The organism is Collimonas rhizosphaerae (assembly GCF_038896935.1).
Classification (GTDB): Bacteria; Pseudomonadota; Gammaproteobacteria; order Burkholderiales; family Burkholderiaceae_D; genus Collimonas; species Collimonas rhizosphaerae.
This window is the reverse complement of record NZ_JBANDC010000020.1, coordinates 1-57,671: the sequence shown is the minus strand read 5'-3', so window position 1 is coordinate 57,671 and position 57,671 is coordinate 1. Positions and strand designations below refer to the sequence as shown.

The following is a 57,671-nucleotide window of genomic DNA, read 5'->3' as shown; positions in this document are numbered from 1 at the left end:
ATCCGACCACGCCGGAAAAGGCAGTGATCTTGAGCAGGCCGGAAACGACGAACAGCGACGCCAGAAGGGCACGGCCGCTGCGGTACAGCACAGGTGAAGTTTGCATGGTTTTTTTATTCAATGGTTCAGTGCCGTGGCGACACGCGCAGCGCATCGCCACGTTTCCCTGATTTGCAAGGTTCGTCAACGCGCTTGCCGGCTTAGTAGCCGGCATTGTCACGCAACTCATCCGGCTCACGATTTGCAACCGGCGTATCGCGCTTCAGCTCCGCATTGACTTCAGCGCGGGTCTTGGCCGACGCCACAGGCTGCAGCACCGGGTAGGCGGAGGCGGCATAGTTCAGGCTGCCCTGGTCGCTTGCCCGCTGCAATTCGGCCACGACCTCTGCCCGCGTCTTGGTCGAAACAAAAGGCGCTTCTGGCGGATAGCTTGCTTCAGCAAGGACGGAGCCGGTGGCGGCGACGAGGGTGGTGGCAATCACGATTTTCAGGATGTTCATTTTGTGCTTTCAGTAAAAATATAAGCCGGGATGGCGACGGTGTCGGCATTCTGTGAAACTTGTTTTCCAGCATGTCTTGCCGTGTGATTGATACTATGCGCAACGACAATCCAGATAAATTAGCTAAAATGCGATCTTCCGTTCTGTATATGGGACGATAAAGCCGGAACTTTCGATGAAAAAACTGAATATCGACCTCAACGACCTGTATTTTTTTGTCCAGGTTGTCGACCGCGGCGGCTTCACCGCAGCGGCAGACGCCCTGGACATCCCGAAATCCAGGCTGAGCCGGCGTACCGCGGAACTGGAGAAAGTACTGGGAGTCCGCTTGCTGCATCGGACCTCGCGCCGCATCGCGCTTACCGAGGTCGGCTCCCAGTTCTACCAGCATTGCGTGGCGATGATCATCGAGGCCCACGCCGCCGAAGACGTCGTGCAGCGCACCCTGGTCGAGCCGGTGGGAGCGATACGCTTCAGCGCTCCGGAAGGAATGATCGATATGATCCTGAGCGACCTGTTGCCGCGCTTCATGGCCATGCATCCCAAAGTCCAGGTCATGACGCAGATTACCAATCGCAACGTCGACCTGGTCGAAGAGAGGATGGATGTCGCCTTGCGCATCAATTCGCAGGCGCTGGAGAACTCCAGCCTGGTCCAGGCCAACTTGTGCTCGACCCCGTGGGGGCTGTATGCGAGCCCGTCTTTCATGGAACGCGCCGGGGAGCCGCAAAACCCCGCCGACCTGGCCGCGCTGGACGCGCTTGTTTTCGGCATGGACGACGAAGCGCCGGCATGGCGGTTGCTGAACCAGGCAGGCGAAGAGCAGGTGGTTGCATTAAAGCCGCGCATGAGAAGCGACAACATCCGGCTTCTTAAAAAGGCAGCGCTGGCGCACATGGGCGTGATCGCTTTACCGCGCCACGTATGCTCGGAAGACCTGGCGCAGAAATCCCTGCAACGCGTGCTGCCCGATTGGCGTCCGCCCTCGGGGCAGGTGCGGCTGTTATTCCCGACCCGGCGCGGCCTGGTCCCGGCTGTGCGGGCTTATATAGAATTCCTGAAAGCCGAACTGCCTGCCAGGATTGCACTGCTGTCTGGAGAAAATTGACGATTTGCGCACAATGCGGCGGCGCCGCTCGGACAAATTGTTCCGGTGTTATATTTTGCCATTCTGTTGTTCAGATTTAATTTCAAAAGGATACAGTCATGGCAAACATTGCTTTTCTCGGTACCGGGTTGCTTGGCGGCGCATTCGCTGAGGCCGCCGCAAAACGCGGCGATTCGGTAACCGCATGGAATCGTTCCATCGACAAGGTGCACGCCCTTGCCCAGTTCGGCGTGAAGGCTGCCGCAACGCCCGCCGAAGCGGTCCGAGGCGCCGCACGGGTACATATCGTGGTGAAAGACGACGCGGTGGTCGAAGAGCTTATCGCGGCGGCGCGCGCTGGCCTATCGCCCGACGCAATCCTGATCGACCACACCACGACCTTGCCGGCGCTTACCGCCAAACGGGCTGAACGGCTGCATGCGGCCGGCGTGAAATACCTGCACTGTCCCGTCTTCATGGGACCGCCGGCCGCTCGCAATGCCCAGGGAACGATGATGGTCGCGGGCCCGAAGGCGCTGTTCGAATCCGTGCAGGCCGATCTCGCCAAGATGACAGGACGTCTCGAATACCTGGGCGAACGCAGCGACCTTGCCGCAGCAAACAAATTGTTTGGAAACGCCGTGATCATCGGCCTCTCCGCAGTAGTGGCCGACATCCTCACCCTGGCGCAAGCGAGCGGCGTGGATGGCGAGGACGCCATCAAGCTGCTGGGGCTGCTTGATTTGAACGGAATGGTGACCGGCCGCGGCCTGAACATGGCAAAGGGCAATTTCACCCCGAGCTTTGAACTGGCGATGGCGCGCAAGGATGTGCGGCTGATGCTGGAAACGACCGGCAACCGGCCGATGGCAGCCCTGCCAGCGGTCGCAGCCAGGATGGACCAGCTCATCGCCGCGGGACACGGCGCCGCCGATGCCAGCGTGCTTGGCATCGACGCGGTGCAGCGGCCTTAAACGGCCACGTCCGTTGCCGGCAGTTCAGTCAAACTGGACTGCCAGTTTCTCCGGCAACGGCACGTTCAGCCATTTTTGCACGATCGCGTTCAACTCATGGTTCTTCTTGGCCAGGGTCAGCGCGGCATTCACTTTCGCCATCAGCGCCGGCTCCTCTTTGAGCAGGCCGACGTAGCAGGCCGATTCCTGGATGATGTATTTCATTTGCGGCTTGTTGCTGGCGGCTTTTTCCGCCAGCGCAACAGCGACGAAATCGCCGGTGCCGACCAGCTGCACCTGGCCCGACAGGTAGGCCGAAATCATGCCGTTGTTGTCCTCGTAGCGTTTGATCACTGCGCTGGGCGGCGCGGTTTCTGTCAGCTGGCTGTCCTGGAACGTCCCGCGTGCGACGCCGATGGTTTTTCCGGCGAGGTCGGCAGCGCCCGCAACTTTCAAGCTGGCGGGGCCGAAGACACTGTTGTTGTAGGGTGAATATGGTTGCGAAAAGGCGATGACCTTTTCGCGTTCGGCATTCTTGCCCAATGTCGAAATCGCCAGGTCGGCCTTGCGCGTCTGCAGATAGGCGATGCGGTTGGCGCTGGTGACCGGCACCAGCTCAAGTTTCAGCCCCATGTTCCTGGCGACCAGCGTTGCGACGTCGATATCCAGTCCCTGCAGTTTCATGTCCGAGGTGACGGATCCGAACGGCGCAAAATCCTGCGGCACGGCGATGCGCAGGACGCCGCGCTTCTGGATATCGGCCAGGGCATCGGCCCGCGCATCTTGCACTGCCATGATGCACAGTCCGAGGGACAACAGCAGGAGTTTTGCGAATCTCATCAGGGCACCCTTACGAAGACGTTTATCTAAGCGCCATCCCGATGCTTGATGCATCGGAATTAGCGGACATGCACATTTTTTAGGCAATAAACATGCCATGCGCGAGGTAAAATCCGATCCAGACTATCCCGCCGCATGGAATAGAACAACAGGCCAGCATTGCCACGCTAACATTTTATTCCTTCTGAAGCCATGACCATCACTATCAACGAAGACCTCCGCGCCTATATCGATCCGTTGACCGAGGACGAATTCGCCGCGCTGGAACGCAGCCTGCTGGCGGAAGGCTGCCGCGACGCGCTGGTGCTGTGGGGCGACCTGCTGGTGGACGGACACAACCGCTACAGCATCTGCCAGAAGCATCGGATTCCGTTCAACACCATGCAGAACCACACGTTCCAATCCATCGAAGACGTGCACCTGTGGATGATCGACAACCACCTGGGGCGGCGCAGCGTATCGGATTTCCAGCGCGGCGTGCTCGCATTGCGCAAGAAAGAGATCGTGGCGGCGCGCCAGGAACAGGCCCGGCAATCGGCTGCGCAGCCCACCGCGACCGATACCCCTGCCCAGTCCGACGGCGACCCGCCATGGACCCGGGAAGCCGTTGCGCGCACCGCGCGGGTAAGCAGCGCGACCTTGGGGCAGATCGAAAGAATCCAGAAGACGGCAGCGCCTGAGCTGGTGGGCGCCGTGAAGTCGGGCCTGATTTCCATCAACGCCGCGGCGGCCGTAGCCTCCTTGCCCAGCGAGGAGCAGGTAGCGGCGGTTGCCGGAGGAAAAAAGGAATTGCGCCAGGCAGCAAGGCAGGTGCGCGAAGCCCGGCTGCCGCCGAAGCCCGAACAGGATCCGCCGCCGTATGACGCCACGCCCGAACAAATCGAAATTCACCGCCTGCTGCAGCAGGTGGTTGAACTCACCCAGGAGCGCGACCAGCTGAAAAAGAAAGTGCAGCACTTGACCATTGCGCTGGCGGAAGCGCGCAGCGGACAATAGATCGCTGCACGCCACATCGACAGACCACGTTTTCTGGACAAAATTGGCATGCACAATCCTCAAACACTCCGTTTCCCCAAGCCACTCGCAGCCGGTGATTTGATTGCCGTCACGGCGCCGTCGTCAGGGGTGCCGCCAGCCTTGCACCCTCGCCTGGACTTGGCCATCGCAGCGCTGGAACACCGTGGATTCCGCGTCCTGGAAGGCGAATGCCTGCGCCAGCAGGCCAACGGGGCCAGTGCGATTCCAAGGCGCCGCGCGGACGAACTGACAGCCTTCCTGACCGCCCCCGAAATCGCTGCCGTAATGCCGCCATGGGGAGGCAACCTGGCGATAGAGCTGCTCGACCTGGTCGACTTTGATGCGCTGGCTTCAAGCCCTGCCAAATGGTTCTCGGGCTTCTCAGACCTGAGCACCTTGCACCTCCCACTGACGACCATCGCAGGATGGGCTACGGTGCACGGCCCCAATCTCATGCAATTCGGAGCGTCCGCAGTCGATGAGACAACCGCCGGCCTGTGGGCTTTGCTCACGGCTTCCCACGGCGTGGATTTTGAACAGCGTTCGTCGATAGCGTTCGAGCGCGTTAGCGCGGACTGGAAAAGCAATCCAGGCGCAAACCTGGTCGCTAGCGAGAAAACAAAGTGGAAACGGTTCGATGGCGCCGAGGCGCCACTCCACCTGGAAGGACGGCTCATCGGCGGCTGCCTCGATACACTGTCGCGGCTCGCAGGAACCCGCTACGGAAACGTGCCTGCCTACATAGCGTCGTCCGGCAAGGAAGGGACATTACTCTATCTCGAGAATGCGGAGCTGGCCCCTTTCGAGGTGGCTCGCGCTCTGCACTGTCTGCGCATGCATGGCTGGCTTGACGGACTGCACGGCATCCTTTTGGGACGCAATGCAGCTACCGGCTCCTCAGATGATTTCACTTACATGGATGCGCTCCGCTCCGCGCTGGAAGGAGTGTGTTGCCCCACGCTTTACGATCTCGATATCGGGCACCTACCGCCCCAAGTTTCGCTTGTCAATGGGGCGTTCGCCAAGATCGACTATGCAGCAGGGTCAGGCTCGATCGTCCAGCAATTCCGGTGATACCCGGCCATGCCAGGCAATTCGCGACTTAGAGGGCTGTCGTTGCAGGCTGCGGCGTCGGCCCATTCCCGGGGCTGCGCTGCAGGCGCCAGAGCAGCGTCAGCGCCACCAGCGAGGTGCCGACGACGACATAACCCACATCGTCGAAATGCTGCAGTTTTCCATCCGCCCCGAGCGTGACGATATGGCCGGCGACGACCGAGGCGACACCGCCTGACAGCTGCTGGATCGAAGCGCTGATGGCGTTGAAGGAGCCGCGCTGGGTGCTGACCGGCACCGAAGACACCAGCGCCTGGAACGGAATCATGCGCGAGAATATCCCGACGAACATGAACGCATTGACGACGATCAGCAGGGGCAGCGAGGTCGGCCCGAGGTGGGTATAGATCAGCACCATGGTGATCGACAGCACCGTGCCGAGTATGAACACGCGGAATTTGCCGAATGTGTCGGCAGCCTTGCCGATCATGGGGCCAAAGAAGATGGTGCACAGCCCCGTGACCAGGTAGACCGTCGGCAGGCTGTGCAGGTCGATGCCGAGGTTGCTCACCGCATAGGCGCTGCTGAAGGGCATCAGCATGAAGCCGCCGGTGGTCAGCAACGCCGTCGTCGCGAAAGCCATCAGGTAGCGCGGCTCGGTGACCGTGTGGAACAGGTGCATCCACGGGCTGTGTTCCTGGGGTATGGCAAGGTGGGCGGTGACAGGCTGCATGCGCCAGGTCACGAACAGGCCGCCGAACACGCCCAGGACCGCCATCGCCAGGAACGGCACATGCCAGTCCCAGCGGTTGGACAGGTACAGCCCGACCGGGATGCCCAGCACCTGGCTGGCGGCGAATGCGGTCTGGATCAGGCCCATCACGCGGCCGCGCATCTGCAGCGGGAACAGGTCGGTCGATATGGCCAGCACTACAGAACCAATGACGCCGCCGAACAGGCCCGTGACGATGCGCGCCAGCAGCAGGCTCTCGAAGCTTTGCGCCAGACCGCACCATAATGTGCCGATGATGAAGCCGGCATAAAAGAACAGCAGGATCTTCTTGCGGTCGAAACGGTCGGCGAAACCGGCTGTCAGCAATCCTGACAGGCCGGCGCTGAACGCGTACGCGGAGACCACCAGCCCGAACTGTTTCGGACCGATGGCGAGCGCGGGCATGATCACGGCACCCAGCGGCGACATGAGCATGAAATCGAGGATGACGGCAAACTGCAGGAACGCCAGCATGCCGACCACAAACTTCTGGTAACGGGAGAACTGCGATGGCGAGGTTGTGGCAGGTGGATTCGTAGGTTCGGTCATATGCGGCTAAGGGTAATGGCATGTTCAGGACACGCGCTGACGCACAGACCACATGCCCGGCACGCATCGGCGTTTGGCGTATAGGCGACCTGCATGCCGTGCACGCGCAATTTGAATTTCTGTAATGTACCAAGGTTTTGATAATCGCTGTCGTCGATGCGCCGGACCTGGAACACGTTTTCCGGGCATACCTCGACGCAGTCGCCCTTGCCTTCGCAGCGCTTCAGGTTGACTACCGGGACGATCGCTCCCGGTTCCTGTTTGCAGCCGGCGGTCGAGGTATCAGCCACGCTTATTCCTCGTTTTTCTTGCAAGGGGCTGAACGGCCTTTGCGGAACTGCTCGCGCTCTTCCGCCGTCATTGCTTGCCATTTTTGCCATTGCCGGCGGCCGTGCCATCCGCCGTGCCCGCGGAATCCGCCGAACAGGATCCGGCTCAGGACCAGCAGGCCGAGCGCATGCCAGTAGTCGATCTGGAGGATGCCGGCGAACAGGCCAGGCATCACCAGGTTCCACAGCACCATGACAGCGCCGCCAAGCACGACGGCGATCACCAGCACCATCAGCAATTTCCAAAAAAATCTCGCTTTCATCTTCCTGCTCCTTTGCGTGTCAATTCACGTGCCAATCCATAGGCACAATTCATATGTCGACTTATTGAGAGTTTCATAAAACATGACAAAGCCCTTGCCCGGTTTTCTAGGCGATCAACAAACGCAGCTAACTGGGGTCAGAGTGAACTTTCTGCGCGCTTTTTGCAGAAACTTCACTCTGACCCCACTTAGCGGGCCACGGAGTAGCTGCCTCATCGTTGAAAAAAACAAAACCGCGCTGTGCGCTCTGCCTTTCTCCGAATCCGTCATCTGGGGTCAGAGTCAAGTTTCGCGATGAAACACTGCGAAAGTTGACTCTGACCCCAGAAGATTCCTGCCGTGGCGCTGTCATGAATTGTGAAACTCTCAATAGATGCCGAATTCGTCGTATGCCACCTGCAGCCGAGCGCGCAGGTACAAGACCGCGTAGCGCTTGCGCGCCAGCAGGGTATTCACGGCAACGCCGCTTTGCGACGCCATTTCCTTGAAACTGAGTCCTTCCAGTTCGTGTCCGACGAACACATCGCGCTGGCTGGCCGGCAGTTCGTCGAGGGCTTGCTGCAGCTCTCTCAGCAAGACCGACCTGGCGTGCACCGCTTCCGGTCCGTCGGGCGCCGGCAGCGCCAGGTCGAGCCGGTACTCGCTGTCTTCGCCGTCAGGATCGCCGTTCATTTCACCGATCTCGTTTACCGACTGCTCTTTCTTCTTGCGGAAACGGTCAATGATGCGGTTGCGCGCGACACGGAACAGCCAGGCGCTCGCTTGTTCGATCGGAGCGGGAAGACGGTAGGCCTGGACGAATTCCTGGAACACATCCTGCAGGATATCGTCCGCTTCGTCCGGATCGCGCACCCGGCGCAGGATGAAATTCCCGAGCCTGGCGCGCTCACGCAAGACAGTCGCAGTGATGTCTCGGTCTTGGTCGTTCATCGGCTGCGGGCTGTTCGGCGGGCTCATACCAATGAAGACGTTTCACAATAAGGAATATTGTGGCTGGGTGAAAAAAATTTCTCAGGCGATCGCGGCATAGGAGCCGGTGCCGTCCGGCCAGGGCGTCAGCAGCTCAAAGCCGTCGGCCGTCACTGCAACCATATGCTCCCATTGCGCCGACAGCGAGTGATCCCGGGTGACCACGGTCCAGCCGTCGGCCAGTTCTTTGGTTTCGCGCTTGCCGGCATTGAGCATCGGCTCGATGGTAAACACCATGCCGGGCTCCAGGCGCAGCCCTTCGCCGCGATTACCGTAGTGCAGCACCTGCAGGTCTTCATGGTAGACCTGGCCGATGCCGTGCCCGCAGTATTCGCGCACGACGCTGAAACGCTCGCGCTGGGCCACGGCCTGGATGGCATGTCCGACGTCTCCCAGCGTAGCGCCGGGCCGTACCTGCAGGATGCCGGCCCGCATCGCTTCGTAGGTCGTATCCACCAGCCTGCGCGCCAGCGGGCTGGGCTCGCCGACAAAATACATGCGGCTGGTGTCGCCGAACCAGCCGTCGGCGATGACGGCGACATCGATATTGATGATGTCGCCCTTCTTCAAGATCTTCTGCTGCGACGGGATGCCATGGCAAACCACGTGGTTGACCGAGACGCATATCGTCTTCGGGAAGCCGTGGTAGCCGATGTTGGCCGGTATCGCTTGCTGCACGTGGACGATATGGTCATGGCACAGGCGGTCCAGTTCCTCGGTGCTGACGCCGGGTTTCACATGCTCCGCGATCATCCGCAGCACATCGGCGGCCAGGCCGCCGGCGATGCGCGCCTTAGCGATGCCGGCCGCCGACTTGATCCAGTCCGGCCGGCTCATCGCGCGGCCTTCCGCGCCGCCTTCGCCGCGGCAGGCGCAGCCGCCGTTTCCTGCGTAAAAAACGCCAGGCTTTCGTCGCCCGCCTGCCTGGCGCGCATCAGCAGCTGGCAGATTTCGCCGTGGCACAGCTCCGGATGCAGCTCGGACAGCATGCCGATGCGCATCCAGTGTTCAGCCTGGGCATTGATGGATCGGCTCAGCGCATCGCTTGCGGTGCGGAGGTTGTCATGCATTAGATCGGAGATTTTGACGATGCCCATGGCGTTGTTCCAGTTATACGGTTCATATACGTTTCGTATATTATCATAAACGGCGCTTACCCGAGCCGTGCGAGTTTTTTTAAAAAAATCCGAAAAAAAATGACCCTTTTTCCAGAGTCAAATGGCAATATCAGCAAGGCCAGCCACAAGCTGGCAAAACCCTTGTTGCAGACGAATCGAACTGAGGACATTAATGGCAATAAAATCCACCTTGACCTGTCTCTGGGTCTCACTGCTTGCGGCCGGCGTCACGACGGCGCCGCATGCCGCAACCGCAGCGTCGCCGGCCGCGGCTCCGGCATCCGCCTCCGGCTACAACCAGCCGCCCAAGGAAATCCTGGACGTCATGCGCGCGCCGTCGCCGCCGTTGCCGGTGCTGAGCCCGACGCGCGACCGGATGCTGCTGGTGTCCTGGCAGGAATACCCTTCGATTTCGCGCGTGGCTGCGCCCTTCCTGCGCCTGGCCGGGGTGCGCGTCGAACCGGGCAATCACAGCAAGCACGACACCCCTGGCGGCTACGGCATCACTCCCTGCGCCAGGAGCTTTGACCTGGTGCATATCGCCGATGGCGCCCAGGCTCCTGTCGCGCTGCCGGCAGGCGCCTGCCCGGGACGGCCGCTGTGGAGCGCCGACGGCAAGCGCTTTGCGTTTGAAAATATCGCCAAGGACTCGGTTGAGCTCTGGATCGGCGACGCCAGCAGCGGCGTTGTACGCCGCGTCCCGGGCGCGCGCCTGAACCCGATGCTGGAAGACCAGCTGCAATGGATGCCCGACCAGAAGACGCTGCTGGTCAAGCTGGTTCCCCAGCGCATGGGTCCGCCGCCGCCTGAACCGGCCGTGCCGAATGGCCCGAGCATCCAGGAATCGGATGGCGGCAAAGGACAGAGCAGCACCTACGAAAACCGCGACACGCTCAACAACAGGCACGACGAAGACCTGTTCGACTACTACGCAGCTTCGCAGCTGGCGCTGGTCGACGCCGCCAGCGCGACGGTCACGCCGGTCGGGACGCCGGGCCGCTACGAATCGCTGGGACCGGCGCCGGATGGCCGGCACCTGCTGGTGACCTCGATCCGCAAACCCTATTCCTACGTAACTACCTTCGACCGCTTTCCGCAAGAAGTGGAAGTCTGGGATCTCGCCAAACGCCAGAACATGACAGTGCACCATATCGCCTCGCTGCCGCTGGCGGACCGGGTCCCGATCGGCGGCGTCGCACTCGGCCCGCGCGACTTCACCTGGCGCGCTACCGAGCCGGCGACGCTGGTCTGGGCTGAAGCGCTGGACGGCGGCGACTGGAAAACCAAGGTGCCGGCGCGCGACAAGCTGATGCTGCAGAAGGCGCCGTTCAGCTCGGCGGCGGTGGAAATCACGCGCACCGAACAGCGTTACATGGGCATCGCCTGGACCGAGCAGCCCAGCCTCGCATTGATGCACGAATACGATCGCACCCGCCATTGGCGGCGCAGTTTCCTGGTCAATGTCGACGATCCGCAGCAGCAGCCGCGCTTGCTGTGGGACCTGTCGACCGACGAGAAATATGCCAATCCAGGCACGCCGGTGAAACGCCAGCTGCCGAACGGCGCCTGGGTGCTGCGCCAGGATGGCGATGCGATCTTCCTCAGCGGCGCCGGCGCCTCGCCTGGCGGCGACCGCCCGTTCCTGGACAAGCTCGACCTGAAGACGCTGAAACCGGAACGCCTGTTCCGCAGCGACAAAACGTCCTACGAGCAGTTCCTCGGTTTTGCCGGACCGGATGCGCGCACCTTCCTGACCTGGCGCCAATCGGTGACCGAAGCGCCGAACGCCTTTGTCCGCACCCTCGGCGCACCGCTTGACGCCGCTGCCGGCGAAGCCGCCTTCGCTTCGACCAGCGCCGCTGTCACCCGGATCGCGGATCCGACGCCGGTGGTGCGCCAGATCAAGAAGCGCCTGGTGAAATACAAACGCGCCGACGGCCTCGATCTGTCGTTTACCCTGTACACCCCGCCCGGCTACCAGGAAGGCACGCGCGTGCCGACTATCCTGTATGCCTACCCGCTCGATTACGCCGACGCCTCGCAGGCCGGCCAGACCACCGGCTCGCAAGAGACCTTCACGCGGCTGCGCAAGTACCAGCTGTTGCTGCTGGCCGGGTACGCCATCATCGATAACGCCGCCTTCCCTATCGTCGGCGATCCGAAAAAAGCCTATGACACCTACATGGAGCAGCTGGTCGCCGACGCCACGGCCGCGGTGGGCGAAGCGGTCCGGCTGGGCGTGGCCGACCCCGACCGCATCGGCGTCACCGGCCACAGCCACGGTGCGCTGATGACCGCCAACCTGCTGGCGCACTCCGACCTGTTCCGGGCCGGCGTCGCCACCAGCGGCTCCTACAACAAGACGCTCACGCCGTTCGGATTCCAGAACGAGCAGCGTTCAGTGTGGGAAGCGCAGGATGTCTACCTGAAGGTATCGCCGTTCTTCTTCGCCGACAAGATGAAGACGCCGATCCTGATCGTGCATGGCGCGGACGACGCCAATCCGGGCACCACGCCGCTGCAGGCCAGCAAGCTCTACGAAGCGATCCGCGGCAACGGCGGCGTCACGCGGCTGGTGATGCTGCCGCATGAACCGCACTGGTACGCGGCGATGGAATCGAACGAACAGCTGGTCTATGAAATGCTGCGCTGGTTCGACCGTTATGTGAAGAACGCGCCGCCGCGGACGCCGGCTGCAGAAACTCCGGCGACGGCAAAGTAGCGATAGTGGCAAGGACGTATTTCATGAACGCCAACCTTCAGCGGTTGGCGTTTTTTTTTGCAAGAACCGAAGCCGGAGGCCGCGACAGCGCCTCCGGCCGGGCACGCCTTACAGGTTGTCGCTCAGGAAAGTCAGCGAATTGCCGTGCGCTTCCGCCGCGGCGCGCTGGTGGTAGCTGGAACGGTGCGAACAATTGAAGCCATGTTCCGCGCCCGGATAAATGTGGACCTCGACATCCTCATTGTTTTCAAAACGCTCGGCGATGCTCTGCACGGCGTCCAGCGGAATATGGCTGTCGGCGCCGCCGAAATGCATCAGCAGCGGCACCTTGATGTCGCCGGCGCGCTGCAGCTGGTTCTGGATGCCGCCGCCGTAGTATGCGATCGCCGCATCGACCAGGCCGTCGGCCGCCGTGTTGTACGCCAGCATGCCGCCGAAGCAATAGCCGATGACGGCCAGCTTGCCGTCCAGTTCAGGCCGGGCTTTCAGTGCCGCAACGGTCAGCGCGATATCCGATTGCGCCTTGGCGAAATCGGTGGCCTGCATCAGCTCGACCGCGCGTTTCCAGCCGGCGTCGTCGTAAACCAGCTCGATATGGCTGCCGCTGCGCCAGAACAGGTCCGGCACCAGCACCACGTAACCGTCGGCGGCGTATTGCTCGGCGACCGAGCGGATGTGTTCGTTGACGCCGAAAATTTCCTGCAGCAATACGATGCCGGGGCCCTTGCCGGTATGCGGGACGGCCAGGTATGCGCCGAACGTGCCGTCGGCGGCCTGGATGTCGATCCATTGGGTGGTAACGCTCATGAGTGTTCCTGTCAGTATCAAAAATAAATGTCGGGGATGTTGCAGGGAGGCCAAGCTTGCGGCCGCTGAATCCAGCGGCATCCAGCGCGAACGCCTGGATCAGGACAAGCCGGTGCCTGACAGGATGCTACCAGATGCCGGCGCTGCAGGTTTGCGCGCCCGCAAAAGCAAAAGGAATGGCGGCGGACATGGCCATGCCCGCCGTGATGGAAGAAACGCCGCTAAGCGAACCACCCCGGTATCCACAACGAAAATCCGGGCACGAAAGTCACCAGCATCAAGGTGAACAGCAGCGCAAGATAAAACGGCCAGATGGTGCGCATGATTTCTCCCATGCGGATGCCGCCGATGGTGCAGCCGATGATTTGCGCCGCGCCGATCGGCGGCGCATTCAATCCCAGCGAGCAATTGATCAGCAACATCATTCCGAACTGCACCGGCCCCATGCCGAAGTGTTCGCAGATCGGCAGGAAAATCGGCGTGCAGATCAGGATATGCGCGGCCATGTCGAGGAAGGTGCCGAACAGCAGCAAGGCCAGGTTGATCAGCAGGAAAATGATGATCGGGTTGCTGCTGACCGCCATCAGCGCGTCGCCCACTGTATCGGCCACGCTGTACAGGCTGATCAGGTAACCGAATGCGGATGAAATGCTGATCAGCATCAGGATCACGCCGGTGGTCTTGACCGATTTCACCGCCGCCTTCAGGAAATCGGCCCAGCTCAGGCTGCGGTACACCAGGGTGGTGAGGATCAGCGCATAAAACACGGCGATGGCGGCCGACTCGGTGGCCGTAAAGACGCCCGAAGTGATGCCGGCAATGATGATGACCACCACCATCAGCCCCGGCACCGCGCGCAAGATGCTGCGCAACGCTACCTGCCAGCCGAGGAAGGTGCCGGCGGGATAGCCGCGATGGACTGCCACCAGGTAGGCCACCGCAAGATTGGCCAGGGTCAGGATCAGGGCCGGCAGCAGCCCGGCCAGGATCAGGGTGGTGATCGACACGCCGCCGCCGGCGACCAGTGCATAGATGATGATGTTGTGCGAGGTCGGCATCAGCACGCCCACCAGCGACGAATGGGTGGTGACGTTGACCGCGTAGTCGGTGTCGTAATTCTCGCGCTTCATCATCGGGATCATGACCGCCCCCATGGCGGAGATGTCCGCCACCGGCGAGCCCGATACGCCGCCGAACAGGGTGCATGCCAGCACATTGGTCATGCCCAGCCCGCCGCGGATGTGGCCGACCACGCCGCGCGCGCACTGGATGATGCGGTCGGCGATGCCGCCGTACAGCATCAGCTCGCCGGCGAAGATGAAGAAGGGAATCGTGAGGAAGGAAAACACGCTCATGCCGGCCGTCATCCGCTGGAAGATCACGGCGATCGGCAGACCTTCATAAAAGATGGTGGCGATGGCCGACAAGCCGATCGAAAACGAAATCGGCACGCCGATCAGCAGCAGCACCAGGAAACTGAGCGACAGTAGAGTCAATGCCATGATGGGACAACCCTTGTACGCTGCAGCAACGCGATGATGTGTTCAATCGAGAACAGGACGATCAGGCTGCCGGACAGCATCAGCGGCCAATAGGTCAAACCCTGTGAAACGCCGAGGTTGGGGATCATGTAGTCGATGATCTGGCGGCCCAGGATCCAGCCGTTCCAGATCATCAGGACCGCAAACAGGATGACCAGCAGGTGGATGAAGATCTTCAGCGGCACCCTTACTTTCGGCGGCAGCGCGCCGGTCAGCAGTTCGACGCCCATGTGGCGGTCGTCGCGCACGCAGACGGCGACGCCGATGTTGGTGACGTACAGCACCATGAGCAAGGCCAGCGCCTCGGTCCAGGACGGGCTGTTGTTGAGCACATAGCGGCCGAAAATCTGGCCGAATACGGCAACCGCGATCAGCACCAGGCCGGCCACCGCCAGCCGCATGCACATCAGCGACAGCCAGGCGTTGCAGCGGGTGAGAAACGTGAACGGCGGCAGCAAGGCGACGGGCAGCTTGTCGTCAATCGCGTCGCCGGTTTTATTGACATGTGTCATGACCGGTTCCTTGATGGAGAGAGAAGGCGCGACCTTACTTGGTGTCCTGGATGCGCTTGAGCATGTCTTTCATGCCAGGCGTGGTGACGAATTTCGCATAGACCGGCGCCATGCTGGATTGAAATTCCGCCTTGTTCGCTGCCGTGATGTGGACCCCGGCCTTTTCGACAATGGCGCGCGAGGAAATTTCTTTCTCGTCCCACAGCTTGCGCATGTAAGGCACCGACGCCTTGGCCGTCTGGCGGATCATTTTCTGGTCGTCGGCCGACAGCTTGTCGAAGATCACTTTCGACATCAGCAGGATTTCCGGCGTCATGTCGTGCTCGTCCAGCAGCACGTACGGCGCGATCTCGAAATGATGCGCGGTCTGGTAGGTAGGCCAGTTGTTTTCCGCGCCGTCGACGATGCCGCTCTTGATCCCGGTGTAAACCTCGGAAGTCGCCATCGGCGTCGCGTTGGCGTGCAGCGCCTGCAGCATCGCCACCGACAGCTCGGACTGCGGAACGCGGATTTTCATGCCCTTCAGGTCCGCCAGGTTCTTGATCTGCTTTTTTGTATAGAAGAAACGCGCGCCTGAATCGTAGAACGCCAGGCCGACCAGGCCATGCGATTCGCAGGAGCGCAGGATTTCGTCGCCGATCGGCCCGTCCAGCACATGCCGCATGTGTTCCTTGTCGCGGAACACGAACGGCAGAGAAGGCAGCATCGTTTCCGGGCAAATGGCGTTGAGCACGCTGGCGTGGGTGCGGGTGAATTCAATCGCTCCCAGCTTTACCTGTTCCACCGTATCAGGCTCGCTGCCCAGCTGGCTGTTGGGATAGACCTTGATGCCGTATTTGCCCTGGCTGCGCTGCTTCATCAGGTCGGACATGTAGTTGACGGCGGCGACCGTCGGGTAGTCGGCCGGCTGCACATCCGCATCGCGGAACTCCCTGGCGAAAGCGGATGGCGCGCACAGCGTCAGCGACGCTGCGCCGGCCATGCAAAGCATGGATAGGCATTTCTTCATTTTTCTGTCTCCTGGTTTTTATTTATTTACAAAAAAGCGTTGCCTGGTTTCGCCGCCGCCCGGGTCTGGAATTCGGTCTCCGGCAGTCCGGTCACCCCGGGCCGCAACGCGATGACTGCTCCGGCCCATTCATCGTCCGCGGCCTGGCCGGCGCTGATCGACGTCACCAGCAAGGTATCCAGCCCGGCGCCGCCGAATGCGCACATCGCAGGTTTTGCCATCGGCAAATCGATGCGCCGGTCCAGCTTGCCTTCGGGCGTAAAGCGCAGGATGCAGCCGCCGTCGTTGCCGCAGGTCCAGTAACAGCCGTCGACATCGACCGCGGCGCCGTCCGGCCTGCCGGGATGCTGGTTCATGTCGGCGAAAATCCGTTGCGCGCTGGGTACGCCGTCGTCAATGTCGTAGTCGTAGGCCCAAATCAGCTGGCGCGACACATGCGAATCCGAGAGATACATGGTGCGGCCGTCGGGCGACCAGGCCAGGCCGTTCTGGACTATCAGCTTGGAGACCATCGGCAGCGACAGGCCCTGCGGCGTATAGCGGTACAGGTGGCCGTCGGCGCGCGCCGCGGCCATGTCGAGGAACATGGTGCCGCTCCAGAAACGGCCCTGGCGGTCGCAGCGGCCGTCGTTGAAGCGCATGCCTTCGCGCAGGCCGGCCGGGCTCGCCAGTTTTTCTGCCGCGGCGGCTTGCGCCTCGTCCAGGCGCAGGCTGAAAATCCCGGTTTCCATTCCGGCCACCAGGCCGCCGTCGTCTTTCAGCGCGATGCAGCCGACCATTTCCGGCAGCGTCCAGCTGCGCGCCGAACCTGATGCGGCATGCCAGCGCCAGACCGTCCTGGCAGGAATATCGACCCAGTACCAGGCGCCCTCTTTTTGGCTCCACAGCGGGCTTTCGCCGACGGCGCAGCGCAGGCCGCCGAGACGGTCGATATTGATCGTCGTTTTATCGGTATTCACCTTGTCTCCTGTTTTTGGCAGAACCGGCGCAGGTCTTGGCCTGCTTGCGAAAATTCTTTGTTATCAGTCATCCTACAACTTGATTCGCAGTATAAGCAGCAAAAAATATTTTAGCAATCAGATTTATTTCCGCCTATTGTATGCATACGGAAGCAGTCCGGGAACGAAGATTTGTCGTTCGCGCCTTGTTGTATGACGACTGACAATAAATCAACTGATTGCGGTAAGGCGTAGGGCGCCAATAGCGCAGCGTATTGCGCCGTATGTTTGATTGGGATAATGCAGCATTCTCTTATACATCTCATGCGGCGTAATACACGCGCCCTACACTGTGCGCCTTACCGCATTGAAGAGAGGTTATTCCGGGTACAGGCAGCTCCTGCACCCGGTCCGCAAGACGCCAGGTCAGGCACCAACCTTGTAGCGCGCCGCCGGCTTGACATGCGACAGGTTGGGCTTGAGCGCCTGGCGCGCAGCTTCGAAACGGTCCCAGTCGGCCAGGTCCGGCAGCGACGGCACGGTCGCCAGCTCGCCTTGGTCCAGCCCGGCGAGGGCAGCATCGACCAGGTCTGCCGCATCCATCACGATTTCTTGCGGCAGGTGCTGCACCGGCAGGCCGGCGCGATCCCAGAATGGCGTGCGGATGGCGCCCGGCAGCACGGCCTGCACGCGCACGCCTTTGGCCCCAAGTTCATGATGCAGCGACTGGGTCAGCGCCAGCACATAGGCTTTGGTGCCGCCGTAAGTGCCGTTCAGCGTTTCCGGCGATACCGCCACCATGGAAGAAATATTGACGATGGTGCCATTCCCGCGCGCCACCATCGCCGGCGCCACGGCGCGCGTCAGGCGGGTCAGCGCATGCACGTTAAGCACGATTAGGTCGTCCAGTTCCTCCGGCGTGGAATCGATCAGGCTCTTGGTCGCGCCAAGGCCCGCATTGTTGACCAACATGGTAATGCTCGCATCATCGGCCAAGCGCCGCTCGATGGCCCGCAGGTCGGCCGTGACGCTGAGGTCGGCCTTGATGACGTCGACCTTGCGGCCGGTACTGCCAGACAGCTGGCTTGCCAGTTGATCCAGCTTTTCCTGGTTGCGGGCGACCAGGATCAGGTCGTAGCCGCGGCGCGCCAGGCGGTCGGCGTAGATGGCGCCGATGCCGGTCGAGGCGCCGGTGATGAGGGCTGTGCCTTGGGCAGCACGGGTAGTTTGGGTAGACATTTTGTATCCTTGGAAAGTGATGCCGGACTGCCGGTCCAGCTGGTTTTAAAGATTGACAAGCTCAGTGTAGGAGTTCAATCTATGTCCCAAGTGACGTATTTACCTCGAATTGGGTCAACATGAAAAAAACCATCGCTTTTGTCGTTTTCGACGGCTTCCAGCTGGTCGACATGGCCGCCGTCGCCGTCTTCGAGCTGGCCAACGATTGTCCCGGCGGGCCGTTTTACGATCTGATGCTGCTGTCCGAACATGGCGGCCCGGTGCGCAGTTCGTCCGGGGTCAAGGTCGACAGCATTGCGTTCGACGCGCACACCTACGACACGGTGATGGTCACCGGCTCCATGTCGCCGGTGGTGTCGTCGCCCCGCTTCATCGATTTCCTGCGCCAGTCCTGCGCCGCTTCGCGCCGCACCGCCAGCATCTGCACCGGCGCCTTCCTGCTGGCCGAGGCCGAGCTGCTGAACGGCCGCCGCGTCACCACGCACTGGGCGCAGGCGCGCGAACTGCAGCACCTGTATCCCAAGACGCGGGTGGAAGAGGACCGCATTTTCATCAATGACGGCAACATCTGGACTTCGGCCGGCATGACCGCCTGCATCGATTTGAGCCTGGCGCTGGTGGAGCAGGACCTGGGGACGGCCAACGCCCGCCTGATCGCCAGGATGATGGTGGTCTACCACCGCCGCAGCGGCGGCCAGTCGCAGTTTTCAGCGCTGCTGGAAATGGAAGCGAAGTCGGACCGGATCCAGAGCGCGCTCAGCTACGCCAAGCGCAACCTGGCAAAGGAATTGTCGGTAGATGAACTGGCCGACGCCGCCCACCTGAGCCGGCGCCAGTTCAGCCGGGCGTTCCGCAACGAGACCGGGAAATCGCCCGCCAAAGCGGTGGAAGCGTTAAGGGTCGAAGCGGCGCGCGCCATGCTGGAGGACAGCAGCCACTCGATCGACGTGGTGGCGAGGGAAACCGGATTTTCGGATACCGAACGCATGCGGCGCGCTTTCCTGCGCACGGTCGGGCAACCGCCGCAAGCCGTCAAACGCGCTTCGCGTTTAGGGAAAATGTAAAGTTGGCGTGCGGGCGGATCAGGGGATGTCCAATATGATGAAATGTCCAATAAAAATGGACAAATTAATATATTGGACAAAATCAGCTCTTCCCTGAGAAATCAAACGGCAATGGCAGGCTTATCGCCTCAGGGTCTTATCTTGCCGGATCGCCTCATAGGCATCCATGCGTCCGATTGTTCGTTCGATCAAGCAATACTCCCTGGCGTTTTCCCGTTCCAGCGGCACAGTCTTGCTGTCAGCCTGGATCGAGCAATCCAGCAGGATGTTTTTCTTCCAAGCCACAAAATCATCGGTAAGCTGCTGCCTCTCGGCGCCGCTCAACAGCTGCGATGTCGATTGATGCAGTTCTGCGGCTGCCTTGCTTTGCAGGGTCAGCTCTTCGCCCAGGCACGCTGATTTCGATTCCTCGCTGGCATTGGCAGCGGCGTAGCAAGCTTTGAAAATGTTTGAAAAATCGTGGCTGCCGGTGGCCGCGCCTGCAGCAAACGGAACAAAAAGCATGGCGGCAGCAAGGTAGGGAAAATAGCGTTTCATGGCATCGCCCTTGGTGGGGATTCAACGGATGGAAGTAATGCTGCTCTGCCATAAGCATGCCATGAGCCGGGGTTCCGTGCACTACCGTCGGCTACAGTCCGCCGGCGCCCGGATCCGGCAATGCCGTCCGCATTTCCGGCGCCGCGCCGCGGCTGTCTGCCAACACCCTGGTTTGCCGGGTCTCGCCGCAGCGCAGTTCGACCGTGTTGCCGGTAATCTTTTCCAACTGCAGGTCGCCATCGAAAACCTGGGTTTCGGCCACCGTGACGGTGCCGCGCAACGCATTGTTCAGCACGGCGAACCCGCCTTGCCGGTAGCCGCCCGCGGCCACGCTCATGAGCCGCCAGGAGTCCAGGCGCTCGGCAGAACAATCGGCAGCGGCTTTGGCAACCGTTGCGGCTGGCGTCGCCGCAACGGCGCGATCGGTTGGGCTGGCAGCGCTGCCGCCGGGGGAACGCAGCACTACAGCCGGCCTGGGCAGCAAGTCCGGCGCGCTCAAGTACGCCAGCAGCGCAATAAATGCGATGCCGGCCAATCCTATGCCCAGCGCAAATTTTTTCTCATTCATTACCGCACCTTGCTGTGGGCCGGGGCGATCGTGCTGTCGACCGCCCCGGCCCGGTCACGAACTTACCAGCGCAATACCGGCGGCCTGGTCAAACCCTGATGGCCTTCGGTGTAGCCGACCATCGACTGCATGAAATTGCTGTCGCCGCCCAGGCCGATCTTCAGGTCATACCAGCCGCCGGTGGTATTCAATTGCAGCGTGGCGGTCTGTTTCGCCGCTACCGTGACAGTCTGGCTGACCAGGCTGCCGGAGGTGATGCGGTCCAGCACCGTGAACACCGCGGTATTGGTGGTCGCGCTATTGTCGAACAGGATGCTGACCGCCTGCCCGACGCCGTTGTTGGTCAGCTTCACCTGCGGTTCCGGCTGCCCCTGCCACGCGGTGGCGCTGAGATAGCCTTTGAAGCGCCGGTAGAACTGGTTGGGGCCGATCATCTCCAGGTCGTAATAACCGCCGCCGTAGCTGATCACGTGCCAATAGTCGCTGGAGGCAGCGTTGGCGGCCATGGTGTACATCCACGGATTGTCGCTGCGATAGTTGTCGACGTTGATTTGCAGCGGCGCCGGCTTGCTGCCGCCGTTGCTCCAGTTGGTCCACACTTGCTGGCCGGCGAAATCCTGCGTCAGCCAGCCGTTGAGCTGGTAGGGCTGCACGCGCAGCGGTTTTTGCCCGGTCTCGTAGGCTGGCATGACGGTGTTGGGCGCCGGCGGAACCGGTTTTGGCAGGCTCTTCTGGGCGTTGGCTTGCGCCGCCAGCGCCACTGTGTCCTGCAACACCGGGAATGCCGCATTGCTGACGGAGAAGTCGAAGCAAGAGGTCAGGTCGCCGCAGATGTCGCGCCGCCACTGGCTGATGTTGGGGCAAGTGACGCCGGTCCATTTTTCCAGGAATTGGATGGTCGAGGTGTGGTCGAACACTTCGCTGGCGACCCAGCCGCCGCGGCTCCACGGAGAACAGACGATGGTCGGCACCCGCGAGCCGAGGCCGATCGGCACGCCGCTGACGAATTCGTTGGCGGTGCCTGGCGGCGGCGTCGGCGTGGTGACGTGGTCATAGAAACCGCCGTTCTCGTCGTAGGTATAGATGAATACGGTCTTGGCCCACACCGCCGGATTCGACGCCAGCGCCTGCAGGTACTGGTTGACGTAATCGACGCCGACATTCGGCGAGCCGCTGGGGTGCTCGGACTTGGCCGCCGGCGCCACGATCCAGGACACCGCAGGCAAGGTGTCTTGCATCACATCGTTCTGGAAATCGGCCAGCACCCGGGTCTGCACGCCGTTGATGTACAGGGGCGAATTGGCCGGCAGGTTCTGGAACTGCTTGAACCAGGCCAGGGCGTTGTCGTCGTAATTGTCGACTTCCTGGTAAGTGCGCCAGGAGATGCCGGCGGCCTGCAGCGCTTCAGGATAGGTTTGCCAGGTCAGCGAGCCGTAGGTAAAGCCGTTGGTGGTGGCCGGCCCGCCGTGCAAGCCTTGCGGGTCGATGGTGCCGCTCATCAGGTACAGGCGGTTCGGATTGGTGGAGGTCCGCGCCGAGCAGAAATAGTTGTCGCACAGGGTGAAGGCATCCGCCAGCGCATAGTGGTAAGGGATGTCGTTGCGCGTCATGTAGGTGATCGCATTCATCCCCTTGTTCGGGATCCATTTGTCGCTGCGGCCTTTGTTCCAGGCGGCGGTGCCGCTGGCCAGGTCGTGCGGCACATCCGACAGCCACTGCGCCGAGCTGGTGCTGGAATTCAGGCGCCATGGCGTGTACAGGCTGCCAACGCTGTCGGCCTGGGTGAAGACGTTGCGGCTGGTGGCCTGGACCGTCGCAGCGTGATCGTCGTTGAAACCGCGCGCGCCTTTGATGGTGCCGAAATAATGATCGAACGAACGGTTTTCCTGGCACAGGATCACGACATGGGCAACCGAGCCCAGCGTGCCGCTCGCCGCGGGCGCCGCCAGCGCTTGCTGCACGGCCGGAGGCAACATGGTTGCACCCATCGCTGCCACGGAATCTTTGAGGAATTTCCTACGACTTGAGTGCGCCATGTTGTTTCCATAAAGTAAGAATGGCCCGACTCTATACATGAAATATTACGCAACGGTGACGCCCGGATTACGTCTCGGTGACAGATGGCGCAGCAGCCGGAGCGCTGTCTGTCGGCGAAAAGATCCTGCTATGCTTTGCCCGTATCCGACAACCCTGGAAGCAGCACATGGCAAGCAACATAGAAATAAAAGCGCGCATCGACATCACAGCGGATCTGGTCGCCAGGGTGGCGGCGATGGCAGATGAAGGCCCGGTTGAAATCACCCAGGACGACACCTTCTTCAACTGCGCCAACGGCAGGCTCAAGCTGCGCGCCTTCGGCGACGGCAGCGGCCAGCTGATTTTCTACCGCCGCTCCAACCAGCAAGGACCAAAGGAATCGTATTACCTGATCTCGGCTACCGCCGAACCGGAACTGCTGCGCGCGGTATTGTCCGAGGCGCACGGGCAAGCCGGCCGGGTCGAGAAGCAGCGCACGCTGTACCTTGCCGGCCGTACCCGCATCCACCTTGACCGCGTCAAAGGCCTAGGGGAATTCCTGGAACTTGAAGTGGTGCTCGGCGCCAGCGAGGCGACGCAGGCGGGAGTGGACGAAGCGCACGCCTTGATGGCAAGGATCGGCGTCCAGCCCGGGCAGCTGGTCGAGGGCGCCTACGTCGACCTGCAGGCGGCTAGCCGCCTTTGAGCGCCTGCAGCGACCTGATCCTGGCCATCGCTTGGTGATCGGATGTCGCAGCGTCGATCATCGCCGCCACATCGGCTTTCAAGGCGGTGCGTGAACCTGCTTCCAGGTAGATCATGTGGCCGGACGGGTAAAATTTCGCGCTCAGGTTCTTGCGCACGGCCGCGTCGGCCAGCGGCATTTTCTGCAGGTCCATCACGGTCTGGTAGAACGGCGTGACGAAATCGTAGTAGCCGTTTGCGGACAGCACTTTCAAGTCGACGTTCAAGCTCATGGTCGCGGCCAGGTCGCCGGCGGTGTACAGGATGATGTCGCCCTTGGCGTCGATGCCCTTCTGGGCGCCGGTCGGATCGGTGTGGCTGAAATCCCAGTTCTGGAACGCTTTGTCGTTCAAGTCGGTGAAGGCGGAATTCGAAGTGAACTTCAAGCCATCGTTCAGGTAGTTGTTCCACATCGCCGTATACACGCCGGCCACCGCCGTCATGCTGGGATCGTTGCCTCCCGCGTTGGGCGAGATGTCAGCGGCGATGCCGGTGTCGATGCCGGTCACGCGGCCATCGTAGGCGCCCAGCGCCAGTCCCTGGCTTTGCAGCAGGCTGATCAGGAACAGCGTCCTGCCGTGGCTGTCGCCGGCGGTGATGTCCAGTCCCCAGGCGGTCAGGGTGGTCGGGTCGATGCCGGTGAAATCGCTCAGTTTCTGCAGCGTGGCCGGATCGGCCTTGGGAAATTTTTCCAGCGCCGTGGTGTAGTCGTTGCGCGCAAACAGCGCGGCGCTCGCCATCAGCGACGGCAAGTCCGCCGGCGCCGGCGTCACGCTGGTTTTCCTGTGATACCAGGCATCCGCCACCGCGGTCGGCAGCGCGCCTACCGGATTGCCGGCTTGCGCATAATCGAGGATCGACGATTGCAGGGTGATGCCGTTCAGGTCCACGCCGTCTTCGTGCAGCAGGTACGACAGCACCGCGCTGCGCGGCGTGCCATACGATTCGCCGAACAGGAATTTGGGCGAATTCCAGCGGTCGTTGGCGGTCAGGTAGCGCTTGATGAATTGCCTGATCGACCGGGCGTCCTGGTCGACGCCCCAGAAATCCTTGTTCTTGAACGGCGCGATGGCGGCGGAATAACCGGTGCCGACCGGATTGATGAATACCAGGTCGCTCTTGTCGAGCAGGCTGTCGGGATTCTCTTCCAGGGTATAAGGAGGCGGTGGCGTGAAGCCCGGCATCGAGGTCTTGATGCGCTTGGGCGCAAACGAACCCAGCAGCACGAACACCGACGACGAGCCCGGCCCGCCGTTATAGAAGAACGTGACCGGGCGCGCATTCAGGTCCTGGCCGTCGACGGTAAACGCGACGTAGAAGATTTTTGCAGCCGGCTGCGAAGTATCGGCGTCGACCGCCACCAGGTGGCCGGCGGTGGCGGTGTATTGATAGGCGCGCTGGCCTATCGTGGTGGCGTGATGGGTGACCGCCGCATTCTCGGACGCCTCGGCCACTGAATCGCTCGGCCCCGTGCCGTAGGCGGTCGGGTCGAAACAAGGCTGGTCGCCGGCTGGGTCCGCTGCGCGGGCCGATGCATGGTTGCTGCTCATGATCTCTCCTTGGTCGAAGTTGCGGCCCGCCGGGCGCCGCTGCTACAGCACGCTTGCCAGTTTCTTGCCGTCCGGGCTGCCCAGTCCGGTGCAGGCGTCCCAGCCAGGGGCCGCGGCAAAGTAGCCGTTGTTGCCCTGCGTGACGTCGTGGAAGGCAGCCTGCTGCTGGTACAGCTTCGGATTGACGAAACCGACCGCGCTGCCCTTCGCCGTGTTGATACGGGCCAGCAATGCCGCCCACAGCGGCGCCACCGCGCTGGTGCCGCCCACTACCGCGTCGGCGCCGTCGATATACACCTGGTAGCCGGTGACCGGATCGGCGTTGCCGGCCACATCCGGCACGCCGCGCTTCGCCAGCGGCTGATGCTTGCCGTCGCTGCCGGTAAGCACCAGGCTCTTTTGCCAGGCCGGCAGCGCAAACACCGTGCTGACGCCGCCACCGCCGGCGCCGCCCTGCGTGCCGCCGTTCCACACCACCTCGCTCTCGATCGCCTGCCCGGCCGCCTGCAGGCGGGTGCCGCCGCAAGCCAGCACGTATGGGCTGGACGCAGGAAAATCGACATGGTTGCCGCCGGCCACGCCGTCGCTCGAACCGCTGTCGCCGGAGGCGACGCACACCGTTACTCCCATCGCGGCCGCCGCCTGCAGCGCTGCATTGAACGATTGCATGGCTTGCTGCGTCCAGCGCGGTTCGGCGCTGCCCCAGCTGATCGAGACGACGGACGGCCGGTTGACGTTGTCATGCACGGCGCTGTTGAGCGCGTTGAGGAAACCGGCATCCGTATTGGTCGAAAAATACACCACGATATGCGCTTCGGGCGCCAGCGCGCCGGCAATCTGGATATCCAGCACCACCTCGCCGTCGGCGCCGTTGGCATCGCCGCTAGGCTGGTTGCCGGGGCCGTTCACCGTGACCGCGCTGATCTTCGGCAGCGCGATGCCCAGTTTGGAAAAATAAGCTTGCTGGTCGGCGTCGCGGTAACCGCCGCCCAGTTCGATGATGGCGATGCACTGGCCGGCGCCGAGGTTGTCGGGAAAGTCGTACAGGGATGCAAACTGGGTCGGCAGGAAGGAGGCGGTGGCGGTATTGTGCGGCGCGAAGCGGAACGGCGGCTGCAGGCGGAACAGCGGGCGCGCTTGCGGGCGGTTGTCGAGGCCGACCACCGCCGTCACGATATCCTGCAGCTCGGCCGGGATGTGGACCGCGCCGGTGCGGCCCCGATAGCTGCCAAGATGCGATTCGTAACGCTGCAGGTCGACGTCGAATACCTGGTTGAACTGCGCCACGCTGCCGCTCAGCGTGACGGTGCTGCAAGCAGGATCTTCGCGCACCACCTGCAATCCATGGTCGCGCGCAAATGCGGTCACCTTGGCGATATCTTGCGGCGAGGCGGAAAACTTCTGGGCGAATTCTTCGCGCGAGAGATGCGCCGCAACCGCCGCGCCCGCGCATTGTCTGTCGACGATGTCGCACAACTCCTGGTCCGCGCTGCGGCGCATGACGACAGTCACTTCGAGCTGCTCGGCGGGGGCAGCGCGGCCGACGCTCTTGGCGCCGGAAGGGAGACTGCGTTCGCTGCCTGGGAGGGGGATTTTTGCCATGACTGTCAAACTCCGTTTCTGAAACAGATACAGTGAAGACGTGCAGAAAAACATTGCTGCCGTCTTCTTGCCGATGGCAGCCTCACGCCGGATTCAAGTCTGACCGGAGCATGGGATGACAGTTCCTTTCCGCTTAGAAATATTCTACAGCGAATCCCTGTTTGCCATGCCGCGGCGGCCAATCCGTTACTAGTTGCGCAGTTTCCGCAAGTCCGGATGCAACAGCATCAGCATGGCAAACAGCGACAGCAGCATGCCGCTGTAAATGAAAAGCTGGGACGGTGTCACGTACAGGATCAGGTAACCGGCAATCAGCGCCGACAGCGGCGCAATCGTGATCAGGATCAGCATCAGGATGCTGAGCACCCGGCCGTGGAGTTCGGTCGGAATCCGGCGCTGGATCCAGGTGAACAATCCGACCTGCACGTAGCCGGCGCCGACGCCGACCGCAAGCATCAGCGCCAGGCCGGCCTCAAGGACATGGGTGAATCCCATGCCGAGCACGGCCATGCCCGCCAGGCCGTCGATCAGGCAGACCGCGACGCCGAGATTGGCCACTTTCCTGGCGCGCAAGCCGGAGCACACGATGCCGACCAATTGGCCCAGGCCGTTGGCGGCGATCAGTATGCCGAACGCCGAAGCGCCGCCGCCCAGCTGGCGGTCCACCCACAGCGGCAGCCCTACCTGCACCGGGCCGGCCAGCAGCAACGTGACCACGGCCCAGTAACTGATCAGCGTCCTCAGCACGCGGTCGGACCACAGCCATTTTGCAGCGGGAACAATGGTGGCAAGCAGCGGCACATGATGACTCTGCGCCGGCTGCGGACGCGGCTGCAGACGCGGCACGGTGACCGTGGCAAGCAGGAAACAGCAAGCATTCAGCAAGAAAACCAGTCCCAGCCCATCCGCCGACGCCGCCAGCAGCCCGGCCAGGAGCGGCCCGCCCAGCATCGACACCTGGGTGACGCCCATGAGCATGGCGTTCGCCGGCTGCAGCTGGCGCGGGTCGATCAGCCTGGGCAGCATGGCGACCCGCGCCGGAATCGCAAAAGCGCCCGCCAGTCCCATGCCGCAGGCAAACAGGTAGACCATCCACAGCGCCAGCAAGTCATGCAGCAGCATCGCGCCGACTGCCGTCAGCAGGACGGTGCCTCCGGCCAGCGCGCATACCAGCACGGTGCGCGGCGAATGCCGGTCCACCACCACGCCGGCGAGCACCAGGAACAGGATTTTCGGCACCGCCACCACCGCCAGCACCGTACCCAGCGCCAGGCTGTCGTTGCTCAGCTTCAGCACCAGCCAGGGCAACGCCACCGTGGTCAGCTGCTCGCCCAGGAAGGCGGCGAATGACCCCACCATCAGCAGCAGGAAACCACGATGCAGCAATACCGGCGGCAGCCCCGCCCGGTCGGCAGGAACCGCGTTTTCTGCTGCGAGTTCTTCGGTCATTTCGGTCATGGCGGGAGCTTGTGCTTTCGAGCAGTCTGGCGTGGCGTAGGAAGGCAAGACGGGATCCCTGCATTACCGATGCAAATGCCATCATAGTTGGTAAAAATGCAATCAAAAGACTGGGTGCGCATTAGTCTACTGTGATTTTCCGCAATGCAACAGCCTGTGAAAAGTGACAGTTTCGGCGTTTTTTACTTTCTGTACAGTAACAATGTTACTTCGTTTTTTACTTGCAACATCGTCATCACTTTTGCCTCGTAACCTATGCGATGCGGCGGCTGGCTGCCTTCCCGGCCGTCGCTGCCAAAGCCTGGTTACGGCAACTGGTGTCCGCCTCAAACTTGTTTCCAAGCCAAGAGAATTCCATGCGCACGCTCCCCCTACAGCAGCTTTGTCCATGCTCTCTCGCCACTGAGGCAACCGCCTCCAGCAGCATCCCTTAAGCCCCTGCTCCAACCCGAGAATCGACGCCGGCGATCCACATGCCGTGGCAGGCGGCGGCCCGGGAGAAGCAGAACGCTTCCTCAATTTCCGATTGTTGTCAAAACACTGCCTAGAGGTTTTTATGTCGAATCCGGTTGAAACACCTGCGGCGCCAGGCGCGCTGTCCAACGACGGACCAGCGTCGGTCCACCCACTTTCTTCCGTGCAGCAAGTGGTGTGGCTGGACCAGATGCTGAATCCAGACATCCCCTATTACAACATCGGACTGGCAGTGCAAATCGACGCAGCCGTCGATCCGCTCGTGCTGCAGCAAGCCATCCGCTATTTCGCGGTGGAAAATGACGCCGCCAGGCTGGTGCTGGTCAAAGCCGGCGGCATGGCGCAGCAGCAGGTGTTGCCGTCGGTGGATTTTGTGTTGCCGGTACTGGATTTTTCCGGCGAAGCCGACGGCGACCTGCATGCCCGGCAGCGCATGGAACAGGTGTTCAAGCAGCCGTTCGACCTGTATGGCGGGCTGCTCTGGAAAATGGAACTGATACGCGTGAGTCCGTCGCGCTATTACTGGCTGCTGTGCTACCACCACCTGGTCGCCGACGGCATCAGCACGTCGCAGAGCTTCACCAGCATCGCCAGCGCCTACAACCGGCTGCTCGGACTGGACGTGACATTGGCCGAAGCCGCACCCTCCTACCTGGATTTCATCGCCAAGGACCGGGACTATTTTTCTTCCGCCCGGTTTGCGCTCGACAAGGAATTCTGGCGCCAGCGTTTCACGCAGCTGCCTGCGCGGCTGGTCGCAGGCGATAGCGCGCTCGCGGCCAGACAGCTGGCTCCCAGCGCGCAGCGCTACTGGTCTATCGACCGTCCGCGCTTCGACAAGATGACCGCGTTTGCAGCGGCCCACGGGTTTTCCGCGCCGGATTTCATGCTGGCCTTGACCAGCGTGTATTTCGCGCGCGCCAACGACCTCGACGAAGTTGTCATCGGCGTGCCCATCCATAACCGCGGCAACGCGCGCGAAAAAAGCACCTTCGGCATGTTCTCGTCGATCATTCCGGTGGCGATCGCGCTGGACCGGCAGCAGCCGTTCAGCCAAGCGATGGCAGCCGTTGCAAAGGAATTGCGCCGCTGCTACCGCCATCAGCGTTGCCCCATCGTCGAGATCAACCGCGCCCACAATGTGGTGCAGAACGGTTATCGCCAGCTGTTCGACGTCTCGCTTTCCTATGAAGTCTTCAATACCGATTTCCCCATGGGCGACGGGCTGGCCAGCGGCGTCAAGCTGGACCATGGATTCGAGCAGACGCCGCTGGCGCTGTCGGTCCGGGATTTCCACCAGGGCCAGGACGTGCTGGTTGTGTTCGATTACAACACGCGTCATTTCACGCAGGATGAAATCGTCCGGATACAAAGCCGCATGGCCTTGCTGATGGACGCCGTCATCGACGGCGCGGATTGTGCGATAGCCCGGCTGCCGTTGCTCGACGCCGGGGAACGCCATCAGGTCGTGACGGCCTGGAACGCCACGCAGGCGAGTTATCCATCATCCCTGCTGCCGCAGCTGTTCGAGGCACAGGCAGAAAAAACGCCGCAGGCGGCGGCCGTTGTACAAGGCGCCGAACAGCTGAGCTACGCCGAACTCAACCGCCAGGCCAACCGGCTGGCGCATTACCTGCGCGAACTGGGCGTGCAGCCGGACGACCGGGTGGCGGTCTGCGTCGAGCGCGGCGTATCGATGGTGGCCGGTTTGCTGGGCGTGCTGAAAGCAGGCGCGGCCTACGTGCCGCTGGATCCGGCTTACCCGGCGGACCGGCTGGCGCACATGCTGCACGACAGCGCGCCGCGGGCAGTGCTGACGCAGGCCGGGATCGAAGGCGGCTGGCAGCAGGTCCTGGCAGCGCTTCCATCAGGCTTGCCGGTGCTCGACCTGCAAGCCCCGGCCTGGAGCGCCTATCCAGATCACAACCCGGACAGCAGCCGGCTCGCGCCATCTCACCTGGCTTACGTGATCTATACCTCGGGTTCGACCGGCACGCCGAAAGGGGTGATGATCGAACACCGCAACCTGAGCAACCTGGCGCATTGGCATAACGCTGCATTCGAGCTGCAGGCGGGCCAGCGGACCTCGTGCGTGGCGCGGCTGGGATTCGACGCCGCGGCCTGGGAAATCTGGCCAAGCCTGTGCGTCGGCGCAACCCTGTTGCTGCCGGTGCGGGACGACGACGCGGCGACGGTGCTGGCATGGTGGAGCGAACAAACGCTGGATGTGAGTTTCCTGCCGACGCCGATGGCCGAACACGCCCTGCGCAACGGCATCGGCAATCCGCACCTGCGCCACCTGCTGACCGGCGGCGACCGCTTGCGGCACGCTCCGCAGGCAGGATTGCCGTTCTCCCTGGTCAACAACTATGGCCCGACCGAGGCGACGGTGGTCGCCACATCCGGCCGGCTGGCAGCAGCCGGCGAGGTCTTGCATATCGGCCGCCCGATTGCCAACGCCCAGGTCTACCTGCTGGATGCCGAGGGTGAGCCGGTGCCGGTCGGCGTGGCAGGCGAGCTGCACATCGGCGGCGCCGGCGTGGCGCGCGGTTACCTGAACCAGCCGCAGCTGACCGAACAGCGCTTTGTTCCCGATCCCTTCTCGCAGCTGCCTGGCGCACGCCTGTACAAGACCGGCGACCTGGCGCGCTGGCAGGCTGACGGCAACCTGGTTTACCTGGGCCGCAACGACTTCCAGGTCAAGATCCGCGGCTTCCGCATCGAGCTGGGCGAAATCGAAACCCAGCTTGCATCCCATCCGGCCATCCGCGAAGCGGTGGTCATCGTGCGCGAAGACACGCCCGGCGACCAGCGCCTGGTGGCCTACATCGTGACCGGCGAGGACATCGATGCCGCAGCCCTGCGCACGCATCTTGGCCTCAGCCTGCCGGACTACATGGTGCCGGCGGCTTACGTCACGCTGCCAGCGCTGCCATTGACGCCAAACGGCAAGCTGGACCGCAAGAACCTGCCCGCTCCCGATGGCGATGCTTACGCCTTCAATGGCTATGCCGCGCCAGAGGGGGCAACCGAAACCGTCCTGGCAGCGATCTGGACGGAGCTGCTGCAGATAGAACGCATCGGCCGCCATGACAATTTCTTCTCGCTCGGCGGGCATTCGCTGCTGGCCGTGACCCTGGTGGAAAGGATGCGCCAGCAAGGTTTGCAGGCAGAGGTGCGCGCGCTGTTCGCCGCGCCGACCCTGGCCGGGCTGGCCGCCGCAATCGGCGCGGAAAGCCGCCTGGTAACGGTGCCTCCCAGCCTGATTCCTGCCGGCTGCGAATGCATCACGCCGGCGATGCTGCCGATGGTGGCATTGACCGATGCAGAAATTGCCCATGTGGTCGACAAGGTTCCCGGCGGCGCCGCCAATGTGCAGGATATCTACCCGCTGGCGCCGCTGCAGGAAGGCATCCTGTTCCACCACATGATGGCAAAGGAAGGCGATCCCTACCTGCTGGTCGGCATGACCGGCTTCGACACACGGGAACGGCTTGCGTCCTACCTGGCGGCATTGCAAGGCGTGATACAGCGCCACGACGTGTTGCGCACCGCCATCGTCTGGGAAGGCGTGCCGGAACCGCTGCAGGTGGTCTGGCGCTCGGCGCCGCTGGTGCAGGAAGAACTGATGCTGGATCCGGCCAACGGCGATATCGCCGGCCAGCTGCGCGCCCGTTTCGATCCGCGCCATACCCGCCTCGACCTGTCGCAGGCGCCCTTGATGCGCACCAGCTTTGCCTACGACGCGACACAAAAGCGCTGGGTGCTGCTGACCTTGATCCATCACCTGGTGAACGACCACACCACCCTGGAAGTGATGCGCGCCGAAATCGCCGCGCATTTACAGGAACAAGAAGCACAGCTGCCCGCCCCGCTGCAATTCCGCAACCATGTGGCGCAGGCGCGATCCGGCGCCAGCACCGAGACGCACGAAACTTTCTTCCGCCGGATGCTGGGCGATGTCGATGAGCCAACCGCGCCGTTCGGTTTGCTGGAAGTGCATGGCGACGGCGGCGGACTGGAAGAGAGCCACGTGCAGCTCGACGCCAGGCTGTCGCAGCGCTTGCGGCAGCAGGCGCGGCAACTGGGCGTCAGCGCCGCCAGCCTATTCCATCTGGCATGGGGCCAGGTGCTGGCGCGGGTCGCCAGCCGCAGCGACGTGGTGTTCGGCACGGTGCTGTTCGGCCGCATGCAGGGCGGTGAAGGCGCCGACCGCATGATGGGTTTGCTGATCAATACGCTGCCGCTGCGGATCAGCATCGATGGGCAAGGCGCGGCGGCAAGCGTGCGGCGCACCCACGCCTTGCTGGTGGAACTGATGGAACACGAACATGCCTCGCTGGCGCTGGCGCAGCGCGCCAGTGCGATCGCAGCGCCGCAGCCCTTGTTCTCGGCCTTGCTCAACTATCGCCACAGCATGCTCAGCCAGGCAGCGCCCTCCGAGCAAGAAGCCTGGAACGGCATCACCCGGATTTCAGGAGAGGAACGCAGCAACTATCCGTTGAGCTTGTCGGTGGACGACCTCGGATCCGGTTTCGCCCTGACCGCGCAAGTGACGCCTGCAGTCGGCGCAATGCGCATCTGCGATTTCATGCAGACCGCGCTGGAACGCCTGGTGGCGGCGTTGGAGACGGCGCCGGAGCGCGCCATCAACAGTATCGACGTGCTGCCGGCAGCGGAGCGCCATCAGATCGTCCAAACGTGGAATGCAAACCAGCCCGGCTATCCCGGGCAATTGCTGCCGCAGCTGTTCGAAGCGCAAGTAGCAAGGACGCCGCAGGCCGCAGCAGTGACGCACGGCGCCGAACAGCTGAGCTACGCCGAACTCAACCGCCAGGCCAACCGGCTGGCGCATTACCTGCGCGAACTGGGCGTGCAGCCGGACGACCGGGTCGCGATCTGCGTCGAGCGCGGCATAGCGATGGTGGTCGGTTTGCTGGCCGTGCTGAAGGCAGGCGCGGCCTATGTGCCGCTCGATCCGGCTTATCCGGCCGACCGCCTGGCGCACATGCTCAACGATAGCGCGCCGCGGGTAGTACTGACGCAGGCCGGGATCGAAGGCAGCTGGCCGCAGGTGAAAGCGACGATTGCACCCGGCTTGCCGTTGCTGGACCTGCAGGCGCCGGCCTGGAGCGCCTATCCGGACCACAATCCCGACAGCAGCCACCTGGCGCCGTCAGACATGGCCTACGTGATCTACACCTCGGGCTCGACCGGCACGCCGAAAGGCGTGATGGTCGAACATCGCAATGTAACGCGCCTGTTTGCGGCGACCGACGCCTGGTTCCATTTTGGCGCGCAAGATGTGTGGAGCCTGTTCCATTCCTTCGCCTTCGATTTCTCGGTATGGGAAATCTGGGGCGCGTTGCTGCATGGCGGGCGCCTGGTGGTGGTGCCCCTGGAAACGGCGCGTTCGGCGGAGGATTTCTATCGTCTGTTATGCCGCGAAAAAATAACCATCCTCAACCAGACGCCAAGCGCCTTCCGCCAGCTGATTGCAGCGCAAAGCGGCAGCGCCGAAACGCACCTGCTGCGGCATGTGATTTTCGGCGGCGAAGCGCTGGAACCGGCGACACTGGCGCCGTGGTACACCCGGAAGCAGAACTGCGCCACGCGCCTGATCAATATGTACGGGATTACAGAAACCACTGTCCACGTTACCTACCAGCCGATTGAAGCGGCCGACACCGTACGCGGCGGCGTCAGTCCGATCGGCGTGCGCATCCCGGATCTCAGCGTGTACCTGCTGGATACCCTAGGCGAACCGGCGCCGGTCGGCGTGGCCGGCGAGCTATATATCGGCGGCGCCGGCGTGGCGCGCGGTTACCTGAACCGGCCGGAACTGACCGCGCAGCGCTTCATTCCCGATCCATTCTCGCAACAGCCGGATGCCCGCCTGTACAAGACCGGCGACCTGGCGCGCTGGCAAGCCGACGGCAACCTGGCCTACCTGGGACGCAACGACTTCCAGGTCAAGATCCGCGGTTTCCGTATCGAACTGGGTGAGATCGAAACCCAGCTGGCTTCCCACCCGGCAATCCGCGAAGCGGTGGTGATCGCGCGCGAAGACACGCCCGGCGACAAGCGCCTGGTGGCCTACATCGTGGTCCATGAAGAAGTCGACGCCGAAACCTTGCGCGCGCACCTGAACCTCAACCTGCCGGACTACATGGTGCCGGCGGCTTATGTCACGCTGGCGGCGTTGCCGTTGACGGCGAACGGCAAGCTGGACCGCAAGAACCTGCCGGCGCCGGCTGGCGATGCCTATGCCGTGAGCGGTTATGAAGCGCCGCAAGGGGAAACCGAGACGGCGCTGGCGGCCATCTGGTCCGCCCTGCTGCAGATCGGCCGCATCGGCCGCCACGACAATTTCTTCTCGCTGGGCGGTCATTCGCTGCTGGCCGTCAGCCTGATGGAAAAGATGCGCCAGCAAGGTTTGCAGGCAGAAGTGCGCGCGCTGTTCGCCGCGCCGACCCTGGCTGGACTGGCGGCTGCAATCGGCGAGGAAAGCCGCGTGGTCGCCGTCCCGGCCAGCCTGATCCCGGCCGGATGCGGGCTCATCACACCGGCGATGCTGCCGATGGCTGCCTTGGACAGCGCTGAAATTGACCGCGTGGTCGACAGCGTTCCCGGCGGCGCCGCCAATGTGCAGGATATCTACCCGCTGGCGCCGCTGCAGGAAGGCATCCTGTTCCATCACCTGATGGCCAAGGACGGCGACCCCTATCTGCTGGTCGGATTGACCGCTTTCGATACGCGGACGCGCCTGGACGGATATCTGGCAGCCCTGCAAGGCGTGATACAGCGGCACGACGTGCTGCGCACCGCCATCGTCTGGGAAGGCGTGCCGGAACCGCTGCAGGTGGTCTGGCGCTCAGCGCCGCTGGTACAGGAAGAACTGATGCTGGACCCGGCCGACGGCGATATCGCCGGCCAGCTGCGCGCCCGTTTCGATCCGCGCCATACCCGCCTCGACCTGTCGCAGGCGCCCTTGATGCGCACCAGCTTTGCCTACGACTCTGTACAGGAACGCTGGGTATTGCTGACCCTGATGCATCACCTGGTGAGCGACCATACCACCCTGGAAGTGGTGCGCGCCGAAATCGCCGCACATTTGCAAGGACAGCAAGCGCAGCTGCCGGTCCCGCTGCAGTTCCGCAATTATGTGGCGCAAGCCCGGCTGGGCGGCAACATCGAGGTGCATGAAGCCTTCTTCCGCCAGATGCTGGGCGATGTCGATGAGCCAACCGCGCCATTCGGCTTGCTGGAAGTGCATGGCGACGGCGGCGGACTGGAAGAAGGCCATGTGCAGCTCAGTACAGCGCTGTCAAAGCGTCTGCGGCAGCAGGCGCGGCAACTGGGCGTCAGCGCAGCCAGCCTGTGCCATCTGGCCTGGGGCCAGGTGCTGGCGCGGATCGCCAACCGCAGCGACGTGGTGTTCGGCACCGTGCTGTTCGGCCGCATGCAAGGCGGCGCAGGCACCGACCGCATGATGGGCCTGCTGGTCAATACCCTGCCACTGCGGATCAACATCGACGCCCAAGGCGCGGCGGCAAGCGTGCGGCATACGCATGCCTTGCTGACCGAACTGATGGAACACGAACATGCCTCGCTGGCGCTGGCGCAGCGCGCCAGTGCGATCGCAGCGCCGCAGCCCTTGTTCTCGGCCTTGCTCAACTACCGCCACGGCATGCTTGGCGAAACCACGGCCGCCGAGCAGGCGACCTGGGAAGGCGTCACCCAGATTTCGGGAGAGGAACGCAGCAATTATCCGTTGACCCTGTCGGTGGACGACCTCGGATCCGGCTTCGCCTTGACCGCGCAAGTGACGCCTGCGGTCGGCGCATTGCGCGTGTGCGGTTTCATGCAAACCGCGCTGGAACGCCTGGTGGCGGCGCTGGAGACAACCCCGGAGCGTGCCGTCAACAGCATCGATGTCATGCCGGCCGCGGAACGCCAGCAGGTTGTCAGCAGCTGGAACGCAACAAAAACCAGGCAGCCGGCACCACTGTTGCCGCAGCTGTTCGAGGCGCAGGCCGCTAAAACCCCGCAAGCAATCGCGGCGGTGCACGGAACGGCGCAGCTGAGTTATGCCGAACTCAACCGCCAGGCTAACCAGCTGGCGCATCACCTGCGGCAGCTGGGAGTCAAGCGCAATGACCGCATAGCGCTGCAGCTGGAGCGTTCGCTGCCGCTGCTTGTCGCCATACTGGCGATCCTCAAATGCGGCGCCGCCTATGTGCCGATCGACGCCAGCCTGCCCGACGAGCGCAAGATTTTCATGGCAAACGACAGCAGCGCCACCCTGCTCCTGGCGCACAGCTCTGGCCGCTGGCCGGCGCAGGCCGCGCTGACCAGGGTCGACCTCGACCATATCGCCGCCGGCGCCTATGCCGCTGACAACCTGACGCCGGGGGGCGACGACGAAACGATCGCCTACATCATGTACACCTCCGGTTCGACCGGACAACCGAAGGGCGTAATGGTGCCCCATCGCGGCATCAAGCGCCTGGTGCTGGAAAACGGCTACGCCGCGTTCGACGCCGGCGACCGCATCGCGTTCGCAGCCAATCCGGCGTTCGACGCCTCGACCGTCGAAATCTGGGGCGCCTTGCTGAACGGCGGACGGATCGTGGTAATCGACAAAGAAATATTCCTGGATCCGCTGCACCTCGCCGATGCGCTTGAACGGCAAGGCATCACCACGCTGTTCCTGACGACCGCGGTGTTCAACCAATGCGCAGCGGTTGCGCCGGATGCGTTCGGCCGCCTGCGTTTCCTGATGACCGGCGGCGAACGCTGCGATCCGGCGGCGTTTGCGCGTGTGCTGGAAGCCGGCAAACCCGGGCACCTGATCCACTGCTACGGCCCGACCGAAGCGACGACCTACGCCACCACATACGAAGTCAGCGTGGCCGATGCAAGCCAGGCCACCATACCGATAGGCCGGCCGATCGCCGGCACCCAGGTGTACCTGCTGGATGCGCATGGCGAGCCGGTGCCGGTTGGCGTGGCAGGTGAGATGTATATCGGCGGCGCCGGCATAGCACGCGGTTACCTCAACCGCGAAGAATTGACGGCGGAACGCTTCATTCCAGACCGTTTCAGCAGCCAGCCCGGCGCCTTGCTGTACCGCACCGGCGACCTGGCGCTGTGGCAGGCCGACGGCAACCTGGTGCACCTGGGGCGCAACGACTTCCAGGTCAAGATCCGCGGGTTCCGCATCGAGCTGGGCGAGATCGAAGCAAAACTGGCATCGCATCCGGCAGTGCGCGAGGCGGTCGTGATTGCGCGCGAAGACAATCCTGGCGACAAGCGCCTGGTGGCGTATATCATCGCCAGCGAAGAAATCGACGCCGCGGCCTTGCGCTCCCACCTGAGCGTCAGCATGCCGGAGTACATGGTGCCGGCGGCGTACGTCATGCTGGCGGCGCTGCCGCTGACGCCGAACGGCAAGCTGGATCGGAAACACTTGCCGGCGCCCGAGGCCGATGCTTACGCAGCGAGCGGCTATGTCGCGCCGGAAGGCGAAACCGAAATCGCCCTGGCGGCGATCTGGTCGCAACTGCTGCGGGTCGACCGTATCGGCCGCCATGATAATTTCTTTTCACTGGGCGGCCATTCGCTGATAGCGGTGCAGATGATTTCACGCATCAGGCAGGCGTTCGCCATCGAGGTAGCGATCAGCACCCTGTTCGCCTGTCCGGTGCTGCGCGATTTTTCCGCGCAATTGCTGGCCGGCAGTCATAGCGTGCGGCCGCCGCTGACGGCAGCCACTGCCGCCGAGCGCGAACAGCTGTCGTTCGCCCAGCAGCGCTTGTGGTTCCTGGAACAGATGGGCGGGGTCAGCCATGCCTATCACATTCCGCTGGGCCTGCAGCTGCGCGGCGAACTCGACCGGGTAGCCCTGGTCCAGGCGCTGGAGCGCCTGGTGTTCCGCCACGAAGCGCTGCGCACCAGCTTTGCGGCAAAAGAAGGCCACGGCGCGATCCAGCGCGTGGCAGCTGCGGACGTCAGCCATTTCCATCTGCTGGAACACGACTTGCGGCATCATCCGGAGCGCGACGCGGAGCTGGAGCGCCAGCTTGCCGTAGAAGCGGCGCGACCTTTCGACCTGGCCCAGGGTCCGCTGATCCGCGGCTTGCTGCTGCAAGAAACGCGGACCCGGCACACGCTCTTGATCACGGCCCACCATATCGTTTCAGACGGCTGGTCGACGGCTATCCTGCTCGATGAAATCAGCGCGCTCTACAACGCCTACCACGAAGGCCGCCATGATCCGCTGCCGCCGCTGACGGTGCAATATCCCGATTACGCGGCATGGCAAAGGCGCTGGATAAGTGGAGCGGTGCTGGAGCAGCAGGCGGCATACTGGAAACAGAGCCTGGCAGGCGCGCCGACCTTGCTCGAAGTGCCGGCGGATTATCCGCGCCCGCCGCAGCAAGACTACGCCGGCTCCAGCATCGATACGACGCTGGACGCCACGCTGACGCGCAAACTGAAAGCATTGAGCCAGCGCCACGGCAGCACCCTGTACATGACGCTGCTCGGCAGCTGGACCCTGCTGCTGGGCCGGCTGGCGGGACAGGACGATATCGTCATCGGCACCCCGGCGGCCAACCGCAGCCAGCAGGAGGCGGAGGGTTTGATCGGTTTTTTCGTCAACACGCTGGCGCTGCGTATCCGCCTGCCGGAAAACGCAACGGTGGCCTCGCTGCTGGCGCATGTCAGGCAACAAGCGCTGGCGGCGCAGCAGCATCAGGAAATCCCGTTCGAGCAAGTGGTGGAACATACCCACCCTGTGCGCAGCATGGCGCACAGCCCCCTGTTCCAGGTAATGTTTGCATGGCAGAACGCGCCGCAAGGCAAGCTGCAGCTGTCCGGGCTGGAACTGGCGCCGCTGGCCGTAAGGCAGGTCACGGCAAAATTCGACCTGACCCTGGCGCTGGGCGAATCGGGCGATGCGGTAACCGGCTCGCTGGAATATGCGACGGCCTTGTTTGAACCAGGCACGGTGCAGCGCTACCTGGGTTATTGGCATCGCCTGCTGCAAGCGATGGTCGCTGACGATGGGCAGCAGATCGCCAGCCTGCCGTTGACGGGCGAAGCGGAACGCCAGCTACTGGATGAGTGGAACGCCACGCAGGTGACGTATCCGGAACGTGAATCGCTATTGCATCAGTTATGCGAAGTGCAAGCGGCGCGGACGCCGCAAGCGGTGGCGGTGGAGCAAGGAACGCAACAGCTGAGTTATGCCGAACTCAATCGCCAGGCCAACCAGCTGGCGCATTACCTGCGCGAGCTGGGCGTGCGGCCGGACGACCGGGTAGCGATCTGCGCCGAACGCAGCCTGGCCATGGTGGTTGCCCTGCTGGCAGTGCTGAAGGCGGGCGCTGCCTACGTGCCGCTGGATCCGGCCTATCCGGCGGACCGCCTGGCGCACATGCTCAGCGACAGCGGACCGCGCGTGGTATTGACACAAGCAGGGATCGAAGGCGGCTGGCAGCAGGTCCGGGCGGCGCTGCCACCGGACTTGCCGGTGCTTGACCTGCAGGCGGCAAGCTGGGATGCCTATCCCGGCCACAATCCGGACAGCAGCCATCTCACGCCGTCAGACCTGGCGTACGTGATCTACACCTCGGGTTCGACCGGAAAACCGAAGGGCGTGATGAACGAACATCGCGGCGTGGTCAACCGCATGCTGTGGATGCAGCAGGCTTACGGCTTGGAACAGCACGACGTGGTGCTGCAAAAAACGCCTTTCAGTTTCGACGTCTCGGTGTGGGAATTCTTCTGGCCGCTGATGGTGGGCGCCAAGCTGGTGATGGCCAAGCCGGACGGCCACAAGGATCCGCGTTACCTGAGCGAGGTCATCCGTACCGCCGGCGTGACTACGCTGCATTTCGTGCCATCCATGCTGCAGGTATTCGCGACGCATGGCGAGGCGGCGAACTGCAGCGGCATCGTCCGCGTGATGTGCAGCGGCGAAGCGCTGCCGGCGTCGCTGGTGCGCAGTTTCCATGCGCTGCTGCCGCAAGCCCAGCTGCATAACCTGTACGGCCCTACCGAAGCCGCGGTCGATGTCACTGCCTGGACTGCCGTTGCGGGGGAAACCAGAGGCCTCATTCCTATCGGCAAGCCGATCGCCAATACCAGCATCCACATCCTCGACGCCCTGGGCCAGCCGGTGCCGATCGGCGTCGCGGGCGAACTGCATATCGGCGGCGTGCAGGTGGCGCGCGGTTACCTGAACCAGCCGCAACTGACCGAGCAGCGTTTCATTGCCGACCCGTTCTCGCCGCAGCCCGGCGCCCGCCTGTACAAGACCGGCGACCTGGCGCGCTGGCAAACCGACGGCAACCTGGCTTACCTGGGACGCAACGACTTCCAGGTCAAGATCCGCGGCTTCCGCATCGAGCTGGGCGAGATCGAAACCCAGCTGGTTTCCCATCCTGCGGTCCGTGAAGCGGTAGTGATCGCGCGCGAAGACAATCCCGGCGACAAGCGCCTGGTGGCTTACATCGTGGCCGACGAAGAAATCGGCGCCGAGGTCCTGCGCACGCACCTGGGCAGCAGCATGCCTGATTACATGGTGCCGGCCGCCTATGTCACGCTGGCGGCGCTGCCGTTGACGCCGAACGGCAAGCTGGACCGCAACAACCTGCCGGCTCCGGACGGCGGCGCCTACGCCGCCGGCGGTTATGCCGCGCCGGAAGGAGAAAACGAAATCGCCCTGGCGGCCATCTGGTCGGAGCTGCTGCGGGTCGAACGCATCGGCCGCCACGACAACTTCTTCTCCCTCGGCGGCCATTCGCTGCTGGCGGTGCAGATGATGTCGCGCATCCGGCAGGCGTTCGGCGTTGAAGTGGCGTTAAGCACCCTGTTCATGCATCCGTTTTTTTCCGACTTTGCCGCCCAGCTGCCCGGCAGCGACGCCAGCATCCGGCCTGCGATGACGCTCGCCACCGGCGCCGAGCGGGAACAGCTGTCGTTTGCGCAGCAGCGCCTGTGGTTCCTGGAGCAGATGGGCGAAGTGCGCCAGGCTTACCATGTGCCGCTGGCCCTGCAGCTGCGCGGCGAACTCGACCGGGTGGCCCTGGTCCAGGCGCTGGAACGGCTGGTGTTCCGTCACGAAGCGCTGCGCACCAGCTTCATCCCGCAGCATGGCCAAGGTGCGATACAGCAGGTCGCGGCGGCGGACGTCAGCCATTTCCACTTGCTTGAGCACGACTTGCGGCACCATCCCGAACGCGACGCCGAACGGGAACGCCTGATCGCCGCGGAAGCAGCCGCACCGTTCGACCTGGCCCGCGGCCCGCTGATCCGCGGCCGCCTGCTGCAAGAGACGCGCACCCAGCACACGCTGCTGGTGACCATGCACCATATCGTTTCGGACGGCTGGTCGCTCGGCGTGCTGCTTAACGAAGTCAGCGCTCTGTATAACGCCTATCGGCAAGGCGAGCACGATCCGCTGCCGGCCCTGGCCGTGCAATATCCGGACTACGCGGCATGGCAGCGCCGCTGGATGAGCGGCACGGTGCTGGAACAGCAGACGGCGTATTGGACCGAAAACCTGGCCGGCGCGCCGACCTTGCTGGAACTTCCTACCGATTACCCGCGTCCGCCGCAGCAAGACTATGCCGGCGCCTGGGTCGACGCCGTGCTGGACGGCGAGTTGACGAAAAAGCTCAAGGCGCTCAGCCAGCGCCACGGCACCACCCTTCACATGACGCTGCTGAGCAGCTGGGCGCTGCTGCTGGGCCGGCTGGCGGGGCAGGACGATATCGTCATCGGCACGCCGGCGGCGAACCGCAGCCAGCAGGAAGTGGAAGGCTTGATCGGTTTCTTTGTCAACACGCTGGCGCTGCGTATCCATCTGCCCGAGCATGCGACGGTAGGCACGCTGCTGACCCATGTGAAGCAGCAATCCGTGGCCGCGCAGCAGCACCAGGAAATTCCTTTCGAGCAGGTGGTCGAGCATACGCATCCGGTGCGCAGCATGGCGCACAGTCCGCTGTTCCAGGTGATGTTCGCCTGGCAGAACGCGCCGCAAGGCAGGCTCAGCCTGGCCGGCCTGGAAATGACGCAGCTGCCGTTCAAGCAGGTCACCGCGAAATTCGACCTGACCCTGTCGCTGGGCGAATCGGACGACGTCATCGCCGGCGTCCTGGAATATGCCACGGCGCTGTTCGAACGCGGCACCGTGGAACGCTACCTGGGATATTGGCAGCGCCTGCTGCAAGCGATGGTCGACGACGATGCGCAGCAGATCGCGCGCCTGCCGCTGCTGGGCGCCGCCGAACGCCATCAGATCGTGACGGCGTGGAATGCAACCGGCGCCGGCAATCCGCAAGACTTGCTGCCGCAGCTGTTCGAAGCACAGGCGGCCAAGACGCCGCAGGCGATTGCCGTGGTGCATGGCGCCGAGCAGCTGAGCTACGCCGGACTCAACCGCCGCGCCAGCCAGCTGGCGCACTACCTGCGTGCGCTGGGCGTCAAACCCGGCGACCGGGTGGCCTTGCATCTTGACCGTTCATCGCAGCTGGTTGTCGCCGAGCTGGCGATCCTGAAATGCGGCGCGGCCTATGTGCCGATCGATCCGGCGCTGCCCGACGAACGCAAGGTGTTCATGGCAAGCGACAGCGGCGTCAGCCTGGTCCTGGCTTTGGCGGGCGGCAACTGGCCGGCGCTGGCAACGGTAACCAGGGTCAACCTGGACGGCTCGCCGGAAACCGCATGCGCCGCGGATAACCTGGCGCCGGCGGGCGATAACGACACGATCGCCTACATCATGTACACCTCGGGTTCAACCGGACAGCCCAAAGGGGTGATGGTGCCGCATCGCGGCATCAAGCGCCTGGTGCTGGAGAACGGCTACGCCGCATTCGACGCCAGCGACCGCATCGCATTCGCCGCCAATCCGGCCTTCGATGCCTCGACCATGGAAATCTGGGGCGCCTTGCTCAATGGCGGGCGGATCGTCGTGATCGACAAGGAGGTATTCCTCGATCCGTTCCGGTTTGCCGGGGCGCTGGAACAGCACGCTGTCACCGCGCTGTTCATCACCACCGCCGTGTTCAACCAATGCGCGGCGATTGTGCCGGATGCATTCGGCAAGCTGCGTTACCTGCTGACCGGCGGCGAACGCTGCGATCCGGCGGCGTTTGCGCGTGTGCTGGAAGCCGGCAAACCCGGGCACCTGATCCACTGCTATGGGCCGACCGAAACCACTACCTATGCGACCACTCATGAAATCACGGCGGTCGACCCGGCCCAGGCCACCATACCGATTGGCCGGCCGATCGCCAACACCCAGGCATATCTGCTGGATACCCACGGCGAGCCGGTGCCGGTTGGCGTGACGGGTGAGATATATATCGGCGGCGCAGGCGTAGCCTGCGGTTACCTGAACCGTCCCGAGCTGACGGAAGAAAGGTTCGTTCCGGATCGTTTCTCCGGACTGCCCGGCGCGCTGTTGTACCGCACCGGCGACCTGGCGCGCTGGCAGGCCGACGGCAACCTGGTGCACCTGGGGCGCAACGACTTCCAGGTCAAGATCCGCGGTTTCCGCATCGAACTGGGCGAGATCGAAGCCAAGCTGGCCGCGCATCCGGCGGTGCGCGAGGCGGTGGTGATTGCGCGCGAGGACAGTCCTGGCAACAAGCGCCTGGTGGCCTATGTTGTCGCGCATGAAACTGCCGGCGTGGAAACCGTCGATGCCGAAACGCTGCGCTCCCACCTGAGCGTCAACATGCCGGAGTACATGGTGCCGGCAGCGTACGTCATGCTGGCCGCGCTGCCGCTGACGCCGAACGGCAAGCTGGACCGGAAGCACCTGCCGGCGCCTGCGGCGGATGCCTATGCGGTCGGCGGTTATGCGGCGCCCGAGGGGGAAATCGAAACGGTCCTGGCCGGCATCTGGTCGGAACTGCTGCAGATCGAACGCATCGGCCGCCACGACAATTTCTTCTCTCTGGGCGGGCATTCCCTCTCGATATTGCAGGTCGTGAACCTGCTCAAGCAAAAAGGCGTGCGGATTTCAGCCAGCGACGTGTTTACCTATCCGACGGTCGCCCGGCTGGCCGAACACATCGCGCAGCTGAATCCACTGGAGACGGAAAATGCTGCCGTGCTGATCCGCGCCGGCGGCCGGCAGCGCCCCTTGTTCCTGATGCACGAAGGCTCGGGCTTGCTGATTTATGCGCATATGCTGGCAAGCCATATCCATCCCGACATCCCGGTATACGGCTTGCCGCCGGTGCCGCTGGAACAGCCGCAGCTGTCGACGGTGCAGGGCATGGCGGTGCGCGCGGCCGACCTGATCCGGGCGGTGCAGCCGAGCGGCCCCTACCGGCTGGCCGGCTGGTCGTTCGGCGGAGCGCTGGCTTACGAGGTAGCGCAGCAATTCCTCAATGCAGGCCAGGAGGTCGAGTTTATCGGGCTGTTCGACACCCACTGCTCTATCGGCGACGATGATGAGCGCGAATGGAAACTAGGCGACAAGCAGCTGATGCTGACGCTGCTGGAAGCCGCCGCCGGCAACGATCCGGTGCTCAAGGCCGCGATGGAAAAGCTGAAAGCGGCCGCGCCGGATATCGATGTCCCCACCCTGCTGCAGCTGGCCAGGCGGAACGGCTTGTTTCCGGCCGGGTTTTCCTTGCAGGGCTTGCTGCAGCTGATGGAAAACAGCCGCACCATCATCCGTGCCTACGGCGACTATGCGGCGCAGCCGATCGGCGTTCCGGTGCACTTCTACAGTGCCGAGGGCGACACCGTCAACGAGCCTCTGCGCGGCTGGGGCGCCGTGGTGCCGGAAATGCTGCTGCGGCTGGTGCCGGTGCCGGGCACCCACCAGTCGATGATGATTTCACCGCATATCGAGGTTTTTGCGCATGCCTTGAATACCGCCTTGCAGCCGGCAAAGCAGGAAGGAGTACTGGCATCCCTGCAGCCCTGACACAGGACGTTGCAACAGGCAAACTTCCGGCTGGCCGGCTATCAGCGGCGGCTGATAGCCATTAGCAGCCGGAAGCGAATGCCCGGACGGCATGGTGGGGTATGATAAAACTCCTCGGCTCCAGGCCCCGGGCTTGGCGCTTAACCTGATTCAAGGAGCAAGAAATGCTGACCAGTGCGCGCAACGAATTCACAGGCAAAGTGACCGCCATCCAAGAAGGCGCGGTCAACGATGAAGTCGAGATCACCCTCCCCGGCGGCGACCGCATCGTTGCGGTCATCACCCGGGAAAGCACCAGATACCTGGAACTGAAGCCGGGCGCGGAAGCATTGGCGCTGGTGAAGGCGCCGTGGATCATCCTGTCTGCGCCCGACGCCGGCATCAAGTTCTCTACCCGCAACCGCCTGCAAGGCACGGTCAAGGCGGTGAAAGCCGGCGCGGTGAATACGGAAGTCGAAGTCAGCCTGAACGGCGGCGCAACACTGGTGGCCATCATTACCCAGGAAAGCGCGACCAGCCTCGGCCTCGCGGCCGGCAAACCGATCGTGGCGATTTTCAAGGCATCGCACGTAATCGTCGGCGTCAAGACCTGACCGCGGCGACCGGCAGCCGCAGCCCGGCGCCGAGGGCGTCGTTCAGAACCAGTGATTGGCCTGTTTCAGGTCGTTGCGTAGTTCTTTAAAGCAATGATCGGTCCATTTGCTGCGGCTGACCTCGTTCCTGCGCATCAGGATGATCTTCCGTTTCAGCGTCGGCGAGCGCAGCGGCGCCACGTGCAGGCTGCTGTCTTTCAGGTAAGCGGTATACAGGCTGGGCATGATGCCTACCGCGATCCCGGAGCGCACGATGCCATACAGCGATTCGCTGTGGACTACCTGGTACAGGCTGGACGGCGCCAGTTCATGCTGGCGCAGCGCGGCTGACGCGAACTCCCAGATGCTGCCGGTAGTAAACATCACGATCTCTTCCCCCGCCATCTGGCGCCACTGCACTTCCTTGGCCGCGGCCAGCGGATGGCCGCGCGCCACGATCAGCACCAGCTCATCCTCGAACAAAGTCACGGTTTCCAGGGCATCGGTCTGGGCCTGCTTGACGCCGACGCAGAAATCCAGCTCGCCCGTATGCAGGGCTTCCAGCAGCGCGTCGTTGGGCATGTCGCACAGCACGATCTCGATCTGGTCGCCGTAGCTCTTGCTATAGCGCGCCACCACGGCGGCGGTGAGCGTCATGGCGGAAGGAATGGTGCCGACGCGGATCCGGTGGCGGCCGCTGCCGATGGCGCGCTGGATGTCGCCGAAAGTGTTGTTGGCGGTATTGAGCAAGTGTTTGGCGTACTCCAGCACCACCGCGCCTTGCCGGGTCAGTTCAATCTGGTGCGTGGTGCGGTCGAACAGCTTGGTCCCGAGCTGGTTCTCCAGCTGCTTGATGGCTGCGCTCAGCGCCGGCTGGGTCACCGACAGTTCCTGGGCCGCCTTGCTGAAGCTGTTCTTGCCGGCCAGCTCCACAAAAGCCTGCAGATGGCGCAGGGTAAACTTGTTGTCGAGTTTGAGGATCGTCATGGTTATAAATTAAATTTATTAAATTATAAAAATAAACACATTATCTTATTCATCAACTTAACATATTCTCAGCCCAAGAGATCAGGGAGTGATCATTTTTGTGGCAGCGTGAGTCAAATCAACGGGGAGAAGATGCGATGAAAAAGTGGATGATAGGGGTGCTGGCCGTGCCGGGGATATGCGCGGGGACGGCGCAAGCGCAGGTGACGCAGAACAAATTCGAGATATACGGTTTGTTGTCGGGCGGCATCGGCTACCTGTCCAACGAGAACGGCAAGCACAACCTGGAAGCCATCAGCGGCACCAACCAGAATCCGCGCATCGGCTTTCGCGGCCAGGAAGACCTGGGCGCCGGCTCGAAAGCGCTGTTCGCGCTGGAAAACGGCTTCAACCTGATGACCGGCACGGCGTCGCAAAGCGGCCGCCTGTTCGGCCGGCTGTCGTATGTCGGCCTGAGCAACGTGAATTTCGGCACCTTTACCATGGGCCGCCAGTACGAGGCGGTCAAGGATTACCTCGGCCCGGTGGTGATCGCCAGCAACGGCGTGCATATCGGCGACAACGATAACGGCTACAACAACCTGCGGGTGCAAAATTCGGTCAAGTACGTCAGCCCGACCGTCGGCAACTTCAATCTCACGGCGGTTTACGGTTTCGGCGAAGTCGCCGGCGACGCCAGCGTCAACCGGGTATACAGCCTGGGCAGCGGCTACAAGAACGGCGATTTCAGCTGGGCCGTGGCCTACACCCAGTTCAACACGCCGAACAGCGCAAAAAGCCCGGACGGCGCCATCAGCAACGACTACGCCAGCCCGCTGCTGATATTCAACAAGAGCGCAGTCACCAAAAACACCGGCGTGAGCAAGCAGCGCATTGCCGGCACCGGCGGCTTCTACAAGGTCGGCGCCACCGATTTCGGCGCCCTGTACACCAATGTGCGCTATAACTATCTGGACAATTCCAGCCTGACTCTGCAGAATTTCGACCTGAACCTGGTGCACCACCTGACGCCGATGCTGAACCTGGGCGCTTCGTATTTTTACACCACCGGCAAATACGATGTGATCGACAAGAAGCCGAGATGGCACCAGATCAACCTGCAGGCCGATTATTTCCTGTCGAAACGGACGGATGTGGCCATTACATACAGCTACCAGAAGGCGGTGGGCGATGCGACCCAGGCCACGATCTTCGGCTTTCCCTCCTCCAGCGACCGCCAGCAGTCGGTGCTGTTGCTGGGCATGCGCCACGTATTCTGAGCGCCTGGGCCGGCGGCGCGCTGCCGGCGGCCCTTCGATTTAAGGAAACCTTGTGAAAAACACTCTCCCATACCTGTTCGCCGGCGGCCTGGCCCTGCTGGCTGCCGGCGCTGCCCAGGCGGAAAAGCGCACGCTGGTGATTTCAGCCTATCCGATCGCCCAGCCCTTGTTTGCAAAACATGTCTACGAACCGTTCAAGGCGCGCTGCGGCTGCGACATCGTGGTCGAGACCGGCAACAACGCCGACCGCATCGCCAAGCTCGAAGCGCACCGCGCCAGCCCGGTGATCGACCTGGTGCTGCTGTCGGATTTCGGCATGCTGGAAGCGGCCAACAAGGGCCTGGTGGCGCCGCTCGACTACGCCAGACTGAAAAACTACGGGCAAATCTACAATTTCGCCAAGAATCCCATAGGCGGCAATTTTGCCGTCGGCTACACCATTTATTCAGTCGGCCTGGTGTATCGCAGCGACAAGGTCAGCGGCATCAAATCCTGGCAGGACCTTTGGCGCAGCGACCTCAAGGGCCGCATTTCGCTGCCGGACGTCAGCACCACCCAAGGCCCGCTGATGCTGCAGATGGCTGACCTGGCCTGGGGCGGCAAGGGCGACGACTACGCCACCGGCATGCAGAAAATCACCGCCATCAAAAACAATGTAGTGACGTTCTCGAAAAACAGCGCCCAGCTGTCTTCCCTGTTCGCCCAGGATGAAATCTGGGCGGCGCCGGTGGCGCGCTTCACCTGGTCGCAGCTGCTGAAGACCGGCATGCCCCTGAAATGGGCCATCCCGGCCGAAGGGCAGGCTGCCGGCATGAACGTGATGGGCATCGTCAGCCAGTCGAAAAACGCCGACCTGGCCTACCAGCTGATCGACTTCTGGCTGTCCAAGGAAGTGCAGACCGCGCTGGCCATGGACCTGGTCGATTCGCCGGTCAACCAGCAGGTGGTGCTGCCCAAGGACAAGGCCGAATTCAATACGTATGGCGCGGAACAGATACGCTCGCTGAAATTCGTCAAGCCCGAGCTGATCCTGAAACAGCGCTCGAACTGGATCGCGCAGTGGAACAAGGCAATCAGCAAATAACTGCTGAAACGGGATATTTGCAATGCAAAAGAAACATGTAGGCATGTTGCTGGTGGCGCCGGCCCTGGTCTTTACCCTGGCCTGCTTCCTGCTGCCGGTGCTGGCCCTGCTGCTGGAGGCGTTCCAGATCGACGGCGGCGCCTGGGGGCTGCAGCGTTTTGTCGCGTTTTTCGGCGATCCGCTGAACCGCCAGGTATTCCTGCGCACCTTGCGCATCGCGGCGCTGGTGACGCTGTCGGCGGTGCTGCTGGGCTACCCGGCGGCGCAGGCGGCGGCCAAGGTGGCGCCGCGCTACCGCGGCCTGATGCTGGGCATGATGATCCTGCCGCTGATGGTGTCTCCGATTGCCCGCACCTACGCCTGGATCGTCCTGCTCGGCCGCAACGGTGCGGTCAATTCGGCCTTGCAGGCGCTGGGCCTGAGCGATGAGCCGCAGCGGCTGCTGTTCAGCGAACTGGCGGTGTATGTCGGCCTGTTGCAACTGCTGCTGCCGCTGATGCTGATGTCGCTGGTCGGCGCGCTGGAAAACCTGCCGCGCGACGTCACCCACGCCGCCGCCACGCTCGGCGCCAATGCCTGGCAAACCTTTTGCAAGGTGACGCTGCCGCTGACGCAGGAAGGCTTGATCGTCGGCGGCACCCTGGTGTTTACCGGCTGCGTCACCGCCTACGTCACGCCGGCGCTGCTGGGCGGCCCCAAGGTGCTGATGCTGGAAACGCTGCTTTACCAGAAAGTCAGCGTCGAAAGCGATTTCGGTTCCGCCAACGTGATCGCCGTGATCCTGGTGGTGATGACGCTGATGGTCAACGCCGGGTTAAAACGCATTTCTTCGAGCCGGAGCAAGGTATGAAAGAAGGACTCTTTTCGCGCTGCATGCTGTGGCTGGTGCTGCTGTTCCTGCTGGGGCCGTTCGCCATCGTGTTCATGGCCGGTTTCAGCGGCGGCGAAACGCTGGCGTTCCCGCCGCCGTCTTATTCGCTGCGCTGGATCTTCGAGGTGCTCGCCGCCGACGAATTCCGCCGCGCCTTCCAGACCAGCCTGCAGATCGGCCTGATCGCCACCGCGGTTGCCCTGTTGCTAGGCACGCCGGTAGCCTATGCCCTCTCGCGCACCAGGCTGCCGGCGATGGCGGCCATCAAACAGGTCCTGACTTCGCCGCTGATCATTCCCGGCATGATCGTCGGCCTCGGCTTGATGCGCTATGTGGTGCTGCAGATACACGCGCCGGTATTCGCCGGCCTGCTGATCGGCCATATCGCGCTGCTGATCCCGTATGCGGTGCGGGTGGTCTACGCCAGCCTGGTCAACCTGCGGGTCGATATCGAAGACGCCGCCGTGATGCTGGGCGCGTCCCGCCTGCGCAGTTTTTTCATGGTGGTTCTGCCGAATATCCGCGGCGCCGTGATCGCCGCCTTTTTCCTGGCCTTCGTCACCTCGTTCAACCAGGTGCCGGTGTCGCTGTTCCTGACCGGCCCCGGCATCAGCACCTTGCCGATAGAAATGCTGGGCCATATGGAAAACACCTTCGATCCCTCGATTGCCGCCCTGTCGACCCTGCTGGTCTTGTTCACGATAGCGTTCGTGCTCGTCACCGAGCGCGTGCTGGGCATTTCAAAATACATGTGAGAACACCATGAGCTACCTACAACTGCAGCAGCTGAGCAGCGGCTACGGCAACAACAAGGCTGCCGTCAACCAGCTCGACCTGGAAGTCGAACAAGGCGAGCTGATATCGCTGCTGGGCCCCAGCGGCTGCGGCAAGACCACCACCATGCGCGCAATCGCCGGCCTGCTCGAACTGCAGCACGGCCGCATCGTGCTGGACGGCGAAGACATCGGCAAGAAGCCGCCCAACAAGCGCAACATCGGCATGGTGTTCCAGTCCTACGCCTTGTTTCCGCACCTGAATGTGTGGGACAACATCGCTTTCGGCCTGCGCTTGCGCAAGGTGCCGCAGGCAATCCTCAGGCAGAAAGTGGAGGCGGTGATCGCAGCCGTCGGCCTGAGCGGTTTTGAAAACCGCTTGCCGGCGCAGATGTCCGGCGGCCAGCAGCAGCGCGTGGCGCTGGCGCGGGCGGTGGTGATCGAACCCAAGCTGCTGTTGCTGGACGAACCGCTCTCCAACCTGGACGCGAAGCTGCGCGTGCAGATGCGCGCCGAGCTGCGGCGCATCCAGCGCGAGCTCGGCATCACCATGCTGTACGTCACCCACGACCAGGAAGAAGCGCTGGCGCTGTCGGACCGGATCGTGGTGATGAACGGCGGTAAGATCGAGCAGCTGGACATTCCTGAAACCATCTTCAACGCGCCGCGCACACGCTTCGTCGCCAATTTCATGGGTTTTGAAAACCTGTTCGAGTATCGCGACGGCCGCCTGCACCACGCAGCGCACAGCCTGCCGTTCGGCGACAGCGTGCCAGGCGGCACCACTTGCATCGGCTGGCGCCCGGACCGCATCCAGGTCGGCGCCGGCCAGCACAGCGGCACCGTGCTGTCGCGCGGTTTCCTGGGCGACACGGTGGAATACGTTTTGCAGACGGCGATCGGCCCGGTCAAGGGGCTGGCCGCGGTCGGCGCTTCGATCTGGCGCGAGGGCGACCAGGTCAGCTTTGCGCTGTCGGCCAAAGACGCCCTGTTCCTGAACCAATGATGCAACTGACCCGGTGGCAAACCGAACCAAATGGAGTCCATGCTATGCGTAAAATCTGGCTAGATACCGATCCCGGCTTCGACGACTGGCTCACCATGCTGCTGCTGTCAGCCAATCCCTGGCTGGAATGGCTGGGCGTCAGCGTCGCGGCCGGCAACGCGCCGCTGGATGTGACTTACGACAATGCGCTGCGCATCAAGGCGCACTACGGCCTGGACGTGCCGGTCTACCGCGGTTGCGCGGAACCGCTCAACGGCCGGCAGGAAACCGCCCAGTGCATCCTCGGCGAAGCCGGCATGCGCACCACCGGCGCCAGCCTGCCGCCGGTGGCTGCGGCGGCGCCCGACCTGCATGCCTGCGACGCCTTGATCGCGGCGATACGCCGGCATCCCGGAGAGATCACCCTGCTGGCGATCGCACCGCTGACCAATGTCGCGACAGCCCTGCTGCGCGCGCCCGATATCGCCGCCCGGATCAAGGAAATCATCCTGATGGGCGGCTCTACCGACCAGGGCAATCACACCGCCGCCGCCGAATTCAATATCTATGCCGATCCGGAAGCCGCCGATGTCGTATTCCGCAGCGGCGTGCCGTTGCGCATGTTCGGCCTCAACCTGTGCCGCCAGCTGGCGGTGACCGGCGCCGAGGTAGCGCAAGTCAGGGAGGTCGGCACGCAGCGCAGCGACTGGCTGGCGGGTTACCTGGAAGGCTACCTGCGCATCCGCAGCGCGGACGGCGGCGTACCGATGCCGATGTACGACCCGGTGGTCGCCCTGTACCTGCGCTGGCCCGAGCTGTTCGAGTTCAAGCCGGCGCACGTCGCCATCGAACTGAACGGCCGCTTCACGCGCGGCATGACGGTCTGCGAATTCCGCGTGCCGCAACGCGCCGCCGCCAACGTCGAGATCGCGGTGGCCGCCAATGGCTGGCTGGCCATGCAACATCTGATGGAAGATTTGCTGCCGGCCATATCCTGAACCGGCGCCTCCCGTGCGCATGTCATTTTTCAAACGAAACAAACGAATCACCATGAACAAATTTTTATCGTTTCCCGCCGGCTGCGCCGGACGGCCTGCCTCATGAGCCAGATCAAACGAGGCGTGGACATACCTGATGCGCAGCGCCTGGAGCAATTCCTGCGCGCCATTCCCAAGGTCGAGCTGCATTGCCACCTGTACGGCACGGTGCGCAAGCAAACCTTCATCGAGCTGGCGGCCAAGGCCGGCAACGTTGTCAGCCGCGAGGAAATCGAGGCCTTCTATACCCGCGGCGAAAAACCGGTCGGCGTGCTGCGGGTGCTGCGCGCACTCGACACCCACCTGATCGTCAGCCCGGCCGACCTGCATCGCATCACCTATGAATACCTGCAGGACGCCGGCGGGCATGGCGTGCGCTACGCCGAATTCTTCTGGAATCCGACCGGCACCGTGCACGTCTCGCAGATCGGCTATGCCGCGGCCCAGGATGCGATTGTCGCGGCGATCCGCGACGCCTTGCACGATTTCGGCGTCGTCGGCCGCCTGGTGCCCAGCATAGACCGCGAGGCCGATCCGGCGGCGGCGGTGGAAATGGTGGAATGGATGTGCGCCCACCGGCGCGACGAGGTGATCGGCATCGGCATCGATTACCGCGAAAACGACCGGCCGCCGGAACTGTTCTGGAAGGCTTACCGCGACGCCCGCCTGGCCGGCTTCAAGACCACCGCGCACGCCGGCGAATTCGGCATGCCCTGGGTCAATGTCGAAAGCGCGCTGGAGCTGCTCAAGGTCGACCGCATCGACCACGGCTACACCGTGATCGACAATCCCGAGCTGGTGCAACGCTGCATAGAGCAAGACGTGATCTTCACGGTGGTGCCGACCAATTCCTATTATCTGCGGGCGCTGGCGCCGGAGCGCTGGCACCTCGACCACCCTATCCGCGAAATGGTGCGGCAGGGACTGCGCGTGCATCCGAATACCGACGACCCCACCTTGCACAATGTCACGCCGACCCAGGCCTGGCTGATGATGCTGCAGTTCGGCCTCGACCTCGACGCGTTGCGGGCGTGCCTGCTGAACGGCCTCGACGGCGCCTGGATCGACGCCGCCACGCGCAGCGGCTGGCGCAGCCAGTGGAGCGCCGAGTTCGATACCTTGCGCAGCCAGTTGGCGCCGGCGTCCTGATTCAAGTGGTGTTTTGAGTTGCCATTGGGGAAAATTAATGGCGCAACAAGCCGGGAAAGCCTGATTTAAGCAAGCTTTAAGTAAAGCCAAGTAGAATTACTTAATCTGAACGCTTGCCCGGCGTGCGGGTCGAATTGCACAGCGCCGGCCTGCCGGCGGCCATGCCCGATGTAGCGGGCAAGGACGATGCCCTTGCCGCTCAAATCAACACCGAACATCGAATTGAAGGTTATATGCGCTTAAAAAACAGTCTGTTATGTGTCATCCTGGCAATTTCGACCGCTGCCCACGCGCTGGAATCGGGGCCGCCGCCGGTCCTGTCGCCAATGCAGCAGCAAGCGCAGGCGGCGCACCTGAGCGCGCAATTCCTGACACGCTTCCATTACAAGCCGGTGCCGCTGGACGACACTTTGTCGGCCAAGGTCATCAACCGCTACATCAAGTCGCTCGATCCCGAAAAATTCTTTTTCGTGCAGGCCGACATCGATCAGTTCACGGCCGAGAACACCAAGCTGGACGACGCCATCTATCACGAAGACCTGCGCATCCCTTTTTCCATTTTCAACCTGTACCAGCAGCGCATCGTCGAACGCCTGACCTATGCGCGCGAGCTGCTCAAGCAGGGTTTCGACTTCAGCCAGAAAGAAGACTACTCCTTCGTCCGCGACAAGGAGCCTTGGCCGAAATCCGAAGCCGAGAGCCGTGACCTGTGGCGCAAGCGCGTCAAGAACGACTGGCTGCGCCTGAAGCTGGCCGGCAAGAAGGACCAGGCGATCCGCGACACGCTCGGCAAGCGTTACGAAAACTCCCTGGCGCGCGCCTACAAGTACAAGAGCGACGACGTGTTCCAGATTTTCATGAACGCCTATGCGACATCGATTGAACCGCACACCGATTACCTTGGCACCAGCGCGGCGGCCGATTTCGATATCTCGATGAAGCTTTCGCTGGTCGGCATCGGCGCGGTGCTGCAGGAAAGGGATGACTACACCACTATCCGCGAACTGGTGGCTGGCGGCCCGGCGCAATTGTCCGGCAAGCTTGCCGTCGGCGACCGGATTGTCGGCGTCGCACAAGGCGACAAGGGCGCCATGACCGATGTGGTCGGCACCCGCATCGACGATGTGGTCAAGCAGATCCGCGGCGCCAAGGACACGGTGGTGCGGCTCGACATCTTGCCGGCCGACGCCGGCCCGGACGGCAAGCACAAGCTGATCAGCCTGGTGCGCAACAAGATCAGCCTGGAGCAGCAGGCCGCCAAGAAAACCATCCTGACGATCAAGAACGGCGACGCTACCCGCAAGGTCGGCGTGATTACGCTGCCAGCGTTCTACGAAGATTTCGACGGCCGGCGCAAGGGCGACAAGAATTTCCGGAGCGCCAGCCGCGACGTTGCTGCGCTCCTGGCCGAACTGAAAAAAGAGAAGGTCGACAGCGTCCTGATGGACTTGCGCAATAACGGCGGCGGTTCGCTGACCGAAGCGGTCGACCTGACCGGCCTGTTTGTCGGCAAGGGCCCGATCGTCCAGCAGCGCAATGCGCGCGGCGATGTCAACGTCGAGGGCGACGATATTCCTGCGCCGGCATGGACCGGTCCGCTGGCGGTGCTGATCAACCGCGGTTCGGCCTCTGCCTCGGAAATCTTTGCGGCGGCGATCCAGGACTATGGCCGCGGCGTCATCATCGGCGAAGGCAGTTTCGGCAAGGGCACGGTGCAAACCATGGTCAACCTTGACGAGCTGTCGCACAACGACAAGCCGAAATTCGGCGAACTGAAGATGACCATCGCCCAGTTTTTCCGCATCAACGGCGGCACCACCCAGCTGCGCGGCGTGACGCCGGACATCAGCCTGCCAGGTTTCTCGGATCCCGAAAGTTTTGGCGAATCGAGTTACGACAACGCCTTGCCGTGGTCGCAGGTCAAGGCAGCCGACTACACGCCTGTCGGCGACGTCAAGGGCCTGCTGCCGCAGATCCAGAGCCGGCACGATACGCGGGTCGAAAAGGACAAGGACTTCCAGCGCTTCCAGGAAGACGTGGCTGAGCTGAATGCGCTGCGCAAGAAGCGCGTCATCTCGCTCAACGAAACCGACCGCCGCAATGAAATGAACCAGCAGGAAGCCCGCCTCAAGGCGCGCGGAAAGGCTGGGGCCGGCGACAGCGACAGCAAGGACAAGGACGCTGCCGATGCGGCCGACCTCAACCGCCAGGACGACGGCCTGCAAGCCAACGAACGCAGCCTGAGCGCCGAGCTGGCGGCAGAGAAGGCGCAAAAAAGCGCCAAGGACGTATTGCTGAACGAAGCCGCGAAAATCCTGGGTGACACTTCAGACCTGCTCAAGGCCAATCCGAAATTCGCCATGCAGCCGGCCAGCGGCAAGGACAAGTGACGGTCATGCCGCGCCTTGGCCTTGCCGGCGGCGCGAGCTAGCGATCAACGCATGGTGTAAAGTAAAAGACAGGCGTTTGCCTGTCTTTTTTTATTTCCGCTATGGACCGCTTGAAAATGATCACCATCAGTCCCTATTCAGAATCGTATCGCGACGGCGTGATCGCGTTGATCCTGCCGATCCAGCAGACCGAATTCGGCTTCGCAATCACTTTGCAGGAACAACCCGACCTGCTGGATATCCCCAATTTCTACCAGAGCGGCCACGGCAATTTCTGGATCGCCCGGGCCGGCGAGGAAGTGGTCGGCAGCATATCGCTGAAAGATATCGGCAACGCCCAGGGTGCGCTGCGCAAGATGTTTGTCAAGGCGCCGTTCCGCGGCCGTGAGCACCGGGTCGCCCATCGTTTGTTGCAAGAACTGCTCGGCTGGTCGCGCCGGCAAGGATTGCGGCAGGTGTTCCTGGGCACGACGGCAGCCTTCCTGGCCGCGCATCGTTTCTATGAAAAGAACGGCTTTGCCGAGATCGACGCCGACGGACTGCCGCCGGCTTTCCCACGCATGGGGCTCGATACCAGGTTCTATCGCCTCGACCTGTAGTTCCAGCCAGGCCGCCGCACCAGGTGGACTGGGCGCACAGGCAGTTCCCAGGCTGGCATGCAGCGCCGGGCCAAAACGGATAGGATGATGCTCTCGGCTTGATGCCCATCCTTCCAGGAGTCCGACATGCAGTCCTTATCGATGTACCAAATTTCCGTTCCGGTGTTCGTGCGTGGCTTAGGCGTGCTCGCCGGTTACCTGGAGAAGGCCGAGGCCCACGCCAAGGCCGGCAACATCGACCCCGCCGAAATGGTCAACGCCAGGCTGGCGCCGGACATGCTGTCGCTGGCAGGACAGATCCAGCGCGCCAGCGACACTTCGAAAAATGCCATCGGCCGCTTGTCGGCGGTCCAGGCGCCACGCTTTGAAGACAACGAGACGACACTAGCCGAGTTGCAAGAGCGGATTGCCAAGACAATCGCATTCCTGGAAAGCGTACAGCCGCAGGATTTGCAAGAAAGCGCAACACATCCGGTGACGTTAACCTTCGGCAAGTTCAAAACCACCCTGCAAGGCGACGCCTACCTGCTGACGTTCACCCTGCCGAATTTTTTCTTCCACGTAGCCACCGCCCACGCCATCCTGCGCAACAAAGGAGTAGCCGTAGGAAAACTCGACTACCTAGGCCACTTCGACATAGAACCGGCCTAACAGAAATTAATTAGGGTCAGAGTTGAATTAATTTTTAAGAATTAATTCAACTCTGAGGTAGCCCGGCTTTGATGGACATCTCAAATAGGGGACAATATGTCCTCGAGAGGAACCCATGAAAGCAAA

At 62.8% G+C, this 57,671-nt stretch carries 41 protein-coding genes (1 of these 41 running past the window's edge); 19 read left to right on the top strand and 22 right to left on the bottom strand.

What is annotated here, in order from left to right:
* Both V8G57_RS22190 and V8G57_RS22185 read right to left on the bottom strand, forming a co-directional pair.
* Window positions 1-106 carry the start of a DoxX family protein gene (locus V8G57_RS22190; protein WP_092397997.1) on the bottom strand. Its footprint begins 287 nt before the window's first position, so 106 of the gene's 393 nt are visible here — the first part of the coding sequence; the start codon lies at window positions 104-106; the stop codon falls past the left edge of the window.
* A gap of 94 nt (window positions 107-200) precedes the next feature.
* Window positions 201-500: a DUF4148 domain-containing protein gene (locus V8G57_RS22185; RefSeq protein WP_092397825.1), complete on the bottom strand. Its 300-nt coding sequence runs from the start codon at window positions 498-500 to the stop codon at window positions 201-203.
* A 175-nt stretch (window positions 501-675) separates the two neighbouring features.
* On the opposite strand from V8G57_RS22185, the gene V8G57_RS22180 reads away from it, so the two are divergent.
* Together V8G57_RS22180 and V8G57_RS22175 are read left to right on the top strand one after the other, a co-directional pair.
* Window positions 676-1,608, top strand: coding sequence for a LysR substrate-binding domain-containing protein (locus V8G57_RS22180; protein ID WP_342831247.1), 933 nt, complete (start codon window positions 676-678; stop codon window positions 1,606-1,608).
* Between the two features lie 98 nt (window positions 1,609-1,706).
* Window positions 1,707-2,561: an NAD(P)-dependent oxidoreductase gene (locus V8G57_RS22175; RefSeq protein ID WP_092397821.1), complete on the top strand. Its 855-nt coding sequence runs from the start codon at window positions 1,707-1,709 to the stop codon at window positions 2,559-2,561.
* Between the two features lie 24 nt (window positions 2,562-2,585).
* On the opposite strand, the gene V8G57_RS22170 is transcribed toward V8G57_RS22175, so the two are convergent.
* A complete protein-coding gene (locus V8G57_RS22170) occupies window positions 2,586-3,380 on the bottom strand; it encodes a transporter substrate-binding domain-containing protein (protein WP_342831246.1) in 795 nt (264 codons plus the stop codon).
* 192 nt (window positions 3,381-3,572) lie between these two features.
* Here V8G57_RS22170 and V8G57_RS22165 point away from each other — a divergent pair, with 192 nt between their 5' ends.
* Both V8G57_RS22165 and V8G57_RS22160 read left to right on the top strand, forming a co-directional pair.
* A complete protein-coding gene (locus tag V8G57_RS22165) occupies window positions 3,573-4,376 on the top strand; it encodes a ParB N-terminal domain-containing protein (protein WP_342831245.1) in 804 nt (267 codons plus the stop codon).
* A 48-nt stretch (window positions 4,377-4,424) separates the two neighbouring features.
* The gene (locus V8G57_RS22160) at window positions 4,425-5,471 is read left to right on the top strand and encodes a S66 family peptidase (protein ID WP_342831243.1); all 1,047 of its coding nucleotides are present in this window, start codon (window positions 4,425-4,427) and stop codon (window positions 5,469-5,471) included.
* A gap of 28 nt (window positions 5,472-5,499) precedes the next feature.
* Here V8G57_RS22160 and V8G57_RS22155 read toward each other — a convergent pair whose 3' ends face one another.
* From V8G57_RS22155 to V8G57_RS22130, 6 genes are all read right to left on the bottom strand, one after another.
* The gene (locus tag V8G57_RS22155) at window positions 5,500-6,771 is read right to left on the bottom strand and encodes an MFS transporter (RefSeq protein ID WP_342831242.1); all 1,272 of its coding nucleotides are present in this window, start codon (window positions 6,769-6,771) and stop codon (window positions 5,500-5,502) included.
* The gene (locus V8G57_RS22150; protein ID WP_371326590.1) at window positions 6,768-7,067 is read right to left on the bottom strand and encodes a 4Fe-4S binding protein; all 300 of its coding nucleotides are present in this window, start codon (window positions 7,065-7,067) and stop codon (window positions 6,768-6,770) included. The genes V8G57_RS22155 and V8G57_RS22150 overlap by 4 nt, the downstream gene beginning before the upstream one ends.
* The gene (locus V8G57_RS22145) at window positions 7,064-7,363 is read right to left on the bottom strand and encodes a hypothetical protein (RefSeq protein WP_342831241.1); all 300 of its coding nucleotides are present in this window, start codon (window positions 7,361-7,363) and stop codon (window positions 7,064-7,066) included. The genes V8G57_RS22150 and V8G57_RS22145 overlap by 4 nt, the downstream gene beginning before the upstream one ends.
* 366 nt (window positions 7,364-7,729) lie before the next feature.
* Window positions 7,730-8,320 carry an RNA polymerase sigma factor gene (locus tag V8G57_RS22140; protein WP_342831240.1) on the bottom strand — a complete coding sequence of 197 codons (591 nt, stop codon included), beginning with the start codon at window positions 8,318-8,320 and terminating at the stop codon, window positions 7,730-7,732.
* Window positions 8,321-8,374: 54 nt separating this feature from the next.
* On the bottom strand, window positions 8,375-9,169 hold the full coding sequence (gene map, locus V8G57_RS22135) for a type I methionyl aminopeptidase (RefSeq protein ID WP_342831239.1): 795 nt from the start codon (window positions 9,167-9,169) through the stop codon (window positions 8,375-8,377).
* Entirely contained in the window at window positions 9,166-9,429 is a 264-nt protein-coding gene (locus V8G57_RS22130) for a ParD-like family protein (protein ID WP_342831238.1), read from the bottom strand. The genes map and V8G57_RS22130 overlap by 4 nt, the downstream gene beginning before the upstream one ends.
* A gap of 193 nt (window positions 9,430-9,622) precedes the next feature.
* Here V8G57_RS22130 and V8G57_RS22125 point away from each other — a divergent pair, with 193 nt between their 5' ends.
* Window positions 9,623-12,172, top strand: coding sequence for a S9 family peptidase (locus V8G57_RS22125; RefSeq protein ID WP_342831237.1), 2,550 nt, complete (start codon window positions 9,623-9,625; stop codon window positions 12,170-12,172).
* Window positions 12,173-12,280: 108 nt separating this feature from the next.
* On the opposite strand, the gene V8G57_RS22120 is transcribed toward V8G57_RS22125, so the two are convergent.
* From V8G57_RS22120 to V8G57_RS22095, 6 genes are all read right to left on the bottom strand, one after another.
* Window positions 12,281-12,979 (bottom strand): dienelactone hydrolase family protein, encoded by a 699-nt coding sequence (locus V8G57_RS22120; protein WP_342831236.1) that lies wholly within the window; start codon window positions 12,977-12,979, stop codon window positions 12,281-12,283.
* A gap of 221 nt (window positions 12,980-13,200) precedes the next feature.
* Entirely contained in the window at window positions 13,201-14,481 is a 1,281-nt protein-coding gene (locus V8G57_RS22115; protein WP_342831235.1) for a TRAP transporter large permease, read from the bottom strand.
* Window positions 14,472-15,032 (bottom strand): TRAP transporter small permease, encoded by a 561-nt coding sequence (locus V8G57_RS22110; RefSeq protein ID WP_175501004.1) that lies wholly within the window; start codon window positions 15,030-15,032, stop codon window positions 14,472-14,474. Before V8G57_RS22110 ends, V8G57_RS22115 begins: the two co-directional genes overlap by 10 nt.
* Before the next feature lie 34 nt (window positions 15,033-15,066).
* On the bottom strand, window positions 15,067-16,041 hold the full coding sequence (locus V8G57_RS22105) for a TRAP transporter substrate-binding protein (protein WP_342831234.1): 975 nt from the start codon (window positions 16,039-16,041) through the stop codon (window positions 15,067-15,069).
* A 26-nt stretch (window positions 16,042-16,067) separates the two neighbouring features.
* Window positions 16,068-17,000 (bottom strand): SMP-30/gluconolactonase/LRE family protein, encoded by a 933-nt coding sequence (locus V8G57_RS22100; protein ID WP_425458320.1) that lies wholly within the window; start codon window positions 16,998-17,000, stop codon window positions 16,068-16,070.
* A gap of 405 nt (window positions 17,001-17,405) precedes the next feature.
* Window positions 17,406-18,218 (bottom strand): SDR family NAD(P)-dependent oxidoreductase, encoded by an 813-nt coding sequence (locus V8G57_RS22095; RefSeq protein WP_342831233.1) that lies wholly within the window; start codon window positions 18,216-18,218, stop codon window positions 17,406-17,408.
* A 119-nt stretch (window positions 18,219-18,337) separates the two neighbouring features.
* Between V8G57_RS22095 and V8G57_RS22090 the strand changes: the two genes are divergently transcribed.
* A complete protein-coding gene (locus V8G57_RS22090; protein ID WP_342831232.1) occupies window positions 18,338-19,282 on the top strand; it encodes a GlxA family transcriptional regulator in 945 nt (314 codons plus the stop codon).
* Between the two features lie 120 nt (window positions 19,283-19,402).
* Here the strand turns inward: V8G57_RS22090 and V8G57_RS22085 are convergent, their stop codons facing one another.
* The 3 genes from V8G57_RS22085 to V8G57_RS22075 all read right to left on the bottom strand — a co-directional run bounded on the left by V8G57_RS22085 (window position 19,403) and on the right by V8G57_RS22075 (window position 22,423).
* On the bottom strand, window positions 19,403-19,819 hold the full coding sequence (locus V8G57_RS22085) for a hypothetical protein (RefSeq protein ID WP_342831231.1): 417 nt from the start codon (window positions 19,817-19,819) through the stop codon (window positions 19,403-19,405).
* 91 nt (window positions 19,820-19,910) lie between these two features.
* Window positions 19,911-20,387, bottom strand: a complete 477-nt coding sequence (locus tag V8G57_RS22080) for a hypothetical protein (protein WP_342831230.1) — start codon at window positions 20,385-20,387, stop codon at window positions 19,911-19,913.
* Window positions 20,388-20,449: 62 nt separating this feature from the next.
* Entirely contained in the window at window positions 20,450-22,423 is a 1,974-nt protein-coding gene (locus V8G57_RS22075; RefSeq protein WP_342831228.1) for a phosphocholine-specific phospholipase C, read from the bottom strand.
* A gap of 167 nt (window positions 22,424-22,590) precedes the next feature.
* On the opposite strand from V8G57_RS22075, the gene V8G57_RS22070 reads away from it, so the two are divergent.
* Entirely contained in the window at window positions 22,591-23,109 is a 519-nt protein-coding gene (locus tag V8G57_RS22070; protein WP_342831227.1) for a class IV adenylate cyclase, read from the top strand.
* Here V8G57_RS22070 and V8G57_RS22065 read toward each other — a convergent pair.
* From V8G57_RS22065 to V8G57_RS22055, 3 genes are all read right to left on the bottom strand, one after another.
* A complete protein-coding gene (locus V8G57_RS22065) occupies window positions 23,096-24,697 on the bottom strand; it encodes a S10 family peptidase (protein WP_342831226.1) in 1,602 nt (533 codons plus the stop codon). The two genes, V8G57_RS22070 and V8G57_RS22065, sit on opposite strands and share 14 nt — an antisense overlap.
* A 42-nt stretch (window positions 24,698-24,739) precedes the next feature.
* Entirely contained in the window at window positions 24,740-26,299 is a 1,560-nt protein-coding gene (locus tag V8G57_RS22060; protein ID WP_342831225.1) for a S53 family peptidase, read from the bottom strand.
* 189 nt (window positions 26,300-26,488) lie between these two features.
* Window positions 26,489-27,757 (bottom strand): MFS transporter, encoded by a 1,269-nt coding sequence (locus tag V8G57_RS22055; protein WP_342831224.1) that lies wholly within the window; start codon window positions 27,755-27,757, stop codon window positions 26,489-26,491.
* 556 nt (window positions 27,758-28,313) lie between these two features.
* Between V8G57_RS22055 and V8G57_RS22050 the strand changes: the two genes are divergently transcribed.
* Window positions 28,314-45,188, top strand: a complete 16,875-nt coding sequence (locus tag V8G57_RS22050) for an amino acid adenylation domain-containing protein (RefSeq protein ID WP_342831223.1) — start codon at window positions 28,314-28,316, stop codon at window positions 45,186-45,188.
* Window positions 45,189-45,352: 164 nt separating this feature from the next.
* Window positions 45,353-45,781, top strand: coding sequence for a TOBE domain-containing protein (locus V8G57_RS22045; RefSeq protein WP_342831222.1), 429 nt, complete (start codon window positions 45,353-45,355; stop codon window positions 45,779-45,781).
* 42 nt (window positions 45,782-45,823) lie between these two features.
* Here the strand turns inward: V8G57_RS22045 and V8G57_RS22040 are convergent, their stop codons facing one another.
* Entirely contained in the window at window positions 45,824-46,747 is a 924-nt protein-coding gene (locus tag V8G57_RS22040; RefSeq protein WP_342831221.1) for a LysR family transcriptional regulator, read from the bottom strand.
* Between the two features lie 137 nt (window positions 46,748-46,884).
* Here V8G57_RS22040 and V8G57_RS22035 point away from each other — a divergent pair, with 137 nt between their 5' ends.
* The 10 genes from V8G57_RS22035 to V8G57_RS21990 all read left to right on the top strand — a co-directional run bounded on the left by V8G57_RS22035 (window position 46,885) and on the right by V8G57_RS21990 (window position 57,545).
* Window positions 46,885-48,006, top strand: coding sequence for a porin (locus V8G57_RS22035; RefSeq protein ID WP_342831220.1), 1,122 nt, complete (start codon window positions 46,885-46,887; stop codon window positions 48,004-48,006).
* Between the two features lie 52 nt (window positions 48,007-48,058).
* Entirely contained in the window at window positions 48,059-49,090 is a 1,032-nt protein-coding gene (locus tag V8G57_RS22030; RefSeq protein ID WP_342831219.1) for an ABC transporter substrate-binding protein, read from the top strand.
* A 22-nt stretch (window positions 49,091-49,112) separates the two neighbouring features.
* Window positions 49,113-49,940 carry an ABC transporter permease gene (locus V8G57_RS22025; protein WP_342831218.1) on the top strand — a complete coding sequence of 276 codons (828 nt, stop codon included), beginning with the start codon at window positions 49,113-49,115 and terminating at the stop codon, window positions 49,938-49,940.
* Window positions 49,937-50,716, top strand: coding sequence for an ABC transporter permease (locus V8G57_RS22020; protein ID WP_342831217.1), 780 nt, complete (start codon window positions 49,937-49,939; stop codon window positions 50,714-50,716). The genes V8G57_RS22025 and V8G57_RS22020 overlap by 4 nt, the downstream gene beginning before the upstream one ends.
* 7 nt (window positions 50,717-50,723) lie before the next feature.
* On the top strand, window positions 50,724-51,740 hold the full coding sequence (locus tag V8G57_RS22015; protein WP_342831216.1) for an ABC transporter ATP-binding protein: 1,017 nt from the start codon (window positions 50,724-50,726) through the stop codon (window positions 51,738-51,740).
* Window positions 51,741-51,784: 44 nt separating this feature from the next.
* A complete protein-coding gene (locus V8G57_RS22010; protein ID WP_342831215.1) occupies window positions 51,785-52,717 on the top strand; it encodes a nucleoside hydrolase in 933 nt (310 codons plus the stop codon).
* A 102-nt stretch (window positions 52,718-52,819) separates the two neighbouring features.
* Window positions 52,820-53,905: an adenosine deaminase family protein gene (locus V8G57_RS22005; RefSeq protein ID WP_342831214.1), complete on the top strand. Its 1,086-nt coding sequence runs from the start codon at window positions 52,820-52,822 to the stop codon at window positions 53,903-53,905.
* Window positions 53,906-54,138: 233 nt separating this feature from the next.
* Window positions 54,139-56,295, top strand: coding sequence for a carboxy terminal-processing peptidase (locus V8G57_RS22000; protein WP_342831213.1), 2,157 nt, complete (start codon window positions 54,139-54,141; stop codon window positions 56,293-56,295).
* A gap of 116 nt (window positions 56,296-56,411) precedes the next feature.
* A complete protein-coding gene (locus tag V8G57_RS21995) occupies window positions 56,412-56,894 on the top strand; it encodes a GNAT family N-acetyltransferase (RefSeq protein ID WP_342831212.1) in 483 nt (160 codons plus the stop codon).
* A 126-nt stretch (window positions 56,895-57,020) separates the two neighbouring features.
* Entirely contained in the window at window positions 57,021-57,545 is a 525-nt protein-coding gene (locus V8G57_RS21990) for a DUF1993 domain-containing protein (RefSeq protein WP_092402415.1), read from the top strand.
* Window positions 57,546-57,671: the final 126 nt, after the last annotated feature.

Bases quoted from the DNA above. Each gene is read 5' to 3' on its own strand.
- V8G57_RS22185 (WP_092397825.1), bottom strand. From the start codon at position 500: ATGAACATCCTGAAAATCGTGATTGCCACCACCCTCGTCGCCGCCACC.
- V8G57_RS22180 (WP_342831247.1), top strand. From the start codon at position 676: ATGAAAAAACTGAATATCGACCTCAACGACCTGTATTTTTTTGTCCAG.
- V8G57_RS22175 (WP_092397821.1), top strand. From the start codon at position 1,707: ATGGCAAACATTGCTTTTCTCGGTACCGGGTTGCTTGGCGGCGCATTC.
- V8G57_RS22170 (WP_342831246.1), bottom strand. From the start codon at position 3,380: ATGAGATTCGCAAAACTCCTGCTGTTGTCCCTCGGACTGTGCATCATG.
- V8G57_RS22165 (WP_342831245.1), top strand. From the start codon at position 3,573: ATGACCATCACTATCAACGAAGACCTCCGCGCCTATATCGATCCGTTG.
- V8G57_RS22160 (WP_342831243.1), top strand. From the start codon at position 4,425: ATGCACAATCCTCAAACACTCCGTTTCCCCAAGCCACTCGCAGCCGGT.
- V8G57_RS22155 (WP_342831242.1), bottom strand. From the start codon at position 6,771: ATGACCGAACCTACGAATCCACCTGCCACAACCTCGCCATCGCAGTTC.
- V8G57_RS22145 (WP_342831241.1), bottom strand. From the start codon at position 7,363: ATGAAAGCGAGATTTTTTTGGAAATTGCTGATGGTGCTGGTGATCGCC.
- V8G57_RS22140 (WP_342831240.1), bottom strand. From the start codon at position 8,320: ATGAGCCCGCCGAACAGCCCGCAGCCGATGAACGACCAAGACCGAGAC.
- map (WP_342831239.1), bottom strand. From the start codon at position 9,169: ATGAGCCGGCCGGACTGGATCAAGTCGGCGGCCGGCATCGCTAAGGCG.
- V8G57_RS22130 (WP_342831238.1), bottom strand. From the start codon at position 9,429: ATGGGCATCGTCAAAATCTCCGATCTAATGCATGACAACCTCCGCACC.
- V8G57_RS22125 (WP_342831237.1), top strand. From the start codon at position 9,623: ATGGCAATAAAATCCACCTTGACCTGTCTCTGGGTCTCACTGCTTGCG.
- V8G57_RS22120 (WP_342831236.1), bottom strand. From the start codon at position 12,979: ATGAGCGTTACCACCCAATGGATCGACATCCAGGCCGCCGACGGCACG.
- V8G57_RS22115 (WP_342831235.1), bottom strand. From the start codon at position 14,481: ATGGCATTGACTCTACTGTCGCTCAGTTTCCTGGTGCTGCTGCTGATC.
- V8G57_RS22110 (WP_175501004.1), bottom strand. From the start codon at position 15,032: ATGACACATGTCAATAAAACCGGCGACGCGATTGACGACAAGCTGCCC.
- V8G57_RS22105 (WP_342831234.1), bottom strand. From the start codon at position 16,041: ATGAAGAAATGCCTATCCATGCTTTGCATGGCCGGCGCAGCGTCGCTG.
- V8G57_RS22095 (WP_342831233.1), bottom strand. From the start codon at position 18,218: ATGTCTACCCAAACTACCCGTGCTGCCCAAGGCACAGCCCTCATCACC.
- V8G57_RS22090 (WP_342831232.1), top strand. From the start codon at position 18,338: ATGAAAAAAACCATCGCTTTTGTCGTTTTCGACGGCTTCCAGCTGGTC.
- V8G57_RS22085 (WP_342831231.1), bottom strand. From the start codon at position 19,819: ATGAAACGCTATTTTCCCTACCTTGCTGCCGCCATGCTTTTTGTTCCG.
- V8G57_RS22080 (WP_342831230.1), bottom strand. From the start codon at position 20,387: ATGAATGAGAAAAAATTTGCGCTGGGCATAGGATTGGCCGGCATCGCA.
- V8G57_RS22075 (WP_342831228.1), bottom strand. From the start codon at position 22,423: ATGGCGCACTCAAGTCGTAGGAAATTCCTCAAAGATTCCGTGGCAGCG.
- V8G57_RS22070 (WP_342831227.1), top strand. From the start codon at position 22,591: ATGGCAAGCAACATAGAAATAAAAGCGCGCATCGACATCACAGCGGAT.
- V8G57_RS22065 (WP_342831226.1), bottom strand. From the start codon at position 24,697: ATGAGCAGCAACCATGCATCGGCCCGCGCAGCGGACCCAGCCGGCGAC.
- V8G57_RS22060 (WP_342831225.1), bottom strand. From the start codon at position 26,299: ATGGCAAAAATCCCCCTCCCAGGCAGCGAACGCAGTCTCCCTTCCGGC.
- V8G57_RS22055 (WP_342831224.1), bottom strand. From the start codon at position 27,757: ATGACCGAAATGACCGAAGAACTCGCAGCAGAAAACGCGGTTCCTGCC.
- V8G57_RS22050 (WP_342831223.1), top strand. From the start codon at position 28,314: ATGTCGAATCCGGTTGAAACACCTGCGGCGCCAGGCGCGCTGTCCAAC.
- V8G57_RS22045 (WP_342831222.1), top strand. From the start codon at position 45,353: ATGCTGACCAGTGCGCGCAACGAATTCACAGGCAAAGTGACCGCCATC.
- V8G57_RS22040 (WP_342831221.1), bottom strand. From the start codon at position 46,747: ATGACGATCCTCAAACTCGACAACAAGTTTACCCTGCGCCATCTGCAG.
- V8G57_RS22035 (WP_342831220.1), top strand. From the start codon at position 46,885: ATGAAAAAGTGGATGATAGGGGTGCTGGCCGTGCCGGGGATATGCGCG.
- V8G57_RS22025 (WP_342831218.1), top strand. From the start codon at position 49,113: ATGCAAAAGAAACATGTAGGCATGTTGCTGGTGGCGCCGGCCCTGGTC.
- V8G57_RS22020 (WP_342831217.1), top strand. From the start codon at position 49,937: ATGAAAGAAGGACTCTTTTCGCGCTGCATGCTGTGGCTGGTGCTGCTG.
- V8G57_RS22015 (WP_342831216.1), top strand. From the start codon at position 50,724: ATGAGCTACCTACAACTGCAGCAGCTGAGCAGCGGCTACGGCAACAAC.
- V8G57_RS22010 (WP_342831215.1), top strand. From the start codon at position 51,785: ATGCGTAAAATCTGGCTAGATACCGATCCCGGCTTCGACGACTGGCTC.
- V8G57_RS22005 (WP_342831214.1), top strand. From the start codon at position 52,820: ATGAGCCAGATCAAACGAGGCGTGGACATACCTGATGCGCAGCGCCTG.
- V8G57_RS22000 (WP_342831213.1), top strand. From the start codon at position 54,139: ATGCGCTTAAAAAACAGTCTGTTATGTGTCATCCTGGCAATTTCGACC.
- V8G57_RS21995 (WP_342831212.1), top strand. From the start codon at position 56,412: ATGATCACCATCAGTCCCTATTCAGAATCGTATCGCGACGGCGTGATC.
- V8G57_RS21990 (WP_092402415.1), top strand. From the start codon at position 57,021: ATGCAGTCCTTATCGATGTACCAAATTTCCGTTCCGGTGTTCGTGCGT.